At 63.0% G+C, this 54,205-nt stretch carries 59 protein-coding genes, 2 tRNA genes and 1 pseudogene (2 of these 62 only partly in view); 35 read left to right on the top strand and 27 right to left on the bottom strand.

The genetic code is table 11. The features are described 5' to 3' along the window. The 4 genes from AC3WOG_RS12730 to AC3WOG_RS12715 all read left to right on the top strand — a co-directional run. A protein-coding gene (locus AC3WOG_RS12730) for a glycosyltransferase family 4 protein (protein ID WP_492578326.1) crosses the window boundary here: on the top strand, nt 1-123 show its end. 1,032 nt of this gene lie to the left of the window's left edge; only the last 123 of its 1,155 coding nucleotides appear in the window; the start codon falls outside the window, past its left edge; it ends in the stop codon at nt 121-123. 13 nt (nt 124-136) lie between these two features. After that, nucleotides 137-2,521 (top strand): NHL repeat-containing protein, encoded by a 2,385-nt coding sequence (locus AC3WOG_RS12725; protein WP_492578325.1) that lies wholly within the window; start codon nt 137-139, stop codon nt 2,519-2,521. 143 nt (nt 2,522-2,664) lie between these two features. Continuing rightward, nucleotides 2,665-3,678, top strand: coding sequence for a glycosyltransferase family 2 protein (locus AC3WOG_RS12720; RefSeq protein ID WP_492578324.1), 1,014 nt, complete (start codon nt 2,665-2,667; stop codon nt 3,676-3,678). Then, nucleotides 3,675-4,829 carry a glycosyltransferase family 4 protein gene (locus tag AC3WOG_RS12715; protein ID WP_492578323.1) on the top strand — a complete coding sequence of 385 codons (1,155 nt, stop codon included), beginning with the start codon at nt 3,675-3,677 and terminating at the stop codon, nt 4,827-4,829. Before AC3WOG_RS12720 ends, AC3WOG_RS12715 begins: the two co-directional genes overlap by 4 nt. A gap of 37 nt (nt 4,830-4,866) precedes the next feature. On the opposite strand, the gene AC3WOG_RS12710 is transcribed toward AC3WOG_RS12715, so the two are convergent. The 3 genes from AC3WOG_RS12710 to AC3WOG_RS12700 all read right to left on the bottom strand — a co-directional run bounded on the left by AC3WOG_RS12710 (nt 4,867) and on the right by AC3WOG_RS12700 (nt 8,694). After that, nucleotides 4,867-5,946, bottom strand: a complete 1,080-nt coding sequence (locus tag AC3WOG_RS12710; protein ID WP_492578322.1) for a glycosyltransferase family 2 protein — start codon at nt 5,944-5,946, stop codon at nt 4,867-4,869. A 43-nt stretch (nt 5,947-5,989) separates the two neighbouring features. Then, nucleotides 5,990-7,462: a flippase gene (locus AC3WOG_RS12705; RefSeq protein WP_492578321.1), complete on the bottom strand. Its 1,473-nt coding sequence runs from the start codon at nt 7,460-7,462 to the stop codon at nt 5,990-5,992. A gap of 140 nt (nt 7,463-7,602) precedes the next feature. Continuing rightward, nucleotides 7,603-8,694 (bottom strand): acyltransferase family protein, encoded by a 1,092-nt coding sequence (locus AC3WOG_RS12700; RefSeq protein WP_492578320.1) that lies wholly within the window; start codon nt 8,692-8,694, stop codon nt 7,603-7,605. Between the two features lie 329 nt (nt 8,695-9,023). Between AC3WOG_RS12700 and AC3WOG_RS12695 the strand changes: the two genes are divergently transcribed. From AC3WOG_RS12695 to lepB, 6 genes are all read left to right on the top strand, one after another. Then, entirely contained in the window at nt 9,024-10,952 is a 1,929-nt protein-coding gene (locus AC3WOG_RS12695; RefSeq protein ID WP_492578319.1) for an alpha/beta hydrolase family protein, read from the top strand. After that, a complete protein-coding gene (locus AC3WOG_RS12690; protein ID WP_492578318.1) occupies nt 10,949-11,788 on the top strand; it encodes a class I SAM-dependent methyltransferase in 840 nt (279 codons plus the stop codon). Before AC3WOG_RS12695 ends, AC3WOG_RS12690 begins: the two co-directional genes overlap by 4 nt. Nucleotides 11,789-11,849: 61 nt before the next feature. Further along, complete coding sequence (locus tag AC3WOG_RS12685) at nt 11,850-12,479, top strand: flavin reductase family protein (protein ID WP_492578317.1); 630 nt, start codon at nt 11,850-11,852, stop codon at nt 12,477-12,479. A gap of 359 nt (nt 12,480-12,838) precedes the next feature. Next, the gene (locus tag AC3WOG_RS12680) at nt 12,839-13,558 is read left to right on the top strand and encodes a FadR/GntR family transcriptional regulator (protein WP_492578316.1); all 720 of its coding nucleotides are present in this window, start codon (nt 12,839-12,841) and stop codon (nt 13,556-13,558) included. A gap of 177 nt (nt 13,559-13,735) precedes the next feature. Then, a complete protein-coding gene (locus tag AC3WOG_RS12675) occupies nt 13,736-14,725 on the top strand; it encodes a Gfo/Idh/MocA family protein (RefSeq protein WP_492578315.1) in 990 nt (329 codons plus the stop codon). Between the two features lie 178 nt (nt 14,726-14,903). Next, the gene (lepB, locus tag AC3WOG_RS12670) at nt 14,904-15,602 is read left to right on the top strand and encodes a signal peptidase I (RefSeq protein ID WP_492579786.1); all 699 of its coding nucleotides are present in this window, start codon (nt 14,904-14,906) and stop codon (nt 15,600-15,602) included. Nucleotides 15,603-15,640: 38 nt separating this feature from the next. On the opposite strand, the gene AC3WOG_RS12665 is transcribed toward lepB, so the two are convergent. From AC3WOG_RS12665 to AC3WOG_RS12635, 7 genes are all read right to left on the bottom strand, one after another. Further along, on the bottom strand, nt 15,641-16,300 hold the full coding sequence (locus AC3WOG_RS12665; protein ID WP_492578314.1) for an amino acid ABC transporter permease: 660 nt from the start codon (nt 16,298-16,300) through the stop codon (nt 15,641-15,643). Nucleotides 16,301-16,435: 135 nt separating this feature from the next. Beyond that, the gene (locus AC3WOG_RS12660; RefSeq protein WP_492578313.1) at nt 16,436-17,230 is read right to left on the bottom strand and encodes a cystine ABC transporter substrate-binding protein; all 795 of its coding nucleotides are present in this window, start codon (nt 17,228-17,230) and stop codon (nt 16,436-16,438) included. Between the two features lie 116 nt (nt 17,231-17,346). Next, entirely contained in the window at nt 17,347-18,369 is a 1,023-nt protein-coding gene (locus tag AC3WOG_RS12655; protein WP_492578312.1) for a quinone-dependent dihydroorotate dehydrogenase, read from the bottom strand. 111 nt (nt 18,370-18,480) lie between these two features. Then, nucleotides 18,481-19,302 (bottom strand): arginyltransferase, encoded by an 822-nt coding sequence (locus tag AC3WOG_RS12650; protein WP_492578311.1) that lies wholly within the window; start codon nt 19,300-19,302, stop codon nt 18,481-18,483. A 126-nt stretch (nt 19,303-19,428) separates the two neighbouring features. Next, entirely contained in the window at nt 19,429-20,166 is a 738-nt protein-coding gene (gene aat / locus AC3WOG_RS12645; RefSeq protein ID WP_492578310.1) for a leucyl/phenylalanyl-tRNA--protein transferase, read from the bottom strand. Between the two features lie 9 nt (nt 20,167-20,175). Continuing rightward, the gene (locus AC3WOG_RS12640; protein WP_074284429.1) at nt 20,176-20,721 is read right to left on the bottom strand and encodes an NUDIX hydrolase; all 546 of its coding nucleotides are present in this window, start codon (nt 20,719-20,721) and stop codon (nt 20,176-20,178) included. A 555-nt stretch (nt 20,722-21,276) separates the two neighbouring features. Next, nucleotides 21,277-21,353: transfer RNA gene (locus AC3WOG_RS12635), tRNA-Met, on the bottom strand. 238 nt (nt 21,354-21,591) lie between these two features. Here AC3WOG_RS12635 and AC3WOG_RS12630 point away from each other — a divergent pair. Both AC3WOG_RS12630 and AC3WOG_RS12625 read left to right on the top strand, forming a co-directional pair. After that, nucleotides 21,592-22,089, top strand: coding sequence for a heme-degrading domain-containing protein (locus AC3WOG_RS12630; RefSeq protein WP_492578309.1), 498 nt, complete (start codon nt 21,592-21,594; stop codon nt 22,087-22,089). A 10-nt stretch (nt 22,090-22,099) separates the two neighbouring features. After that, nucleotides 22,100-22,432, top strand: coding sequence for a DMT family transporter (locus AC3WOG_RS12625; RefSeq protein WP_492578308.1), 333 nt, complete (start codon nt 22,100-22,102; stop codon nt 22,430-22,432). A 33-nt stretch (nt 22,433-22,465) separates the two neighbouring features. Here AC3WOG_RS12625 and AC3WOG_RS12620 read toward each other — a convergent pair whose 3' ends face one another. Further along, nucleotides 22,466-22,849: a hypothetical protein gene (locus AC3WOG_RS12620; protein WP_492578307.1), complete on the bottom strand. Its 384-nt coding sequence runs from the start codon at nt 22,847-22,849 to the stop codon at nt 22,466-22,468. A 75-nt stretch (nt 22,850-22,924) separates the two neighbouring features. Beyond that, nucleotides 22,925-23,122: pseudogene (locus AC3WOG_RS12615) on the bottom strand (hypothetical protein). Between the two features lie 385 nt (nt 23,123-23,507). Here AC3WOG_RS12615 and AC3WOG_RS12610 point away from each other — a divergent pair. Beyond that, nucleotides 23,508-23,792, top strand: a complete 285-nt coding sequence (locus tag AC3WOG_RS12610) for a DUF1488 family protein (RefSeq protein WP_115782793.1) — start codon at nt 23,508-23,510, stop codon at nt 23,790-23,792. A 74-nt stretch (nt 23,793-23,866) separates the two neighbouring features. Here the strand turns inward: AC3WOG_RS12610 and AC3WOG_RS12605 are convergent, their stop codons facing one another. Continuing rightward, nucleotides 23,867-24,865, bottom strand: a complete 999-nt coding sequence (locus tag AC3WOG_RS12605; RefSeq protein ID WP_492578306.1) for an NAD-dependent epimerase/dehydratase family protein — start codon at nt 24,863-24,865, stop codon at nt 23,867-23,869. Nucleotides 24,866-24,998: 133 nt separating this feature from the next. On the opposite strand from AC3WOG_RS12605, the gene AC3WOG_RS12600 reads away from it, so the two are divergent. After that, nucleotides 24,999-25,802, top strand: a complete 804-nt coding sequence (locus AC3WOG_RS12600) for a TetR/AcrR family transcriptional regulator (protein WP_492578305.1) — start codon at nt 24,999-25,001, stop codon at nt 25,800-25,802. 46 nt (nt 25,803-25,848) lie between these two features. Continuing rightward, a complete protein-coding gene (locus tag AC3WOG_RS12595; RefSeq protein ID WP_492578304.1) occupies nt 25,849-26,979 on the top strand; it encodes an enoyl-CoA hydratase/isomerase family protein in 1,131 nt (376 codons plus the stop codon). Between the two features lie 88 nt (nt 26,980-27,067). On the opposite strand, the gene AC3WOG_RS12590 is transcribed toward AC3WOG_RS12595, so the two are convergent. After that, nucleotides 27,068-27,493, bottom strand: coding sequence for a hypothetical protein (locus AC3WOG_RS12590; protein WP_492578303.1), 426 nt, complete (start codon nt 27,491-27,493; stop codon nt 27,068-27,070). A gap of 536 nt (nt 27,494-28,029) precedes the next feature. Between AC3WOG_RS12590 and ssuD the strand changes: the two genes are divergently transcribed. From ssuD to AC3WOG_RS12570, 4 genes are read left to right on the top strand one after another with little or no spacing between them, the layout of a single operon-like run. Beyond that, nucleotides 28,030-29,190 carry an FMNH2-dependent alkanesulfonate monooxygenase gene (gene ssuD, locus AC3WOG_RS12585; protein WP_492578302.1) on the top strand — a complete coding sequence of 387 codons (1,161 nt, stop codon included), beginning with the start codon at nt 28,030-28,032 and terminating at the stop codon, nt 29,188-29,190. A 58-nt stretch (nt 29,191-29,248) separates the two neighbouring features. Continuing rightward, nucleotides 29,249-30,079 (top strand): aliphatic sulfonate ABC transporter permease SsuC, encoded by an 831-nt coding sequence (gene ssuC / locus AC3WOG_RS12580; protein ID WP_492578301.1) that lies wholly within the window; start codon nt 29,249-29,251, stop codon nt 30,077-30,079. Further along, nucleotides 30,076-31,074: an ATP-binding cassette domain-containing protein gene (locus AC3WOG_RS12575; protein ID WP_492578300.1), complete on the top strand. Its 999-nt coding sequence runs from the start codon at nt 30,076-30,078 to the stop codon at nt 31,072-31,074. The genes ssuC and AC3WOG_RS12575 overlap by 4 nt, the downstream gene beginning before the upstream one ends. A gap of 47 nt (nt 31,075-31,121) precedes the next feature. Then, nucleotides 31,122-31,337 carry a TOBE domain-containing protein gene (locus AC3WOG_RS12570; RefSeq protein ID WP_007182147.1) on the top strand — a complete coding sequence of 72 codons (216 nt, stop codon included), beginning with the start codon at nt 31,122-31,124 and terminating at the stop codon, nt 31,335-31,337. A 48-nt stretch (nt 31,338-31,385) separates the two neighbouring features. On the opposite strand, the gene AC3WOG_RS12565 is transcribed toward AC3WOG_RS12570, so the two are convergent. Next, entirely contained in the window at nt 31,386-31,634 is a 249-nt protein-coding gene (locus tag AC3WOG_RS12565; RefSeq protein ID WP_492578299.1) for a hypothetical protein, read from the bottom strand. Between the two features lie 240 nt (nt 31,635-31,874). Between AC3WOG_RS12565 and AC3WOG_RS12560 the strand changes: the two genes are divergently transcribed. The 3 genes from AC3WOG_RS12560 (at nt 31,875) to AC3WOG_RS12550 (ending at nt 32,890) form a co-directional block, all read left to right on the top strand. Continuing rightward, nucleotides 31,875-32,072, top strand: a complete 198-nt coding sequence (locus AC3WOG_RS12560; protein WP_341312345.1) for a hypothetical protein — start codon at nt 31,875-31,877, stop codon at nt 32,070-32,072. A 106-nt stretch (nt 32,073-32,178) separates the two neighbouring features. Next, nucleotides 32,179-32,421: a hypothetical protein gene (locus tag AC3WOG_RS12555; RefSeq protein WP_492578298.1), complete on the top strand. Its 243-nt coding sequence runs from the start codon at nt 32,179-32,181 to the stop codon at nt 32,419-32,421. A gap of 88 nt (nt 32,422-32,509) precedes the next feature. Further along, nucleotides 32,510-32,890, top strand: a complete 381-nt coding sequence (locus tag AC3WOG_RS12550; RefSeq protein ID WP_492578297.1) for a glyoxalase superfamily protein — start codon at nt 32,510-32,512, stop codon at nt 32,888-32,890. A gap of 153 nt (nt 32,891-33,043) precedes the next feature. On the opposite strand, the gene AC3WOG_RS12545 is transcribed toward AC3WOG_RS12550, so the two are convergent. After that, nucleotides 33,044-33,310, bottom strand: a complete 267-nt coding sequence (locus AC3WOG_RS12545; RefSeq protein ID WP_492578296.1) for a hypothetical protein — start codon at nt 33,308-33,310, stop codon at nt 33,044-33,046. A 348-nt stretch (nt 33,311-33,658) separates the two neighbouring features. Between AC3WOG_RS12545 and dusA the strand changes: the two genes are divergently transcribed. Together dusA and AC3WOG_RS12535 are read left to right on the top strand one after the other, a co-directional pair. Next, the gene (gene dusA / locus AC3WOG_RS12540) at nt 33,659-34,660 is read left to right on the top strand and encodes a tRNA dihydrouridine(20/20a) synthase DusA (protein ID WP_492578295.1); all 1,002 of its coding nucleotides are present in this window, start codon (nt 33,659-33,661) and stop codon (nt 34,658-34,660) included. 103 nt (nt 34,661-34,763) lie between these two features. After that, nucleotides 34,764-34,839, top strand: a tRNA-His gene (locus AC3WOG_RS12535). An 83-nt stretch (nt 34,840-34,922) separates the two neighbouring features. Here AC3WOG_RS12535 and AC3WOG_RS12530 read toward each other — a convergent pair. After that, entirely contained in the window at nt 34,923-35,123 is a 201-nt protein-coding gene (locus AC3WOG_RS12530; protein WP_492578294.1) for a hypothetical protein, read from the bottom strand. Nucleotides 35,124-35,372: 249 nt separating this feature from the next. Between AC3WOG_RS12530 and AC3WOG_RS12525 the strand changes: the two genes are divergently transcribed. Both AC3WOG_RS12525 and AC3WOG_RS12520 read left to right on the top strand, forming a co-directional pair. Next, nucleotides 35,373-35,624 carry a hypothetical protein gene (locus AC3WOG_RS12525; protein WP_492578293.1) on the top strand — a complete coding sequence of 84 codons (252 nt, stop codon included), beginning with the start codon at nt 35,373-35,375 and terminating at the stop codon, nt 35,622-35,624. A gap of 149 nt (nt 35,625-35,773) precedes the next feature. Then, a complete protein-coding gene (locus tag AC3WOG_RS12520) occupies nt 35,774-36,082 on the top strand; it encodes a hypothetical protein (RefSeq protein ID WP_492578292.1) in 309 nt (102 codons plus the stop codon). Between the two features lie 314 nt (nt 36,083-36,396). On the opposite strand, the gene AC3WOG_RS12515 is transcribed toward AC3WOG_RS12520, so the two are convergent. Next, nucleotides 36,397-36,720 carry a hypothetical protein gene (locus AC3WOG_RS12515; RefSeq protein ID WP_492578291.1) on the bottom strand — a complete coding sequence of 108 codons (324 nt, stop codon included), beginning with the start codon at nt 36,718-36,720 and terminating at the stop codon, nt 36,397-36,399. Nucleotides 36,721-37,066: 346 nt separating this feature from the next. Between AC3WOG_RS12515 and AC3WOG_RS12510 the strand changes: the two genes are divergently transcribed. From AC3WOG_RS12510 to AC3WOG_RS12500, 3 genes are all read left to right on the top strand, one after another. Further along, nucleotides 37,067-38,695: a sulfotransferase family protein gene (locus AC3WOG_RS12510; RefSeq protein ID WP_492578290.1), complete on the top strand. Its 1,629-nt coding sequence runs from the start codon at nt 37,067-37,069 to the stop codon at nt 38,693-38,695. Beyond that, entirely contained in the window at nt 38,692-39,261 is a 570-nt protein-coding gene (cysC, locus tag AC3WOG_RS12505; protein ID WP_492578289.1) for an adenylyl-sulfate kinase, read from the top strand. Before AC3WOG_RS12510 ends, cysC begins: the two co-directional genes overlap by 4 nt. 113 nt (nt 39,262-39,374) lie before the next feature. Continuing rightward, nucleotides 39,375-40,025 (top strand): trimeric intracellular cation channel family protein, encoded by a 651-nt coding sequence (locus AC3WOG_RS12500; protein ID WP_492578288.1) that lies wholly within the window; start codon nt 39,375-39,377, stop codon nt 40,023-40,025. A gap of 65 nt (nt 40,026-40,090) precedes the next feature. On the opposite strand, the gene AC3WOG_RS12495 is transcribed toward AC3WOG_RS12500, so the two are convergent. Beyond that, entirely contained in the window at nt 40,091-40,336 is a 246-nt protein-coding gene (locus AC3WOG_RS12495; RefSeq protein WP_492578287.1) for a hypothetical protein, read from the bottom strand. Between the two features lie 192 nt (nt 40,337-40,528). Then, nucleotides 40,529-40,741, bottom strand: coding sequence for a DUF3820 family protein (locus AC3WOG_RS12490; RefSeq protein WP_006048800.1), 213 nt, complete (start codon nt 40,739-40,741; stop codon nt 40,529-40,531). Nucleotides 40,742-40,892: 151 nt separating this feature from the next. Here AC3WOG_RS12490 and AC3WOG_RS12485 point away from each other — a divergent pair, with 151 nt between their 5' ends. Further along, on the top strand, nt 40,893-41,945 hold the full coding sequence (locus tag AC3WOG_RS12485) for an NADP(H)-dependent aldo-keto reductase (protein ID WP_492578286.1): 1,053 nt from the start codon (nt 40,893-40,895) through the stop codon (nt 41,943-41,945). A gap of 86 nt (nt 41,946-42,031) precedes the next feature. On the opposite strand, the gene AC3WOG_RS12480 is transcribed toward AC3WOG_RS12485, so the two are convergent. Together AC3WOG_RS12480 and AC3WOG_RS12475 are read right to left on the bottom strand one after the other, a co-directional pair. Continuing rightward, nucleotides 42,032-43,318: an MFS transporter gene (locus AC3WOG_RS12480; protein WP_492578285.1), complete on the bottom strand. Its 1,287-nt coding sequence runs from the start codon at nt 43,316-43,318 to the stop codon at nt 42,032-42,034. Between the two features lie 59 nt (nt 43,319-43,377). Beyond that, nucleotides 43,378-44,769 carry a M20 family metallopeptidase gene (locus AC3WOG_RS12475; RefSeq protein ID WP_492578284.1) on the bottom strand — a complete coding sequence of 464 codons (1,392 nt, stop codon included), beginning with the start codon at nt 44,767-44,769 and terminating at the stop codon, nt 43,378-43,380. Between the two features lie 213 nt (nt 44,770-44,982). Here AC3WOG_RS12475 and AC3WOG_RS12470 point away from each other — a divergent pair, with 213 nt between their 5' ends. From AC3WOG_RS12470 to AC3WOG_RS12460, 3 genes are all read left to right on the top strand, one after another. Then, a complete protein-coding gene (locus AC3WOG_RS12470) occupies nt 44,983-45,939 on the top strand; it encodes a LysR family transcriptional regulator (protein ID WP_492578283.1) in 957 nt (318 codons plus the stop codon). A 295-nt stretch (nt 45,940-46,234) separates the two neighbouring features. Beyond that, the gene (locus AC3WOG_RS12465) at nt 46,235-46,657 is read left to right on the top strand and encodes a hypothetical protein (protein WP_211613292.1); all 423 of its coding nucleotides are present in this window, start codon (nt 46,235-46,237) and stop codon (nt 46,655-46,657) included. A 765-nt stretch (nt 46,658-47,422) separates the two neighbouring features. Continuing rightward, nucleotides 47,423-48,553, top strand: coding sequence for an IS110 family RNA-guided transposase (locus tag AC3WOG_RS12460; RefSeq protein ID WP_492578282.1), 1,131 nt, complete (start codon nt 47,423-47,425; stop codon nt 48,551-48,553). A gap of 451 nt (nt 48,554-49,004) precedes the next feature. Here AC3WOG_RS12460 and AC3WOG_RS12455 read toward each other — a convergent pair whose 3' ends face one another. Further along, the gene (locus AC3WOG_RS12455) at nt 49,005-49,832 is read right to left on the bottom strand and encodes an ABC transporter permease (RefSeq protein WP_492578281.1); all 828 of its coding nucleotides are present in this window, start codon (nt 49,830-49,832) and stop codon (nt 49,005-49,007) included. A gap of 74 nt (nt 49,833-49,906) precedes the next feature. After that, entirely contained in the window at nt 49,907-50,821 is a 915-nt protein-coding gene (gene nodI, locus AC3WOG_RS12450) for a nodulation factor ABC transporter ATP-binding protein NodI (RefSeq protein WP_492578280.1), read from the bottom strand. A 232-nt stretch (nt 50,822-51,053) separates the two neighbouring features. Here nodI and AC3WOG_RS12445 point away from each other — a divergent pair, with 232 nt between their 5' ends. Next, nucleotides 51,054-51,518 carry a universal stress protein gene (locus tag AC3WOG_RS12445; RefSeq protein WP_091794608.1) on the top strand — a complete coding sequence of 155 codons (465 nt, stop codon included), beginning with the start codon at nt 51,054-51,056 and terminating at the stop codon, nt 51,516-51,518. Between the two features lie 32 nt (nt 51,519-51,550). Here AC3WOG_RS12445 and AC3WOG_RS12440 read toward each other — a convergent pair whose 3' ends face one another. The 3 genes from AC3WOG_RS12440 to lexA all read right to left on the bottom strand — a co-directional run bounded on the left by AC3WOG_RS12440 (nt 51,551) and on the right by lexA (nt 53,427). Then, a complete protein-coding gene (locus AC3WOG_RS12440) occupies nt 51,551-52,204 on the bottom strand; it encodes a DUF2939 domain-containing protein (protein WP_492578279.1) in 654 nt (217 codons plus the stop codon). A gap of 154 nt (nt 52,205-52,358) precedes the next feature. Next, nucleotides 52,359-52,703, bottom strand: a complete 345-nt coding sequence (locus AC3WOG_RS12435) for a hypothetical protein (protein WP_492578278.1) — start codon at nt 52,701-52,703, stop codon at nt 52,359-52,361. 73 nt (nt 52,704-52,776) lie between these two features. Further along, a complete protein-coding gene (gene lexA / locus AC3WOG_RS12430) occupies nt 52,777-53,427 on the bottom strand; it encodes a transcriptional repressor LexA (RefSeq protein WP_341312326.1) in 651 nt (216 codons plus the stop codon). Nucleotides 53,428-53,742: 315 nt separating this feature from the next. Here lexA and AC3WOG_RS12425 point away from each other — a divergent pair, with 315 nt between their 5' ends. After that, nucleotides 53,743-54,205, top strand: partial view of a sulfate ABC transporter substrate-binding protein gene (locus tag AC3WOG_RS12425; RefSeq protein WP_492578277.1) — the 5' portion only. 578 nt of this gene lie beyond the right edge of the window; only the first 463 of its 1,041 coding nucleotides appear in the window; its start codon is at nt 53,743-53,745; its stop codon lies beyond the right edge, outside the window.

Below are 54,205 nucleotides of genomic sequence, written 5' to 3'. Positions count from 1 at the left end.
CTCGGCGTGCGCGTGATGCCGGACCCGGACGCGTGCCGCGACTATGCACGCAGGTACTTCGATCACCCGGTGGTGGCCGCGCAGGTGGCCGAGGTCTATCGCGACGCGATAGACGCGTTCTGAGAGGAACCCGCCGATGCTGCGCATCCCTCGAAAGACATTCGACTGGATCGTATGTACCGGCGCGTTGTCGCTGCCGGTGATCGCGGTGGTCCTTGCGCTGGAATCGGGTGGCGTGGCGATTCGGGCGGCAGTACCGGCTGAATCGGGTCCCGCGGAATCGGCCGCCACCGCCGCCGCGGCCGAACCGGCGCTTCCCGCCGCAGCGCATTCATCGCTGTCCTATCGAACTTCGTGGATCGGCAACACCTGGGGCTACAAGGACCAGCGCTGGGTGCAGATCGATGTAGAGGCGCTGGCCGTCACGCCACAGGGTGACGTCTTCACCAACACACCATGGGATGAAGGCGGCGGCGAGATCGGTCACTACCGTGACGGCCAGTTGCTGGGTTATGCCGGAGAATCGCACGGCTGGGGCATGGGCGGTGGCGACGCCATCGCCGTCAACGATGACTACGTATTCGCCGCTCAGACCGTCAGCTCGCTCGGTGACAAGATCGCGGCCGAGAAGAATCTGCCGCCGAAGGACACCATCTGGTATGGCGTGTCCCGGCGCAACCGTGCCGATTTCCGCAATGGCGCGCCGTTCGCGGGGCAAGTCAGGTGGCCCAGTCGAAACGCGTTCCTGCGTGTGATCGTGACGTCGCCAGGGAGCGGGGATTTCGCCATACGCGGTCTTGCGGCCGATGCGACGCGACTCTTCGTGTCGAATCCACGAGACAACCGCGTGGAAATTTTCGATGCGCGTTCGATGCAGCCGGTCGGCAGTTTCCCGGTGCACGAACCGGGCAAACTCGCGATCGCGCCTGATGGGACGCTTTGGATCATTGAGGACATCCGCACAGACAATGCGCAGCGGATTGTCCATCACGCACGCGATGGCGCGCAGCTGGGCTCGCTTGCGTTGCCGCCCGGCACGGTGCCGACCGACCTCACGCTCGATGCGCGTGGCCGGCTGTTTGTGGCGGACAACGGCCCGCGCCAGCAGGTGTTGATTTTCACGGCCGCGGCGGATTCTTCTGCGTCGCCGGCGTCCACGGCATCGGGCAACCCGATTCGCAAGGACGCATCCATGCAATTGTCGGCCACCTTCGGCGAAGCGGGCGGCATCTATGCGGGCAGGGCAGGCAAGCCCGGCCCACTGCGCTTTAACGGCTTGACAGGCGTGGGCGTGGACCGCGCAGGAAACATCTACGTGTCGATGAACGGTTCGGGGCTGCGTGGGTTCGAGCCGGGCCCGAACAACAGCGACGGCACACTGATCGAGAGCTACACGCCCGCCGGCCGGCAGCGCTTCAGTCTGCAGTCGCTGCTGTTCGTCGACGGCGCGGAGTTCGCGGGCGGCAATCCGCCGTCCGTGTACAGCGGCAGCAAGCGATTCGTGCTCGACCTGTCGCGTCCGGCAGGGCAGGAGTGGTCATATGCGGGACACACCGCCGACCGCTTCCGCTATCCGTACGATCCGTTCTTCCGCCTGAAGCAGGGGCAGCGGGGCATGCCGCTGGTGCGCGACGTCGACGGACACCGGCTGCTGTTCACGACCGACATGGCCTCGATGTACCTGCGCATCTACCGTTTTGCCGACGATCGCGAAACCGCGATTCCGGCGGGTTTTTTCGCGCGCGCGCACATCGACGGCGCGTGGCCGCCGAACCAGCCGGCGCATGGCGAATGGATCTGGCACGACACGGCTGGCCAGGGCCGTTTTGCGCGCGGCGATTTCGACCAGAACGCGGCCCGTAGCGACGCACCCGACCTTCAGGCGTGGTGGGTCGACAGCAACGGCGACGTGTGGCAGGGCACCAAGGCGGACGGCGTGCGCCGCTTCCCGCTGCAGGGCTTCGACCGTACCGGCAATCCGCTCTACCGCTACGCCGCGATGCAGACCTGGCCGACGCCGGCGCCGTTGAACCGGATTTCGCGCCTCAACTATTTCCCCGCCGACGACACCATGTTCATCAGCGGCTCGACGCCAGCGCGGCCCTATAACGAGGAGAACTGGAACGGTACCGGCTCGACCCTGGTGCGTTACGACCACTGGAAAAGCGGCCACCCCGTGCTGCGCTACGCGGTCGACCTGCCGGATCAGGGGCCACCCGACAGGGAGGAGTTGAATGGATTCGCCGTCGAAGGCGACTACATTTTCGCGGGCGAGACCCTGACCGGCATCATTCGCGTGTACGACCGCGACACGGGACGCGATATCGGCCGTCTCGCACCGGGGCCGGAAGTCGGCAGGACAAGCGGCTGGCTCGACGTGGCGATGCCGATTACCGCGCATCGCCTCGCGTCAGGCGAATACCTTGTGTTCGTCGAAGACGACGCGCACGGCAAGGCGATGATGTACCGCTTCAGCCCGCCGGCCCGCACGATGGCGGCGAATCGCGCCGCTCTCGACTGAACGTTGCGCGGGCATCCATCCATGAAAATTCTCACCTCGTCCAACCTGACGCGCCGGCGGCCACACTGGCGCGCACTTGCCGGAATTCCGGCGCGTTGCGGCGCCAAATGCAGCGCCAAACGGAGCGCCAAACGGAGCACGCGATGAACCGTCCCACCACCAACCCACTTGTCAATCCGACGAGCGCCGCGCAATCGCGGCCTGCCAACGATGCGGCTTCCAGCGCCGCGACGCATGCCGCCGGCTTCGCTGTCTGCGTGACGACGATGAACCGGACTGACACGCTTGCGGCCTGCCTCGACAATCTTGCGCGTTGCGTGCCGCCGCCCGCGTGCATCGTCGTCAGCGACGATTCTCCGGAACCGGCTACGCGCGCGGCCAACGCGGCCGTCGCGGCGCGCCATCCCGGCACGGTCTGGGTGGAAGGTCCGCGCGCGGGAGTATGCGCGAACCGTAACAACGCGGTGCGCCATTGCCTCGCGCACGCGCCGCAATGCGGCTACGTGTCGTTCTTCGACGATGACATCCAGCCCGACGCTGATTTCTTTGCCGCTGCGCGCGACTACGTCGCGAACCTCGCGCCGCAGCAGCGCGGTTCGGTGATTTTCACGGGTGGCGCGTCGAGCGGGCCGCACCTCCACGAGTGCCGGCCGTTGCGCCTGTCGTTCATGTGTTACTTCGCGAGCGGCGACGAGCCGGAGTGCGTGAACATTCACGCGTGCGTGTTTCCGCTCGCGTTGTTCCGCGAGGAAGAGTGGGACGAAAACATCTTCTTCGGCGTTGAGGATGCCGAACTGTCATTGCGCGCACTGCGGCGCGGTTATGCGATCCAGCTGGCGCCCGGGCTGCGGGTGCGCGACACGATGCCCGGCGGCGGCGTGCTGCACAAACCTGATCCGCGTGGTGGACTGACGCGCTATCAGCAGCACTGCGAGGCGGCGCGCCTTTACGTCGGCGTCAAGCGCTATCGGACGATCGCGCCCGACGCGCTGAAACTGACCGCCTTCGTGACGTGGTATTTCGTCCATCTGTGCATCTATCTGGCGCGCATGCATTCGCTTCGCTCGCTGCTGCCGATCATTCGAACCTCCAATTTCACACGCGTAATGAACCCACCAAAAACCATGTCGAACGCCCAGAGGATCACGACGCCATGAACATTCTTCTATCCATCCATCACGAACTGGACCGCAGCACCGGTGCGCCGGGTGTGACGTTAAAGCTGGCCGACGCGCTGCAAAAACGCGGTCACCATGTGCAGACGTTGTCGTTCGACGACGTGGCCTGGTCAGCAGGAACGTTGCGCAAGATTGTTTTCCCGTGGTGGATTTTCGCGCACGTGCTGGCTCATCCCGAATACGACGTGCTCGATCTTTCTTCCGGTGACGGCTGGGTCGTCAATCTTGCCCGGCGGCTGAGCGGCTGGCGCAAGCACCAATTGAGCGTCACGCGCAGCCACGGCTTCGAGCACATGGGGCATGACCTGTTTGTCAGAAGTTGTGCGGATGGCCACACCACGATGTCGTGGCGCTACCCGATCTATAGCGGCGGCTACAGGCTGTGGGAGTGCCGGCGGTCGTTCGAACTGGCGGATGTATCGCTCGTACTCAACGACGCGGAATCGCACTATGCGCAGACCCGCTTCGGTGTCGACGCCGCACGCATCGAGAAGATCGGCAACGGTATCGACGAGCGCTTCACGCGCATTGCACAGCGATTGATCGCCGGGACGGCGTCTGCGGCGGTCGACCCGATCAACGTCGCGTTCGCCGGCCGGGCGGAGTTCTGGAAGGGCTTCACGTTTCTCGCCGAAGCCATGACCGGCATTCTCGCGCGCTATCCGCAGGCGAAGCTCGGCCTGTTCGGCACCGGCGGAACCGAAGATAGCGTGCTGGCTGCTTTTCCGGAGGCGGTGCGCTCGCGCGTCGTCGTCATGCCGCGTTACGAAAACGCGGACCTGCCGGCGCTGCTGGCCGATTTTCAGATCTTCGCGTTCCCGTCGCTCACGGAAGGATTTGGCGTGGCGCCGCTGGAAGCGATGGCGTGCGGACTGGTGCCGGTCATCGCGGATATTCCGGGACCGCGCGAATACATGCGCGATGGCGAGAACGGCATCGTTGTGCCCGTGCGCGATGCCAAGGCGCTGGAAGCCGCGATCGCCGGCATGATCGGCAATCGCGAGCGATGGCTCGAATTGCGCCGCGGCGCGCTCGCGACGGCCGTGAATTATTCGTGGGCCGATCTTGCTGCACGGTTCGAGAAGGTGTACTACCAGCACCGCCGGCACCTGTCGCTGGCGCGCGCCTGAAGCTAGGGCCGGGGCACGACGCGCCGCCCATGCACTGTCAGGATTTCTGCTCGGGGCGTGCAGCCTGCGGTTCGCGCAGCGCCGCGTCGATTGCCTCGGCTCCCGATCCGGAAGGACGAACGAGCGCGAGACAGAGGTCCTTCGCGAAAGCATGCAGCGGCGGCCGGATCGGATTGAAACGATACGACCAGCCGGCGCTTAGCGCGCCGAGCGCGCCCAGCCTTGAGAACAGATTCCGCGCGCGGTATAGGGTGCTGCGCCCGAGCAGGAAATCATGGGTCCGCTCGTAGCGGCGGCTGGCTCTTTCGAGACGCCCCTTCCAGCGCGCGCCTTCCGGCGCTGCCGCGAGGCGCGCGAGCGTGTCGCTGTATTGCCGGGCGAGCGCTGCACCTTCCTGATAGGTCGCCGCGCCGGCGGCGGCGCTCAGGTTCCAGCTTTTTTTTAGTGTGCTCCGCACAGCGCCGCAGGTGTTGCCGCCGTGCTGACGGTACAGCGTCAGCGGCTTGCGGATGTATTTGACCGTACCCACCGCGTCCGCGAGCGTCGATACCCATTTGTCGTGTGATGCTTCATAGCGCAGGTTGTGGGCATCCGGAAAGCGCGGGTGATGTGCGAGCAGCGGCAGAAGGGCGGCGTCGAACGTAATGCAGAGCCCTGCGAAAAAGCCGAGCGGCGGCAGGCGTTCCGGTCCGTTGCCACGCCGCACGCGGCACCCGGCGGTGATGCCGGGGATCGGCCGTAACGCAGCATCGACCGTCCGTACCGGATGAACGACCATCGACGCGTGCCGGTAGGCCGCCGCGCGCGCGACGAGTTCGAGCTTGTCTTTCAACCAGACATCGTCCTGATCACAGAAAGCAATCCAGTCGCCTTCGCACAACGACGCAGCCCGCAGGAAGTTGTCCGCGAAGTTCAGGCGCTCCGGATTGCGATAGACCCGCACGTCGAACGGCGCGTGCTCAGCGAAGCGTTCGATGATCGCAAGCGTCTCGTCGGTGGAACCATCGTCGGTGACGACGAGTTCATGCGGCAGGAAGGTCTGGCCGGCGAGGCTGTCGAGTTGCTGCCTGAGGTACGCCGCGCCGTTGTAGGTAGCCATTGCAATGGAAATGCGCATGATGGTCTATTCGGTGAAGGAAGGTGGGTGCATGTGGCGGCGCTTACACGCGTCGCCACGTGTGCTGAAGCATCGAGGAGATCACGCGCGTCACGCGCGCGCGGAACAGCGGCTCGGCCGATACGGCCCACGCAAGCGCCACGCCAGTCAGCACGACCCACGCGGCCACGCGCGTCCAGGACGGCCACGGAAACAGCAGTGTCGCGCCGTACGCGGCGATCACGAGCAGCGCGGGCGCGACCAGTTGCCGCGTCAGTTGCGGGCCGAAGCGCGCGGCCCAGAAGAGCAGCAATCCGTCCACCGCGCAGCGCGCGCTCCACGCCAGAGCGGCGCCGATCAGCCCGAAACTGTGCAACGCCCACCACAGCAAACCGATAAACGGCACCAGTTCGTACGCGTGGAAACGGGCCACCACGTCGGGCCGCCCGATCGCCTGCAAATGACCGTATGGAATGAACGCGAGCGAGTTGATCCACACGCCGAGCAAAATCGTTTCGCCCACCGATACCGCCTTCGACGCGAAATCGTGCCCGGTCCACAGCGTCAGGAACGGCTGCATCAGGAAGATGCCGAAGACGATCATCGGCGTCATCGCGGCCGCAAGACCACGCATCGCGCTGATCGCCAGTTCGGCGGCGTTCGGCGCGTCGAGTGCCGACAGGCGCGGAAACAGCGTGCTCGAAATGACGCCTGGCAGGATGCGCACACGCACGGCGAGATTGAACGGCACCTGGTAGTACGCGACCATCTGCGCGCCGAGCACGCTGCCGATCAGGAGGCGGTCCGCGGTTTCCAGCAACGGACTTGCGAGATTCGTCACGGTCACCCACGCGCCGTAAGCGAACAGCGGCTTGACGAGCCGCTTGCGCGGACCGCCGGCGAAACGCAGCGGAAACACCCGGAATACCACGGCGATCAGCAACAGCAGCGAAACGGCGCTGCCGACGATCGCAGCGGGAATCAGGTATTGCAGGTACGGCCCCATGATGATCGCGGTAACCAGCGGCATGACCTGGAACATCAGCATGCCGATGAATTGCACCGCGTTGAGCGGGCCGAACTGCTCGCGTCCGGTCAGCGCACCGGAGAACACGCCGGTGACCGTCGCGAGCGGGACGGAGCAGGCCATCCACGGCAGCGCGGCGAGCACTTCCGCGTTCAACGCCGGTTCGAGATGAAACTGCGTGAGCAGCAGGCGGCCGGCCGCGAGCAGCGCAAGGCCGCCGGCGACGCCGAATCCCGCATTCAGCGCGAGGGCCGTCCACAGCACGGATTCGCGCTCGGCCGGCGTCGCTTCGGCGAGCTGGGCGATCCGGTTCGACGTTGCCGCCGACAGCCCGAGATCGAAATAACCGAAATACCCCTGCAGCATCCAGACGATCGCGAGCACGCCATAGCGCGCGGCGCCGACATGCTCCAGATAGAGTGGCACCGTGACCAGCGAGACGAACATCGGCAGCGCGCTGCCCAGAAAGTTGAACAGCGCGTTTCGTTTCAGACTGGATCTGGGATTCATGGGATCTGTGGTGATTCGCGTTTCGATGCCGATGGACGGCATCGGGTTTGACGGGGGCGCCGCAGTTATTCTGCAGCGCCGCTGCGCACGGTGTTTGTGCGTAGCCGCACCCACGGCTGGCGGAACCTGGGTGATGGGCCTCATGCAGCGCCGGTGGCGGCGGACTGCGCGGCAGCGGTACGCGTGCGCCGAGCCTTGACGAACGCGCGCCTCAGTCGTTCGGACGGCTCGTCGACATAGCGATAGATGAGCCACGACACAGCGGCTACGGCGACGATCATCAGCAGAATCCACGGCATCCGCGCGGCGCGCGACAAATGAAGGCAATGTTGAAGGAAGATCGGCAGGGCCGCGCCATGGACGAGATAGACCTCATAGGACAGATTGCCCAGCATCCGGTCGGCGCGTGTGCCGGCTCGCCGGACGGTCGCCATCGCATAGGGGACGAGCAGCAGCGCGAGCAGGCCGTTAGCCTGCGCGTTGTACTGGGTAAGCGGACCGGAAAAGCTGCCCCATAAGAAAAATTCGCGCGCGTGCGGCAGCGCAATGCAGCCGAACAGTAGCAGCGCGGCGCCCATCAGGCTGGCCAGTGCCTGGCCGCGAGACGGGCGCCAGCCATGACGGGCCGCCAGCAGACCGCACAGGAAGAACCCGAGATAAAGTGGCAGCGTGCCGGTCGTCGGGCGCAGACCATAGATCGTGAAAAGCACCGCGAGGCCCGCGGCCGCGAAGCCGTATAGAGAGAGACGGCCTGTCGAGCGATGCGTCGTGCGCTCGAGCAGCCAGATAGCGAGCGGGGCGAGCAGATAGAACTGCAATTCGATATCGAGCGACCACACCGTCGGCACCACATTGGCAGGCGCGCTGAGCTGGGCATAGCCGAGCAGAACCAGATGCGACGCATAGAAATTGAGCGAAGCCGGTGACCAGTCGTTGGGCAACTGGAACGCCAGCCAGCCGAGCGGATGTACGCACAGCGCAAGCACCGCCAGCGTTGCGTAGAACACCGGGAACAGCCGCCAGACGCGCGACACGAGGAACGTCATGTATGGGCGATCGAGCGACGCGTACTCGGCATGCCACATCTGATAGATCCAGTAGCCGCTCAGTGCGAAGAACAGGTAGACGGCGGCTGGACCGAGCGCAAGCGGCAACACATGACTGACAAAGACCGTGCAGGCGAGCGCGAGACGGAATGCGCCAGGCGGCATAACCAGATTGCGTGTGTTCATCGCGTGTGCTCGAGAGGCGGTTCAGGTATGGGTGTTCACGATTCAGAACTGGCAGGTGAACATAAATTCGAAGGTATTGAAGAGCATGTTCAACGCGCGCGCGTTGACCACGCCACGGCTCGCGCAGTACGGTGGACGATGCCCGAGATGGTGCGCCAGGACAGGCTTTGAATGTGTGCGCGCGCGTACAGATAAGCGCGGCCCGCGGCAGTTTAATGATCGACATATACGGCGGCGCGTTCTGGCGAACGTCGGCAGGGACAAAACAACATGACGGCCCGTGCTCCGGTGAGCGAGGCGCCGCACGCGGCCATCTGCGAGGGAAGACCATGAGACCTGTCGTCTTCGACGACTGCTTTGGCTGGCTGCATCCTGCGGCCGGCAAGCAGGGTGTCGTCCTGTGCAATCCGTTTGGATATGACGCTCTGTGTACGCATCGCGGCTGGCGCAAGCTCGCCGAACGTATCGCTGCCGCCGGTATGCCGGCGTTGCGTTTCGATTACCCCGGCGCGGGCGATTCGGCTGGCGTGGAAGACGATCCACAGCGCGTCGACGCGTGGCTCGACAGCATCGCCGCCGCGACCCGCCGTTTGCGCGAATGGACCGGTGTGACGAGCGTCTCGCTGGTGGGCCTGCGTCTCGGCGCGACGCTGGCGGCGCTGGCCGCGCAACGGCTCGGCGATATCGAGGGACTGGTGTTGCTGGCGCCGCCGATTGCCGGCCGCAACTATCTGCGTGAGTTGCGCGCGCATCGCCAAAGCTGGCTCAGCACGCCCGCAGGCATGAACGCCGACCCGATAGCCGATCTCGATGCTTATGTGGAGGCGTTCGGCTTCGGCCTGCACGGCAGCGACATCGCGCGTATCGGCGCATTGGATCTGTGCAGCGACACGACCAGGCCCGCGCGGCGCGTGCTGCTGCTCGATTCCAGCGAGCGCCGCCGCGCAGATGCGCTGGCCGAACACTATGCCGCCAATGGCGTGAGTGTCGAGCGCGCTTGCTTCGACGAGTGCGATCGCTTCGTGATCGAAGCGCTGTATAGCGAAGAACCGGTCGCGGCGTTTTCACGCGTCACGCAATGGCTGTTGGAAGGTGCAAGCGTTGCCAGCGCAATCGGCGCGGCAGTTCAGTCAGAGACCCAACACCTTCTCGACGCATCGCCTTTGGCTTTGCCCGAACCCACGCTCACGCTGGATAACGCTGTCGAGCAGCCGATCGTGTTCGGCAACTACTTCGGTATTTACTGCGAGTCGCTTGTCCCGCGTATGGACACGAACGGACTGGCCCCGCCCGCGATGCTGTTCGTCAACACCGGCGCGAGCCACCACATTGGCGATGGACGCATCTTCGTGCTGTTCGCGCGGCGGCTGGCGGCGCTCGGCATCGCGTCATTGCGCATGGACCTGCGCGGACTCGGCGACGCCACGCCGGCGGCTGAGTCCATTACGCTCGACACGATCTATTCCGATACCTCGTGCAACGATGCGGCCGCGGGCGCCGACTGGCTAGTCGTGCAAGGCCATGCGCGGGTCGTCACATTCGGCGTGTGCGGCGGCGCGTTCGTCGGGCTGCATGCGTGCGCGCGCCATCCGAACGTCGTCGGCGGCTTCGGCGTGAACCTGCAGAAGTTCATCTGGGACGGCGCGGCCCGCGAACCGGGTGCGCAGCAGTTCGCTTCGTCGAAGGTCTATTGGCGCTCGGCGCTCACCGGCGCGAAATGGTCGCGCGCGCTGCACGGCCAGAGTCATCCGCTGCGGATCGCAAGAGTGCTCGGCAGGCGCCTCACGCGGCGCTGCTGGCTCGCCGCTATCGGCTGGATCGAACATCGAACCGGTTGGCCGCTGACGCGCAACGAGGTGCGCGACATCGTCCGCACGCTGCACGCGAAGGGTGTGCAGATGCGGCTCGCGTACGGCGAGTTCGACGTCGGCCTGGATGAAGCGCGCGTGCAATTCGGCGCGCGGCTGGGCGCGTTGCTGCACTATCCGCGCGTGCGCGCCGTCACGCTGCCCAAACTCGATCACGCGCTGTTCACGCGCCCCGCGCGCGAAGCGGTAATGGCCGACGCCGAAAAGTGGCTGTTCGCCGACGTGATCCGCGCGGCCGTTCCTGCCGCCGCCGCTGCACGGGCTTCAACCGATACCACCGGTGCAATGACGCCGGCGCTTTTTCAGCATCAGTCCGTGAGTGCGCCGACGGCTGGAGCAACGGATTCCCGAACCACGGCGCACCCCTACCTCGACGGAGCACGCCCGTGAATACACAGTTGCAGTCCGAGTTGGATCGCGTCAATCGCATCGCGTGGAATTCGCCGGATGCGACGCGCGAATTCACAACCGAAAAGACTTTCTCCGACCCGGGCGAACAAGCGGCCTTCGATTGGATCGGGCCGCGTTGCGCGGGCCAGCCGTTGCTCGATATCGGCATCGGCGCGGGCCGCACGATTCCGTTGATGACCGCGATATCGAGCGACTACACCGGCGTCGACTACACGCTGAAACTACTGGAAATGGCGAAGGCGCGCTATCCCGAACTGGATTTGCGGCACATGGATGCACGCGACATGTCGGCGCTTCCGTCCGCGCATTACGGCCTGGTCGAGTTCAGCTGGAACGGCATCGATTGCGTCGACTACGACGACCGCGTGAAGATTCTCGAAGAGATGTACCGCGTGTTGCGGCCAGGCGGTTACCTGCTGTTCTCGACGCACAACCGCGGCGGACCGGGCTATGGCGAGAACCTCCGGCAACTGCTGCCGGAATTCACGTTCAATCCGCTCAAGCTCGGCTGGCGCACGTTGCGCTCGCTGCGGCGCTTCCAGCTCGGCACGTTGAACTATATGCGCAACGTGCGGCTGAATCGCGACTACGGCAGCTATGCGCTGAAGACGGCGGCGGCGCACAACTTCGGCATTGTGATCGTCTATACGACGCTCGCCGAACAGCGCCGGCAACTCGCCGAGGTCGGCTTTCAGAGCGATGCGGTGTTCGGTAGCTGCGAGGGCGAGCGCATTCCCGACGACGTGGAAACCAGCAGCGCGTGGTGGTTTCACTTCATCGCGCACAAACCGGTCGCGGCATGCTGCTTCGACTGATCGCCGGGTCGGGGCTGAGCAGACCACATCCAATCAGATTGAACAGCGAAGGAGGGCGGCAATGCAGGCCCGGGCACTTCAAACTGACAGCCAGCAAGGGCCGGCCGGCGGCCCGGCGGCTGACGAGCCGGCCGGCCCAGACGCGGTCGGCTTCGACGCGGCCAGCTTCGACGCGGTCGGCTTCGACGCGGTCGGCTTCGACGCGGTCGGCTTCGACGAGCGCCGCTTTCGTCATGCGCTGGGGCGCTTCGCAACCGGCGTAGTGGTGATTTCGACCGGCAGTGGCGACCGGTTGCACGCGATGACCGCCAACGCTTTCATGTCAGGTTCGCTCAAGCCGCCGCTGATCGTGGTGTCGGTTGGGCATCGCGCGCGCATGCACGAGCGGTTGATGGCGAACACGCTGTTCGGCGTCAGCGTGCTGTCCGACGCGCAGGAGCCGCACAGCCGTCACTTCGCCGGCGAGCCGCAGACCTGGCTCGCGCCGCGCTTCGCGGCGGTCGACGGCTTGCCGGACGTGGTCTTGCTCGAACACGCGGCGGCCCGCTTCGCCGCACGGATGGTGGACCGCCATCCGTGCGGCGATCACACGCTGTTCGTCGGCGAAGTGCTGATGTTCTCACTCGATGAGCACGCGCCGCTGATCTTTTTTGGCGGGCGTTACGCGTCGGTCGCAACGAGCGCCTGCTGAGCGGATCGTCGTTGCTGATCTGCTTAAATCCGCTCGCGCTTCGCGCTCCTGCCTTGTCCGCACGCGCCGGGTGTTGCGGATTCGCCTATTCGTCTCACTACGTGCGTCTTCGCACGATGCAAATTTCGCAACGCAGGCACGCTTGTGACGCAAGCTTATGGCCCGTCAAACCGTGCTGCGTTACAAAGAAGAAACAATTCCTCAGAGGGATAACCCTGTCAGGAAGTGTCCCAACTGGCGCAACTGGTTTGAAGCTAGCAACGTATCGTAAATGTAATCGAAACGCATAAAAAACGACACACGAGGGCCGCTTGATCAACAGGCTACGCGGGGGCAAACACCGCTTCGGGGAGAGTGTCATGGAACAGGCAAACAAGGATCGATCGCTGGTGAGCAAAGTCATGGACGGGCTCGTCACGGGCATCGTCGAAGAAAAGTACGGCGCGATCCTGCCTCCGCAGGATGTGCTGTCGAAGGAGTTCGACGTCAGCCGGACCGTGATGCGCGAGGCACTCTCGATGCTGCTCGCGCGCGACATGCTGGACGTGCGGCCGAAGATCGGCACGCGCATCCGGCCGATGAGCGATTGGCGCATGATCGACGAGGACGTCGTGAACTGGCGCTTTCGCGCGAAGCCCGATCCGCTGTTTCTGCGCGACGTGATCGAGTTTCGCATCCTGATCGAACCGCGCGCGTCGGCGCAGGCGGCCGCGCGCGGCAGCGCGGCCGACATCGCGGCGATTCGCGAGGCGTTCGACGCGTTCCGTGTGATCCGGCCGGGCGAGGCTGGCTATCAGGACGCCGACGAGCTGTTCCACACGCGCATCGTCGTCGCCAGCGGCAATCAGTTCTTCAAGCAGATGGCGGCGATCATTCGCGGCGCGCTGTCGACCGTCAACCCCATCGTCAACCAGAAGGAAGGTCTCTGGGAGAAGGCCATCGGCACGCATCAGCGCGTGATCGAAGCGATCGAACGGCGCGATCCGAAGGACGCGGAACTCGCGTCGCTGGCGATGATCGACTACTCCACGGAAGAGCTCGGCAGTACCTTTTCGCACGAACCACCGATACGCGGCTGAGCGTGGCCGCTGCGGCGGTGCATCGGCCGCGGTCTGGTTCAATGGCCTGCGAGACCTTGTGTAAGTAACGAACGGCGCGGCACGGCGTGGCTATATGTCCACGCACTGGCGCGCGGCATGCGCGACAATAGCGCCTGTTCTGAACTGCACGGACTCGAAGGAACGATGACAATCGCCATGGAACAAGCCCCTTCGGGGGACACCGTGATTCGCTGGGGTATCGTCGGGACGGGTCGCATCGCCCGTCGTTTTGCTCAAGGTCTCGCTCATGTACCGCACGCGCAACTGAGCGCGCTGTGGTCGCGTCGCGCCGGGCCGGCCGCCGCCTTTGGCGCTGAATTCGGCGGCGAGGTCTGCGCGAGTTTCGACGCGCTGCTCGCAAGCGGCATCGACGCACTCTATATCGCCACCGTCCAGGACAGCCACGCCGACTACGCGATCGCCGCGCTGCAAGCCGGTCTGCACGTGCTGTGCGAAAAACCCGCCACCATCAACGCGCCGCAGCTCGAACGCGTGCTGAGCGCCGCGCGCTCTGCGCAACGGCTCTTCATGGAGGCGATGAAGCCGCCGTTCTATCCGCTCTACAGAAAGTTGCGCGCGCATCTGGATGCCGAGCCGATCGGCGAGGTGGGTCTCGTGCGTGCCGGCTGTTCGGTGCCGGGCGTGCCGGACGATCACCCGTCGCTGTCGTTCGAGCATGCGGGCGGCGCGTTGCTCGACATCGGCATCTACGAGATATTTCTGGCGATCGACTGGCTCGGCGCACCGCGCGAGGTGCAGACGCTCGGGCGGCTCGGGTCCACCGGCGTCGATACCTTTGCGAGCCTCAATAGCCGGCACGAGCGTGGTATCGCGCAGCTATTTTGCGGGCTCGATCTGCACGGCAAGGGCGATGCGCTGCTGATGGCCAAAGGCGGCCATGTGACGATCCACGAGCCGTGGTGGAACCCGTCGCGCGCGACGATCCGTTACGCCGACGGCCGCGTGGTCGAACTCGACGAGCCATTCGAAGGCGGCGGTCTGAACTACGAGACCGCGCATTTCTGCGAGCTGATTCGCGCCGGCCAGCTGGAAAGCCCGCTGATGCCGCACGCCACTTCGTTGCAGATGATCGCGATGGCCGATGCCGCGCGCGCCGCGCTGGGGCTCAAATTCGCGGGGGAATGACGTGGGCACGCTGGGGGCATGACAGGAACACGACGGATGCATGACGGGCAGCCGAGGTAGCCGAGGTAGCCGCGTTGCTTCCACTGGCGGTGGTACGATTTGCAGCGGGCATGCGGATTCGAACACAAGGGTCCGTATGATCGCAGCTTTCGAACACCTTCCACTGGAGTCGCCTTCGATGCGCATGCTTGGAAAATTGTGGCGCGACAACAAGAGCCTCGTCGCGTTTCTGTTCCTGATGGTGCTGTTCCGCAGCGCCGTGGCCGACTGGAACGTCGTGCCGAGCGGCTCGATGCTGCCCACTATCCGCGAAGGCGACCGCATCTTCGTCGACAAGATGGCCTACGATCTGCGCGTGCCGCTGACCCACATCGCGATCGCACATCTGCACGATCCGCAGCGCGGCGACATCGTCACGATCGATTCGTCGGCGGCGCATGAGCTGATCGTCAAGCGTCTGATCGGTTTGCCGGGCGACCACGTGGCGATGCGCGACAACGTGCTGTACGTGAACGGCGTGCGGGCCGATTATCGGCCGCTGAAACTCGCGCCATTGCCGGGCGACGCCGCGTCCCCCGGCGACTATCTGACCGAACGCTTCGACGGCGTCGCGCATACGGTGCGGCTTTCGCCTGAAGCGCCGAGTCCGCGCAACTCGTTCGGGCCGGTGGTCGTGCCGCAAGGCGAGTATCTGATGCTCGGCGACAATCGCGACGACAGCGCCGACTCGCGCTACTTCGGCTTCTTTCCGCGCAAGGAACTGATGGGCCGCACGCGTCACGTCGCGTTTTCGCTGGACCCGGACCACTACTACATACCGCGCTTCGAACGCTTCGGCGCGGCGCTGGATGCTACGTCGTCGGTCGCCAGTCGATAAGCCAACCGATAAGCCAGCAAGCGGCGAGATAGGGGTGCTCAGTGCCGCGACGGCAGCGCAAGGCGCCGTTCGTACCAGCGCTGCACCCATTCCAGCACCTGACACAGCACCCAGTAGACCGCGGCTGCCGCGAGATACAGCGGCAGCGGCTGATAGGTCGACGCGATGATCTCCTGTGCGCTGCGCAGCAGTTCAGTCACGGTAATTACCGACACCAGCGAGGTATCCTTGATCAGGCTGATCAAGCTGTTCGACAGACTCGGCACGGCAATGCGCAAGGCCTGCGGCGCGATCACGTAGCGCAGCGTCTGACGCCGCGACAGGCCGAGGCTATAAGCGGCCAGCCACTGGCCCTGGTGAATACCGAGAATCGCGCCGCGCATGCTTTCCGACAGATACGCCGCCACGTTCGCCGACAACGCGATCACGCCGGCAGGCGTCGGGTCGAGCGAGATGCCGAGGCTCGGCAAACCGTAATAGATCACGAAGATCTGCACCAGCAGCGGCGTGCCGCGCATCAGGCTCACGTAGATGCGCGCGAGCCAGTTCAGCACGCGGTTGTGGCTGATCCCCATCACCGCGAGCACGGCGGCGGCGAACAGGCCGAAGATCATCGACAGAACCGCGAACTTGACCGTCAGGACGGCGCCCTGTGCGAGCACAGGAAGCGATTGGACGAGCAGGGAAGTGGTGGACATGAGCGGTGGTCTGGTTGGCGCGGCAAAGCGCACATCATAAACTTGGGCGGGTGTTCTTCAGCGAGCAGGCGGACAGGCAGAAAAGCGAAGGGCGGCATCGTTGACGATGCCGCCCTTCGTTTCATCAAGCACGCTTTACTTGAGCGGCTTGCTGACGTCGATACCGAACCACTTGTCCGAGATCTTCGTGAACGTGCCGTCCGCTTCGAGCTGGGTCATCGCGTCGTCGATCGCCTTGACGAACTTAGGATTGCCCTTCCTGAACGGGATGCCCGACGGGTTGCCCGCGCCGACCGTGGCGCCCGTGCGCAGCGGCAACTGCGAGTTCTTCATCAGATACGCGAGCATCAGGCGGTCGTTGAGCGCCGCATCCAGCCGCCCGGCGGCCAGATCGCGCAGATACTCGGGCGCGCCCGGATACGTTTTCACGTCGATGCCCGGCACCGACTTCGCCATGTCCATGTAGTTCGTGCCGAGACCGACGCCGAGCTTCTTGCCCTTCAGATCGTCGAGCGACTTGAACTGGCGCGTGTCGTCCTTACGCTGGATCAGTTGCGCGGCCGAGTACGTGTAGGCCGGCGAGAAGTCGAGCGCCTGTTTGCGTGCGTCCGTGATGCCGACCTGGTTGACGATCACGTCGAACTTGCCCGCCTGCAGACCGGCGATGATGCCGCTCCATTCGGTCGTGACGAATTCCGGCTTCACGCCGAGTTTCGCGGCGACGGCTCTAGCGACATCGACGTCATAGCCGACCAGTTCGCCCGACGGCGCTTTCGAGTTGAACGGCGGGAAGGTGCCTTCGAGACCGACGCGCAGCGTGCCGCGTTGCTTGACCTGGTCGAGCAGGTCGTCTGCGCGGGCAGTCACGGCAGTGAACGACGCGCCGATCAGGCCGGCTACTACGATCTTTTTCAGCAAGCCAAATTTCATCGTGTTCCTTTTATTCGATGGCGTTTTAACAGACGAAAGCATAACAAAGCAGACTATCGAAGCTTAAATATTGTTTGTTTATGTCTATATTCCGATGCGACCCGCATCGCTCGGTGTTAGCGCAGCGCTTGCGCGCATTCGGCCACCAGCGCTGGGCCGCGGTAGATGAAGCCGGTATAGAGCTGCACCAGCGACGCGCCGGCGGCCAGCTTCGCGCGTGCATCGTCACCTGAGAAAATCCCGCCCACGCCGATGATCGGCACCGCCTCGCCGACTTCGGCGCGCAGCTTGCGGATCACTTCGTTCGACGCGTCGAACACCGGCTTGCCCGACAGGCCGCCGGCTTCGTCGCCATATTGCATGCCGGTGACGGCGGTGCGCGACAGCGTGGTGTTGGTGGCGATCACGCCTTCGAACTGGTGGCGCAAGAGCGTATCGGCGATCGACTTGATCTGTTCGTCGTCGAGGTCCGGCGCGATCTTCAGCGCAAGCGGCACCAGCTTGCCGTGCATGTCGGCCAGACGCTGCTGTTTGTCTTTCAGCGCGGCGAGCAACGCGTCGAGTTCGCCCGCGCCTTGCAACTGGCGCAGATTCTTCGTATTCGGCGACGAGATGTTGACCGTCACATAGCTCGCGAACGGGTACACGCGCTCGAGGCAGTACAGATAGTCTTCGGCGGCGCGTTCGATCGGTGTGTCGGCGTTCTTGCCGATATTCAGCCCGAGCACACCGCGATAGCGCGCGGCCTGCACGTTCTTGACGAACTGGTCGACGCCCGCGTTGTTAAAGCCCATCCGGTTGATCACGGCGTTCGCTTGCGGCAGGCGGAACATGCGTGGGCGCGGATTGCCCGGCTGCGCGCGCGGCGTGACCGTGCCCACCTCGATGAAGCCGAAGCCCAGCGCGGCGAGGCCGTCGATGCAGGCGCCGTCCTTATCGAGGCCGGCGGCGAGCCCCACCGGATTGCGGAATGTCAGCCCCATCACGGTGCGTGGCGCATCCGGCACGCGCGGCGCGAGCGTGCCCGCGAGGCCGGCGCGGCCGGCGGCGCCAAGGATACGCAAGGTCAGGTGGTGAGCGTCTTCCGCGTCCATGCGAAAGAGTTGGGCGCGTACGAGCGGGTAGAGGGAACTGAACACGGGACGAAGCCGGGCGGCCGAAAAATAGGAACCTGCTATTTTACCGGCTTTGGGGCATGAATGAGACCGACTGGAAGGCGGGTGGGGGCCAATCTCCGCCGCCCGTTGCCGTTACGGCCGAAGCGGCCCGCGTTTGCCGTGGATCGCCAGGTCCACCGGCGGCAGATCGACACTCGCCGGATCGAGCACCTTCCACGCACCGTCGATCAGGCCTTCGAGCGGCCGGAAATTCGCCTTGTAGGCCATCTTCGGACTCTCGCGAATCCAGTAGCCGAGGTACACGTACGGCAGCTTGAGGCTGCGCGCCTGTTCGATCTGCCAGTAGATGTTGTAGGTGCCGAAGCTGCTGTGCGGCAGATCCGGCTCGAAGAACGTGTACACCGACGAGAGCCCGTCGCCGAGTATGTCGATCATGCTGATCATGCGCAGGACGCCCGGCGCTTCGGGATGATCCGGCAGCGGTTCGCGAAACTCGACGAGCCGCGAGTTGATCCGGCTTTGCAGCAGGAACTGTTCGTATTGGTCGCGGCTGTCGCGATCCATGCCGCCGCCCGCATGCCGCGCCGACTGGTAGCGCATGTAAAGCGCATAGTGCTCTTCGTCGTAATGAAGCGGCGCGACGGTGGCGATCAGCTCGCCGTGCTTCTTCCAGACGCGCCGCTGGGTGCGGTTCGGCTCGAACTGGTCGACCGGCACGCGTACCGGCACGCACGCGCGGCAACCATCGCAATACGGACGATAGGTGAACACGCCCGAACGCCGGAAGCCCGCCTTGACGAGGTCGGTATAGACGTCGGAGTTGATCAGATGGCTGGGGGTGGCGACTTGCGAGCGCGCGATGCGTCCATCCAGATAGCTGCAGGGATAGGGCGCCGTTGCATAAAATTGCAGCGCGGAAAGCGGAGAAAGAGGCAGCTCGTTGGGATGAGTCACGTTGGCAGCTCTCGAAGCGTCTCTGGTAATGCAAACCCGGCGCGCCTTGCGGCTCGTGACCCGCGGCTCGGTAGGCAGCGGATCCGGATTCGGCCTGATTTTTCCTGATGCGTCCTGGTTCGTCAGTTACGCCGCCGGCGCGACCACATCGAGCAACACGGTCTTGTCGAAGCGCCAGGGAATCGGCGCCGCGTCGACAGACGCGCGAACGTGCGCGATGAACGCTTTGCGCGCTATCTCGCGACCGCCTAGCGACGCCAGATGCGACGTGTTCTGCTGGCAGTCTATCATTTCTATTTCGTGACGGCGCAAGTGTCCGACCAGCGCGGCCAGCGCCATTTTCGACGCATCGGTGACGTCCGCGAACATCGATTCGCCGAAGAACATCCGGCCGAACGACACCCCATACAAGCCGCCCACGCGTTTGCCTTCGAACCAGGTTTCGATGCTGTGCGCGTCGCCCAGCCGATGCAGCGACGAATAGGCTTCGACCACGTCCGCGGTGATCCACGTGCCGCGCTGACCGCGCCGCGGCGCCTGCGCGCAGGCGCGCATCACGGCGGCGAAATCGTGGTCGACGCGGATTTCCCATGCGTCGTCACGCAGGACGCGCTTCAGCGTTTTACGCAGCGACGGCGACACTTTGAACTCGGCGGGGCGCAGGATCATGCGCGGGTCGGGGCTCCACCACAGCACCGGCTGGCCGTCTGAATACCACGGGAAGATGCCGCGCCGATAGGCGTCGATCAGCCGCGACGGCAGCAGATCGCCGCTCGCGGCGAGCAGGCCGGGTGCGCCGCTTGTCGCGCCGAGCGCGCGCTCGACGGACGGAAACGGATCGTCAGGTCCGAGCCAGGGAACCATGCGCGCCGCTCAACCTTCGCGCAGCGAGCGGAAGATATCGCCCGTGTGCAGGCCGAAGCTGCCGGCGGCGCGATCAGCGAAGAAAAAGCGCAGGGTCTGGCCGACCGTCGGGAAGGCGATCTCGTCCCACGGAATCTCGTGTTCCTCGAAGAGCTTGACCTCGAGGCTTTCCTCGCCGGCGGCGATGTCGAGATCGAGCAGGCGCGCCATGTAGAACAGATGCACCTGATGCACGTGCGGCACGTTCAGCAGCGAGAACAGGTTCTGCACTTCGACGCGGGCGCCGGCTTCTTCCAGCGTCTCGCGCGAGGCCGCTTCAGCCGTCGTTTCACCCATTTCCATGAAGCCCGCGGGCAGCGTCCAGTAGCCGTAGCGCGGTTCGATCGCGCGACGGCACAGCAGCACTTTGTCGTCCCAGACCGGGACGGTGCCGACCACGTTGCGCGGATTCTGATAGTGCACCGTGCCGCAACTGCCGCATACGAAGCGCTCGCGATTGTCGCCCGGCGGAATGCTCAGGCTGACGCCATGGCCGCAGACAGAACAGAATTTCATAGAAAGGGGACGAGAAAGGGTGATAGGAGTTTATCACTGGGGCGGGGGTTTTCTGCGGGCCGGACATGGCGGCGTGCCGGTGGTGGCGCGAAGCGAGCAGCGCGCTTTGCGCGGTGGGCGCGGTTCGGGCTGTTGTGCCCCGGGCCGATCGGCCAACGCCGCCGATTTTCTGTGTGCCTGGGGGGCTATTGCATCAGGATTGCTACTCGATTGAAGTGTGGCGGCAATGCCTGCTGCGAGGGCGGTCCCGGTGCTTCTGCGTGAGGCGTCGATCGTTGTCGTGTTCGGCTGGCGCGGTGCGGGCGCCGATTGCTGTGATCCAAGGGAGCACATATCTGTTTGGACTGCAGATAAAAAAGAGGAGGGTGAGTCGATGCGATTGGCTGTCGACGTGCAAGCAGCGTCGCTTCGTGCGACATGCCGAATCGGAGCGTTTGGTGTAGGGCTGACTATGGGAAGGAAGGGCGGAACAAATACGCGACAGAAAACAAAAAAGGCCTGCCGGTTGGGCAAGCCTTTGATGTTGTTTTCGACGTTTCGAACCGTTGAGATGCTTGGTTGCGGGGGTAGGATTTGAACCTACGACCTTCGGGTTATGAGCCCGACGAGCTGCCAGACTGCTCCACCCCGCGTCCGTCGAAGAAAAGATTATAGAGCAAAGCGTATGCCGATGCAATAGCTATTTAAGAACGGACTTCAAATCGACACAAATACGAGGCTCGTGCGGGCCCTCGAGGTCGCGGCTCGCATGGCCGGCGTCGCATGCCGGAAGGCCATCATAAGGCGCTGCGCTAGAATTCAGGTTCTTCTCGCGGCGCCCTTCGTTATGCAATGCGGCGTGCGCTTCACCTCTTACCTTGCTCTTACCCCATGGATATCGCTCACGATCTGCAGTCGATTGCCGCTCAGGAAAAAGCGCTGGTGTTCCCCCAATTCGATGCTGACCGTGCGTGGCAGGTCGGAGCGTATCTGCATGAGATCGCCAAGGCGCGTGGTATAGCGGTGGCTATCGACGTGCGCACCTTCGGTCAACCGCTCTTCTTCAGCGCACTCGAGGGCGCGACGCCCGACAACGTCGATTGGGTTCGCCGCAAGAACAACACCGTCGCGCACTTCCGCCGCAGTTCGTACGCGATCGGCTTGAAGATGCAACTGGCGGGCAGCACGCTCGCTGAGAAGCACGGCTTGCCGGCCACGGAATACGCATCGCACGGCGGCGCGTTTCCGTTGACGGTAGCGGGTGCCGGCGTGATCGGCTCGGTGACCGTTTCGGGCTTGCCGCAGCGCGCCGATCATGAACTGGTGGTGGAAGCACTGTGCGCGCAGCTTGGCCACGACTACAGCAAGCTCGCGCTTGTAAAGGCATGAGGCGATGCGGATGCCTCCTTATGCATTGCTCGCCATTGCTATTGTTGCCGAAGTGATTGCGACCTCCGCGATGCGGGCGTCGGAAGGATTTTCACGGCTGCTGCCCGCGGCGGTGGTCGTGCTCGGCTATGGCATTGCGTTCTATTGCCTGTCGCTCACGCTCAAGAGCATTCCCGTCGGCATCGTCTATGCAGTGTGGTCCGGCGCCGGCATCGTGCTGATTACGCTGGTCGCGGTCGTGATGTACCGCCAGGTGCCTGACGTGCCGGCCGTCATTGGGCTCGGGCTGATCGTTGCCGGTGTCGCCGTGTTGAATATGTTCTCGAAGATGCAGGCGCACTGAACCCCGCGCAAACGCACGGCCACATGTTGTTCGTTATTTGCAGCGCACGATCATCGAACGGTTTTTCACGTTGGCCGACACGACGTTCGTGACGCTGCCGCCCGCCGCGCCGCCTTCGTCGTTGTCTTTCGAAACGATGTCGTAGCCGGTCGCGCCGCATGCTTTGCCGGCCTGCACGTAGCACGAGGCCCAGCTGGAGGCGGCGTCCGCGCCGCTGCAATTCACCGCAAAGCCGGTTTGGCCATTCGGCAGGTTGATCAGCGAAGTGGTGTTCGATGACGCGCAGGCGCTAAGTCCGGCGCTGAGCAGTACCGCGGCGGGTAGGGCGGCGGAAAGGGATCTCAGGCGGGCTAGGACAAGGGCCGCGCGGCTGGGTCGGAAGCGGCCGGAGCGGCGCGGGTACGTCATGAAATGCATCGTGATTGTTCCCTTTCTATCTAATGAGTGTCGAGAGTCTGTGATGGCTCGCCGCGCACGGCGAGGGCCATGTCTTCACTGCCCGGCCGTCTCGATCGTGATGCCAGCCGCGTTGATTATCCGGCGGCTTTCCGCGCCGTCTTCAGTGGCCGCGTCTTCCCGGATGCCGATGGCTTTCGGAATGTCGATGCCGTGATTTTCGGCGTAAGCAAACTATTGGTTTGCCGCATCCGGCTCGGGCAGTTCGTGGTTTTGCAGAAAATATTTTCCCATATCGCGCTCGCTGAACTCGAATTTGCGTCAGCACAGGCTGTGCCGATGACGCTGTTCGACCGGAGCAAGCGGCACAAGTGCCGCTCGATTTATCGATTCGTGTCGATTCGCGCACAGAACTTATCGGCTCGCGGAGCGCCTTACTGACCTCTCGTGAGCGCGTGCATGTGAACCGTCCGCGCGGCGCCCGCTTTCGTCGAACAGGCCGCGCGCGAAGATGTCGACCGCCGCCCGGAGGCAGTTGATGGCGCCGCGAGACATGCAGGAAGGCAACTCGGGAGACTGGACCGTGATCCAGCCGGGCGAGTACCATATCGACGTTCTTCGAAGCTGGCCTGTTTGCGCCGGCGTCCGTCTTCTACCGGATACTTCTGATGAGGCAACCATGGAAATTCGGTTTCCCGCGGACGCGCCCGCTTACCGCGACTCCAATCTGACTGTTGTGTTTCCCGCGCTGGTCGACGGCGAACCCGTGCCGTGCGCGATCTCGGTCGAAGCGCTCGAAGATCACTTCGGCGCCTACACCGAGGATCTCGAAGGCTGGATGCGCGCGTTCGACGCCGGACGTCCGCACATCGAGGCGGTCGCGCGCGAACATCTGCAGATCAGTAACGGCACGCCTGTGCTGCTCAAGAGCGGCCACTTTCCGCCTGGCAACGTCGCGGGCTGATACAGGCTGACATACACGCCTACGCACGCCTACGCACACCTACACACGCCTGCGCGCGCAAAACCCGGCCGCCACTAAGCACGTTTTGCGGTGATCCGATCTGTCGCAGCGGTTGCCGAAGCCGCTTCGCGCGCTGCGGCGAATGACTGCCGGATACCGTCTTCGTACGAGGTTTTGGCGATCGGTCCGATCAACGTACTCAACTCGGTGTCGTCAAGCACTACGGGGTCCGTCATCAGGTAATTCATTTCCACCAGTTCCCGCATCAGCGGATTGAACAGGCCGAGCACGCGCAACAGAGTCTTGCCGGTCACCGTCAACTTCGGCTCGCGGCCCGCCAGCGCATACGCCTGTTTGGCCACTTCACGCTGCGTGATCGTGCCGGCGCCGGCCAGGTGCCACCAGCGGCCATAGGCTTCGGGCGTACGCGTCAGTTTCTCGACCACTGGCCCGATATCCGGCAGGTAAATGAATTCGTGCGGCACATCCACCGGGCCGATCATCTGCGCGCGCTTACCGTGAGCGGCGCCCTCGAACACGCCGTTCAACAGACTGCGCTCGATGCCCGGACCGTAGAAGTCGGGCAGGCGCAATACCAGCGTCGACAAGCCGTCGCGGCCGTGTGCCGCCAGCACCAGATTTTCCTGTGCGAGCCGCATCCTGCCTTTGAAGGTGTGCGGCTCGCGCGGATGATTTTCGGTGATGGGGTTGCCGCGCGCGCGGCCGTACGGATACACCGTGCCGATCAGAATAAAGCGTTCGACGCCTGCCGCCGTCACGCCGGCAAGGGTCTTTTCCATCAACGGCGGGTGCGAGGCGAATTGATCGTAGGGCAGGCCGACCAGATAGATGACCGTTTGCAACCCGGCCGCCGCCGCGGTGATCGAATCCGCATCGTCCGGATTCCACGTGACGATTTCCGCGTGCGGATCCTGGCCGAAGGCCGCCTCGAGCGGCTTGCGCGAGCGGCCGACCACCCGATAATCCCGGCCCGCCGCGCTCAGCTCCGCCGCAATGCATTGGCCGGCCGCGCCCGCGGCACCGAATAACCCCACTTTTCCTGTGACTTGCATGACGACTCCTTGAGGCGGCGGCAGAGCGCGCCGGGTGGACCTGACTGATTTAGACAAATTTTATGAACACTGTTCAGTAAACGGTGTTCAGTTTAATTTGACTTTTCAGTTTGTCAATCCGAAAATGTGCTTCATGGGAATCACTGAACGAAAAACTCGCCAGAAACAGGCGCTGCGCGAGCGCATCCTCGATGCGGCGCGGCGCATCGTCATGCGTGAAGGTTTTGCTGCGTTGTCGATGCGCAAGATCGCCGACGCCATCGAATATTCACCTGCCACGCTGTATCTTCATTTCGCGAGCCGCGACGAGATCGCTCAGGCGTTGTGCGCGGAAGGTTATGCGCAATTGCTCGAGACCTTCGTGCCGCTTGCGCAGATCGCCGATCCGGCTGAACGGCTCAAGGCGTTAGGGCGCGCTTATGTAGCGTTCGGCGTCGCGCATCCGGAAACCTACCGGCTGATCTTCATGGAAGATCCGAGCTACACCGGCGCCGCGCTCGGCGGCGTTGCCGCGCCGGCCGCATCGGCTGACATTGCGCTGGTGGAAGAGAGCGGCGCACCGCTCAAAGCAGACGACGATCCCGGCGACGCCTCGTTGCGCATCATGATCGTCGCGCTCGAGGAGTTGAAAGCAGCGGGGCGCTTGCCCGCATCGGTGGACGTGGCGGTATGGGCCGAGGCTTTCTGGGCGACCATGCATGGCATCGTCGCGCTTAATCTCACGTGCCCGGTATTTCCGACCGCGCCGCTCGACACGGTAGTGGACGTTGCGCTCGATGCGTGGCTCGGCGCGCGGCACGCGGCAGAGCGGCAGGCCGAACCGGCGGCGGCGCACCAACCCGCAGCAAAAAACACGCGCGCCCGCAAACAGCCCACCGAAGCAGGCACCGAATCTTCCGCACAGTCGTCCACCAGGCCCAAAGCAGCGAGCGCGTGATAACGTTCAGTTCCGGCTCACTTCGCGCCCGCGCGCTTAGCTCCCCATGTCCAGTTCCGCCTCGCCCGCCGTCAGCGACGAAGTCGCGACCCACGTAGCCAACCGCATCGGTTTCATCGAACTGGAGCGCCCGAAGGCGCTCAATGCCCTGTCGACCGGCATGATTCGCGCGATGCACGCGGCGCTCGACCAGTGGCGCGAAGACCCCGACGTGCTCGCGGTGGTGGTGCGCAGCCAGCATCCGCGCGCTTTCTGCGCGGGCGGCGATATCCGCTATCTGTACGAGTCGGCGCGGCGCGGTGAACACGACGTGCGCGATACGTTTTTCATCGAGGAATACCGGCTCAATCATGCGATCTTTACCTATCCGAAGCCGTATATCGCGTTGATGAACGGCGTCGTGATGGGCGGCGGCGTGGGCATTTCGCAGGGGGCGCATCGCACCGGCGGTCTGCGCGTCGTGACAAACTCGACCAAATTGGCGATGCCGGAGACGCGTATCGGACTCTTCCCCGATGTTGGCGCGAGCTGGTTTCTGTCGCGCACGCCGGGCGCGCTCGGCCGCTATCTGGCGGTCACCGGCGAGACGATCGGCGCGGCCGACGCGCTCTACGCAGGCCTCGCCGACGCCTATATCGACGATTCAGCGCTGCCCGCGCTAGTCGATACGCTGCGCAGCGAATTGTTCGAACGGGGTTCCGACGTGGTGGCGTGCATCGAGCGCGAGACCGGCGCGCATCAAGTCGTGCCGAATCCGGAGCGCTCGTCGCTTGCGAGCGCGCGTGCGTTGATCGACCGGCATTTCGCGTTGCCCGATGTCGTGCAGATACTCGCGTCGCTCGAGCGGGAAAGCGATGGCGATGCCGCCGAATGGGCGGAGCAGACGATCGGCGTATTGCGCGAGCGTTCGCCTTTGTCGATGGCGGTGTCGCTGGAAGTGGTGACGCGGGCCGAGGGTTCGATGGCGGACGTGCTGCGCTGCGATCTCGATCTGACGCGCACGTGCTTCGAGCATGGCGACGTGATCGAAGGGATTCGCGCGCGCATCATCGATAAGGATAACGAGCCGCGTTGGCGCTTCGCGCGCATCGAAGACGTCAGCGCCGCTGACGTGGAGAAGATGTTCGAAAGCCCGTGGCCGGCAAACGAACATCCACTGCGCGATCTGCACGGCTAAGAGGAAGTCAGAACGGCGGTAAAACTATGCCGGTGCCGGCATCGGCATAGCCTTGCAATCGAGCGTAAAGACGACGCTCAATCCTCGCTCAGTCCTCCTCTTCGCCTGCCATGAACGCGCGCATGAACACCAGCGCGCCCCAGCCCCACATCGCGTTCGCCGCGAAACCCACCGCGAGCCGCGGCAGCATGTTGCCGCTCGGCCAGATGCCGCGCAGCGGGTCGACCACAAACACGCTCGCCGCCGTCAACACAATGCCGCCGAATACGAAGGCCGGCACCCACGGCGCGCGCCGTTCGGGCGCGACACGCAACAGCCACGCCATCAGCACCGCCCAGAACGCGCTCCAGATCGCGTTCGCAATGAACTCAGGCAACCCGAACGGCAAAAACGGCGCGGTCGAAAAACCCGTCGGGTCGATCAGGCCGGCTGCGTGCAGCAGCGCGAGCGTCGATTCGTGAAAGAACAGGGAAGCCAGAAAACCGGCGACGAACGGCAGGATAAGTTTTTGCATGCATTGCACCGCGAGAGATCAGGCGGCGCGGTTCGCGCGGCCTGCACCGGATTATTGGAAATGTGCGCCATTATATATAGGGCCACCCCGAGGGCCACCCCGAGGGCCATCCGCTTTCACGCGCGCGCAACGCGCGCCAGCCGTATGCTTTAGCGTCCGGCAAATCACGAAAGTGGAAAACCTAAGCTAAAAAAAATCGTTCAAAAGCCGCGGCTCGATCCATAGACTGTTTCTCCATGCAGACGGTGTTGCCGCCGTCGCCCATTTAATCGAGCGCATGACGCGCACGTTTGGTCGAGGGAAGCTGTCACGATGTCCTGCCTGATGCCGATCTTCACCAGCCCCACGGCGCACGCGCGCCGGCGGTTGCGCTGTCGGAACTAGACCGCGCTAAACCGCGCTAAACCGCGCTTTCCTGCCCCTTTTGCGACGTATCGCCCGGCCGCGTGCCGAGTGAAAACGCGCGGCCAGCGTGTGCGTTTTCACTCGACACGCCGTCTCCACTCCATCCAGTTTCGAACAAGCAGGAGCAGCAAATGAATGTGTTCTGGTTCATTCCGACTCACGGCGACAGCCGCTATCTCGGTACGTCCCAAGGCGCACGCGCAGCCGATTACGACTACTTCCAGCAGATCGCCGTCGCGGCCGATACGCTCGGCTATGAGGGCGTGCTGCTGCCGACCGGCCGTTCGTGCGAGGACGCATGGGTGGTCGCGTCGAGCCTGATCGCCGCGACCAAACGGCTGAAGTTTCTGGTGGCGATTCGCCCGGGCATTTCGTCGCCGGGTCTCGCGGCGCGTATGGCGGCGACCTTCGACCGTCTGTCGAACGCACGTCTCCTGATCAACGTGGTGACCGGCGGCGATGCGGCTGAACTGGAAGGCGACGGTGTGTTCGTCGATCACGACACGCGCTATGAAATCACCGACGAATTCCTGCACATCTGGCGCAAGCTGCTGAGCGCCGCGCACACCAACGACTCGATCGACTTCACCGGCAAGCATCTGAGCTCGAAGGGCGGCAAGGCGTTATATCCGCCGGTGCAGAAGCCGCATCCGCCACTGTGGTTCGGTGGTTCGTCGCCGGCCGCGCATGACATGGCCGGCGAGCATATCGACACGTATCTGACGTGGGGCGAGCCGCCCGAAGCCGTCGCGAAGAAGGTCGCCGACATTCGCGCCCGCGCCAACGCGCATGGCCGCGAGATCAAGTTCGGCATTCGCCTGCACGTGATCGTGCGCGAAACCGAAGAAGAAGCATGGGCCGCCGCCGACAAGCTGATCAGCAAGCTCGACGACGAAACCATTTCCCGCGCGCAGGCTTCGTTCTCGAAGATGGATTCCGAAGGGCAGCGTCGTATGGCCGCGTTGCACGGCGGCAAGCGTGGCGGCCGCGCGGAACTCGAGGTCTATCCGAATCTGTGGGCGGGCGTCGGTCTTGTACGCGGCGGCGCGGGCACGGCGCTAGTCGGCAATCCGGAGCAAGTCGCCGCACGCATGAAGGAATACGCCGAGCTCGGCATCGACACGTTCATCCTGTCGGGCTATCCGCATCTCGAAGAGTCGTATCGCTTCGCCGAACTGGTGTTTCCGCTGCTGCCGAACCGTCGCAGCAAGACGGCGAACGGCCCGCTGTCGGGTCCGTTCGGCGAGATCGTCGGCAACAACTATCTGCCGAAGGCGGCAAGCTCGAGCTGAGCGCTCGCTCGCTGGATTCGGCAGCGATGCCAATCGATAAGGAATGAGGAAAGCAATCATGGCTCAATCCACTGTGAGTACGGAACGCGGCGCAAGCGGGGCTGTTGGCTTGTTGCGCCGCGTCGGTACGCATCTCGCGCCGTGGCTCGCGCCGCTCGCGATTCTGCTGGCGTGGGAAATCGCCGCGCGCAGCGGCGTTCTGTCGACGCGTGTGCTGCCCGAACCGCTCGCCGTCGTGAAGGCCGCGTGGTCGCTGATCCAGTCCGGGGAGATGTGGGCGGATGTGAAGGTCAGCACGTGGCGCGCGGTGTCGGGCTTCGCGATCGGCGGCGGTATCGGACTCGTGCTCGGCCTCGCGACGGGCTTGTTCAAGCCCGCTGAAGTCGCGCTCGATTCGACCGTGCAGATGATCCGCAATATCCCCGCGTTGGCGATGATTCCGCTCGTGATCCTGTGGTTCGGTATCGAGGAGGAAGCGAAGGTGTTTCTCGTCGCGCTGGGCGTGTTTTTCCCGGTGTACGTGAACACCTTTCACGGCATCCGCTCAGTCGACGCGAATCTGATCGAAATGGCGCGCAGTTATGGCGTGAAGGGCGTCGCGCTGTACCGGCATGTGGTCTTGCCGGGCGCGCTGCCGTCGATTCTGGTCGGCGTGCGTTTCGCGTTCGGGCTGATGTGGGTCACGCTGATCGTCGCCGAAACTATTTCCGCGCAGTCTGGCATCGGCTACATGACGATGAACGCTCGCGAATTCCTGCAAACCGATGTGGTGGTGGTCGGCATCCTGCTGTACGCGGCGCTCGGCAAACTCGCCGACTTGCTGGCAAAGAGCCTCGAGCGCGTGTCGCTGCGTTGGCATCCGGCCTATCAAAGAGGAGCGAAAGCATGAGCGCAACGACATTGTCGGCGTCGTTCGGCGGCATCGCGGGCAGCGATCTCGAAGCCGAACTGGCGCAGCCGCGCATCACGGATCACGACGCTGACGAAGCGGCCGGACTCGACCGCCCCGATCGGACGCACGACTTGAACCGGAGCGGCGGGTTATCGCCGGCGGGCGCATTGGCGCGCAACGACGCGGGCCGCTCCGCCGATTATTCGGTCGAATTGCGCGGCGTCGGCAAGCAGTATGGCGAGCGCACGGTGTTGGCCGATTTCAATCTGTCGATCGAGCGCGGCAGTTTCGTGACGATCGTCGGCCGCAGCGGCTGCGGGAAGTCGACCTTGCTGCGACTCGTCGCCGGCCTGGAAAAGACCTCCTCGGGCGTGCTCGAAAAGCGCGCCGAAGACGGTCAGCCGCTCGATACCCGCATCATGTTTCAGGACGCGCGCCTCCTGCCCTGGAAGAGCGTGCTGCAAAATGTGATGCTCGGCCTTGGCCGCAGCGCGCGCGAAGATGCGCGCGCGGTGCTCGCCGAAGTCGGTTTGCTGGAGCGCGCCAACGACTGGCCCGCGCAGCTATCCGGCGGTCAACGGCAGCGCGTCGCGTTGGCGCGCGCGCTGGTGCATCGGCCGCAATTGCTGCTGCTGGACGAACCGCTCGGTGCGCTCGACGCGTTGACGCGCATCGAAATGCACGCGCTGATCGAACGGCTGTGGCGTGAACATCGATTTACCGCGCTGCTGGTGACGCACGACGTGCACGAGGCCGTGGCTCTGGGCGACCGGATTCTGCTGATCGAAGAAGGGCGCATCGCGCTCGATCAGCCGGTGCCGCTCGCGCGGCCGCGGGCGCGCGCTTCGGCCGGTTTCGCCGCGCTGGAAGAACATGTGTTGCAACGCGTACTGAAGACGGCGCCAAACGACGACGCGCTGTCCCATCGCGCTTACAACGCACGTGACGAGGGCCGTCTCACACGGCCGACAGACGTCCGCTGGGCCGTCTGACATCCGTTGACTGACTGTTTTTAATCGATTCTCTGGAGTCACTCGATATGAGCATTTCCGCTATCAATGTACGCAATCAGTTCAAAGGCAAGGTCAAGGAAATCATCCGCGGGCCGGTGGTATCCGAAGTCGATGTGGATACGCCGTTCGGTATCGTCACCTCGGTGATCACCACGCGCTCGGTCGACGAACTGGAGCTGAAGGTCGGCTCGGAAGTGGTCGCGCTGGTGAAGTCGACGGAGGTGTCGATCGCGCGCCTGTAAGCCGCGCGACGTATCGTTTCGCCGATACCGTTGCCACGCATGCCGACGCTATTTCGCGTTGGCGCTGCTGGCCGGCGGTTCGTGCATCATTTTGTCGTTAGTCGGTTTGCGTGGGCGCTTGACCATCGGTATGTCGTCCGGACTGACCGGCCCGCTCGCCCCCGGCGGCCTTACCATCGACGCGCCGCTATTCTGCGGTGCCGGATTTGGCGTTTGCGCGAGCGCGGCAGTAGCATACGCGCCGCATGCCGCGAACGCGACGCTCGCCGTCAGCGCTGCCAATCTGCTTCGTTTCATCTGATCCTCCTTTGCGATGCCGCTTGCTGGTTTTCCCTGTTTTTTCGTTGCTGTAGTGCTTGTGGGATAGACCCTGCGTTGCGCGGAAAATTCGCCGGCCCGCTCCGATCGTCGATTCCCGGCGCCTTAAAGCACACCGCCACGCTGCGTGCCCGCTGTGGGCCGCTGTGTACCTGTCGTGCTTCTGCGCAAGCACCGGAAACTTGCTAGGATGAATTAAGCGTCACGACGGAGACGGCCATGTCGAAGTCATTGAGTCCCGAAGCGATCGAAGCATTGCGGCGTCTGAACGACGTCGGCGTCGGACAATCTGCGCCGAAGCTTGCGCAGACCGTCGCGGCCGAGTTGCTGGCAGGCGGCCTCGTCGCCGAAGCCGGTGGCGGCGATGTCGAGATCACCTGCAACGGCCGGCAGTACCTTTCGGGTGATTGCGATTGATCGTTCGGTAAGGGCTGGGCGGGTGCATTCCATTTGCGAGCCTGTATGACGGCCCGCCGCTCAGGCATGGCCGCGTGCACGTTATAACTTGACCATAGAGGCGAACATGCAGCCGAAGGGCCTCGATATGGGCGACTACGAGGAGCGCTATCAGGACTACGACATCGAAGTCGCGGTCGAACAGGTGCTCACCGGTGTCAAAGCGCATTTTCGGGTGCTGCGGGGCGAGGCTGTGGTGGTCGACTGGCGGCTTGTGCACATTGACAGCTTGTGGCCCACCGAGCAGGCCGCGGCCCGGGCGGCGTTTCGGGCGGCGCGTGAGGTGATCGACAGCAGGCTGGTCACTTGACGGGCCTTATTGGGCCACTTGTAGACGCGTAAAAGGACGGGTGTTTTCGTCTAAGCTGACGGCCTTGCCTTCGCTGCTGGAGACCGCTGTGCACCTGGCGCCTGCCATCCCGATCATCCGCATCTTCTCGGAAGAGAAAGCCCGCGAATTTTATGTGGACTTTCTCGGCTTCACAGTCGAGTGGGAACACCGCTTCGACGACAATTTCCCGCTCTACGCGCAGGTGCGCCGCTCCGATCTGACGTTGCACCTCAGCGAACATCATGGCGACGCGACACCGGGTTCGACGATATTCGTGCCGGTGCAGGACATCGACGCGTTACACGCCGAACTGCAGCGCAAAGACTATAAGTATGGAAAACCGGGCGTTGAAGCGTTGCCGTGGGGAAAAGTGCTGGAGACGATCGATCCGTTCGGCAACCGGATTCGCTTCTGCGAATCGCCGAAAGAGGAGGAGAGTGGGGCGTGATGGAGAGGGGTGAAGCAGGCGTGTCGTGAGCGCGGTGGCCAAGCAAGCCACTTAAGCCACGTAAACGAGACTGGGCGCCGGCATCAAATCCTTCATGCGCGGCGCTCAGTTCACCTGCTGCCCATTGCGGACAGCAGGCATAACGGCAACGATTTAGTGGCCGAAGAAAACCGATTGCGGACCCGAAACCGGTTCGCGCGTGCCCGATTGCGACGACACGGTCTTCACGCCACCGTATGCGTTCGATTCGGCTTGGGTGCGTTCAGCGGCGACGGTTTGCGCGTTCTGGCCTTGTTGCGAAGCCGGTGCGCCGACCGACGGACGATAGGACGGTGCCGGGCCGTAGCCGCTAGCAAAAGCGGGGGCGGCGATCGAGGCGGAAACAGCAACCAGCAGGGCGGCGATAAGCTTGGTCTTCATGGTATGACTCCAATAACGTTCGACTTCAGTTCTAGAAGGCGTCGCAGGGGCCGGTGAGGTGTGTCTGCAACGTCGATGGAGGGCAGTGTATACCCCTACTATCGGAAATTTGTGTCGATAATCTGAAATTACTATTCTCGATACTGGAATAATCTGTCAGAGGTATATAAGGCAAGGCTGGGCGGCGTTCCGACCCCGGCAAACAAGCGTTTTCCGGTCCGAAAGACCCGATCGGCAAGGCGGGTTATTGGCGGTCTTGCTGGAATGCCGGTACTTTCGCCGGCGCTTTCAGGGCATCTGTCCACTTGCGGTAAAATTGCGCTTTGATTTACGCCGTCTGGCCGCACCATGTCCACAACTCAAACTCCCAGTCCGCGCCGCGTTTCAGTGGCGCCCATGATGGACTGGACCGACCGCCACTGCCGCTCGTTGCACCGCGTGATATCGCGCCATACGTGGCTGTACACGGAAATGGTGACCACCGGCGCGTTGTTGCACGGCGATGTGCCGCGCCATCTGGCGTTCACGCCCGAAGAGGCGCCGGTCGCTTTGCAACTCGGCGGCAGCGAGCCCGACGACCTCGCGCGCTCGGCGAAACTCGGCGAGCAATGGGGCTATGACGAGATCAATCTGAACTGCGGTTGTCCTTCCGAGCGCGTGCAACGCGGTGCTTTCGGTGCTTGCCTGATGAACGAGCCGCAAGTCGTCGCCGATTGCGTGAAGGCAATGCGCGACGCAGTGTCGGTGCCCGTGACAGTCAAGCATCGGATCGGCGTCGATGCGGTCGAGGAGTATGGTTTCGTGCGCGATTTCGTCGGCACGATCGCGGATGCCGGTTGCAGCGTGTTCGTTGTGCACGCACGCAATGCGATTCTCAAAGGCTTGAGCCCGAAGGAAAATCGCGAGATTCCGCCGCTCAAGTATGAGTACGCGTATCAGTTGAAGCGCGAGTTTCCGCATCTGGAGATCATCATCAACGGCGGCATCAAGACGCTCGACGAAGTCGAGACGCATCTTCAACACGTCGATGGCGTGATGCTCGGGCGCGAGGCGTATCACAACCCCTATGTGCTGGCCGACGTGGATGCGCGCTTCTATGGTTCGACGGATGCGCCGCTCACGCGCGAGCAGGTCGAAGCGAAGCTGATTGAATACTGCGAGGCGGAAATGGCGCGAGGCACATACCTCGGCGCGATCACGCGCCATGCGTTGGGTCTGTATCGAGGCGAGGCCGGCGCGCGTGGATGGCGTCGTGTTTTGTCCGATAGCAAGCGTCTCGCGGCGCGCGATCTGAGCATCTTCGATGAGGCAAGACAGCATCTGCGTGAGCCAGTCGAAATTTTTGAATAAAGGACTAGGCAAACGAGATTCTTGTTCGTATAATCTCGTTTCTTCATTGACGAGCCAAGTTTATCGGTAACGAGTTTCTCGGCAAATCAAGCAGATGTCAGTGGTGGCTGTAGCTCAGTTGGTAGAGTCCAGGATTGTGATTCCTGTTGTCGTGGGTTCGAGCCCCATCAGCCACCCCAAAGAATTCGGTAGATTCAAATAGTTGCACCTTAAGAGCCGTTCCAGAATGAAAAATTCGGAACGGCTTTTTTGTTTTCGGAATTTACTCCGCCATTTTCGCCACCTTCACCTTGCGTCGATCGTAGTGCCGATGCGTTGTGCCCGGGTTTGCGCGCGCGGCGAAATCATATGCATCCTCGTCGCGGTTATCGAGCTTCGTCGTGATGTCGCCTTGATCACACCCCAGCGCACGGCGTAATTGCAAATGGTCTGGATCAGCGCCATATTGGGAAGGCTTCGTCAATTTCCGTAGAAAAGCGGATCTTTCCGATGATCGTGTCCCGGGCATGCGACACAGGCTCAAGGCGAAATTCGGTAGCGAGTCCGAGGCTATGGACGTCGCATCCGATTTTGGGCACGAGCGGGCGCGCAAAGCCGAAACAGGTCTTTAGCATCGGTACAGTTTCTTAAATTCGATCATCCACACCCACGGGTTGATGTCCCCGCCATAGCCGCGCGCGGCGGTCCCGCGATCCTGATGTTGGAGGTATCCATGTGGGATAAAATCGACTACAAAGGATTTGAGATCTGGGTGTTGCCTATCCTTGCATACGGACCTCCGGCGCCAGATACCCCATACCATTACAACGGGTATGTATGTCGACCAGGCGCCGACCTGCGTCATGCCGGGCAACGCACGCAGTTTTATGAGCTCAGCGACATCTTTGAGACCGAAGCAGAGGCGCTTGATGCGGCCTATCGCGCGGGGCGCGACCTCGTCGACACGTTGGTTGGCAACGGCTGACCTCAGTCGATACACCGAAACTCGACCACCCACACCCACGGATTGACATCCCATCCATAGCCGCGTGCGGCGTTGAGACTGCCTGGAGAGCCACGAAAGGAAGCAGCGCATAATGTTGAGATTCCTTTGTCAGGATGATGGAGGTAGATATGGCTACGTTTGCGATCGACGGCGTGCGCATTAACCCTTCAACGGACCGTGTCACGCACGTGCGCTGGGCTCTCGTCGACCCGAAGACGCATGACTGGCTGTCTCCGACCGAGGTTGTCGAAGTGATCGAAGTGGTCAGGGCGATCCATGCGGGAGACGTTTGTTGGTCCCTTTTTACCCTTGGCGGTGTGAGATTTCTGGGTCCGAAAATCAAGATCGTTGCGCACACCAACGGCCCTGATGGGATTGACACTGAGGTCCCCGACGGGAATATCGAAAAGTCCATGGACGATCTTCCGCAGGTTTGACTGAGCGTCGGCATGCTCGCGCGTGCGCTCGACTTTCATGCCGCGGCACCTGCAATCTGCTTGTCGTGCGCGAAGTTCGCGACGTCGCCGGCCTGATACGCCGCTGCAGGACGTCAACCGCGTTGGTAACCGTGGGTACGCGACGAAGTAGGCACTATCGCACTCGCGCTCGAATGGTTGGTCGACGTGCCCGCCATTCCCGCACCCACCATGCACATAATGAGCGCCACTCCGAGGTGCGCGAGCAAAGGTGAGCCGGAGTCAATGCTCCATTGGGTCACAGCAAACGCTGTTGCTGTTCATCGCAGTGCGGTTCAATGACTACGTCCTCCATGTTCGCCACTGCCGCCCTGCCACGAACTCCCGCCACCGTGGTAACCGCCGTAGCCTCCGCCGTGCCAGCCGCCATGTCCGCCGCCGTGCCAATGCCCGTTGCCGTGGTAGCAACACGGGCCGCTCCAACCTCCGCCCCAGAAGCCGATCGTGCCGTAAACCGGTGCATACGCGGGACCGTACGGATAAACGTAGTCAGGGTAATACGGTTGCGCATAGGCATAGTCGTATCCCGGCGCAACGACGCATCCGGTGAGACTCGCCACCATCGCCAACAAAGCCATTGGTCCAATGAGCTTGCTCACGATCTTCTCCTTCTATAGGAGTGAGAAAGGCCGCATGACTGCAAGTTCAGCACCATTTGTGTCCGCAGATTACGGCTCACGCGTGCCGCTGTTGCTTGCATATCGCTGTAACTGAGGCTTCAGCCAAGCCAGACAGGCATTCGGGCTGCCTTCTTTGCCGTTACCAGCTTAGCGCTCTGTAATAGTTAGTTAAAGTTACGGAATGCAACTTTAATTCGCGCCTGCTATTTTCCCCTCAGACAAATTTGCATTGAATCCAGATAGAGCCTGCGCGGAAGCTGGATGAAGAACGCATTCTCACCTTGCGCAGGCCGCGCCATGCGCAGCCTGCGAAAACCAGCCGTCAATGAAGCACGATCCACAGCCGGCTACCGCATCAGACTGGCGCGACGAGGGCGACGCCTATGCCGCTCGCGGTGAACTCGAAGCAGCGCTCGATCGTTTCGAATCCGCCCGCGCGCTCGATCCCGCCGACGCCTCCATTTACGACCGGCTCGGCGCGACGTTAGCCATGCTGAACCGTTTGCCCGAAGCAGTCTTCCGTTATCAGGAAGCCATCGCGCTCGACCCGCAGAACACCGATTTCCATCACGGCCTCGGCTGGACGTTCGAGCGGATGCATCGGCTCGAACGGGCGGTGGACTGCTATCGTCAGGCGGTTCGCCTGAACCCGAAAGCCGATGGTTCGCACAACAACATAGGCAACTGCTTGCAGGCACTTGGGCGTTTCGACGAGGCGCATGAAGCGTATCGCCGCGCGATCGAGACCGCGCCGCAGGTCCCGCTGTATTACCGCAACTTCGTGCAGTCCAAGCGCCTGAGCGCCGACGATCCGGTGTTCGTCGCGATGGAGCAGTTGGCCCGCAATGCGGCTTCGTTGACGCCGGCGAATCAGGCGGAGATTCACTTCGCATATGGTCAGGCGCTCTCCGATGTGGGCCGCGACGATGCGTCGTTCGAGCACTTCTTGCAGGGCAATGCGTTGCACCGCGCCGGCGTGCGTTATGACGAAGCCGCGTCGCTCAGTCTGTTTGCGCATCTGCCTGAACTGCTGAGCGCCGACGTGCTGGCGGCCAAACGCGGTCTTGGCGATCCATCGGCTGCGCCGATTTTTATCGTCGGCATGCCGCGCTCCGGTTCGACATTGATCGAACAGATTCTCGCAAGCCATCCGCAGGTATTCGGCGCCGGTGAGCGCGTGGAATTCGGCGAGGCGCTGGTGCGCTGCATCGCGCGCGATCGCGACGATCCGCTGCGAATCGATATCGAAGCATTGCAAGACGCCGGCGCGGCGCAACTCGGTGCGCTGGGCGCCGACTACCTGCATCGCATACATGCGGCGTTGCCGGAAATAGCGGCCGGTGTGCACAACGAAGCAGACAACGAAATGCAGCACTACACACGCTTCACCGACAAATATCCGTTCAATTTCATCAACGTCGGGTTGATCCACCTGGCGTTGCCGAACGCGCGCTTCATTCGTAGCAGCCGTTCGCCGCTGCAAACCTGCCTGTCGATTTTTTCGCGGATTTTTTATGACGTGCCGTTCAGCTACGACCTCGGCGAACTCGGCCGCTACTACCGTGCGTACGACGCGCTGATGGCGCATTGGCAACGCGTGCTGCCCGAAGGCGTGATGATCGAGGTCAAGTACGAAGACCTCGTCGAGGATCTGGAGGGCAATGTTCGTCGAATACTGGTGCACTGCGGGCTCGACTGGGACGAACGCTGTCTCGCGTTTCACCAGACCGAACGTCAGGTGAATACGGCAAGTGCGGCACAGGTGCGCCGGCCGATCTACAAAACGTCGGTGCAGCGGTGGCAGCCGCGGCAGGCGTTCCTGCAACCGCTGTTCGATGGCTTGGGACCGGCGCTGGCGGCCACCGATGGCTTCAGCCCGCACGAGCATGTGCCGCCCGGCTTCGACCTTGCAGACGTTGCAGCTGTGGCAACCAACCCGGAGCGCAAACCATGAGCCCAATCCACGGCGTTGTCGTATGGATGACCGGCTTGTCCGGTGCCGGCAAATCGACGCTGGCCGTCGCATTGCACGAGCGTCTCGCCGCGGCGGGCCAACGCTCGATCGTGCTCGACGGCGACGTGCTGCGGCGCGGCCTGAACGCCGACCTCGGCTACACGCGCGCGGACCGCGCTGAAAATCTGCGCCGGGTCGCACATGTCGCGGCGCTGCTCAAGCAGGAGGGCTTCGTCGTGATTGCCGCGGTGATCTCCCCTGAGCATCAGCATCGGCGCATGGCGCGCGAAATCGTCGGTGACGGTTTTATCGAAGCGTTCATCAACGCGCCATTGCAGGTGTGCGAAGCGCGTGATGTCAAAGGGCTCTACGCACGCGCCCGGCGCGGCGAAATCCCTGATTTCACCGGTATTTCCGGGCCGTTCGAAGCGCCGCTGTCACCCGACATCGCGATCGAAACCGACCGGGTCTCGCTCGATGAGGCCGTCGCCAACCTGCTCGCGCATCTGGCAGAGGCGGGCCACTTGCGTGACCTCCCAACGGAAGTGGCGGACCTGGCGCTCTGAGCGAAAAGCAGGTTGCACAAAACCGTACCGCTTTCCGGCTCGCAAATTTTCCACCCGGCGCGCGGCGTTTCGCTATCCTTTCGACTACTTGGGGACAGAAGGGTGATGCGTCGATGCCGACATTGTCGATCCGAAAAGTAAGGCCGAACGTCGAAGCGCTCGTTCTGGCGGCTGATCTTGCGGGCACATTTGTTTTCGCGGTCGAAGGCGCGCTCAGTGCGATGCGTGGCGGTCTCGATCTGTTGGGCGTGATGGTGATCTCGTTTGTCGCGGCGCTCGGCGGCGGCGTGATCCGCGATCTGTTGATCGGCGACACACCACCCAATGCGATACGCGACTGGCGCTATCCGGCGTTGACGTTCGCGACGGGTTGGCTCACGTTCATTTTTCATTCGGCGGCGCAGCAGTTTCCCGTCGGACTCGTCACGGTGCTCGACGCGGCCGGCCTCGCGCTATTTGCCGTCGCGGGCGTAGAGAAAGCGCTGCTGTTCGGGATTCGTCCGTTTGTCGCGATGCTGATGGGCGCCGTCACGGGCGTGGGTGGCGGTGTGATTCGCGATGTGCTGCTCGCGCGCGTGCCGCTCGTGCTGCACGCCGACATCTACGCGACCGCGGCTTTTGCGGGCGCGTTCGTCGTCGTGGCCGCGCGTCGCGCGGGCATGCCGCCGAGCCTCGCGGCATTGGCAGGCGGCGTGGCGTGCTTCGTGCTGCGCGTGCTCGCCGTGTCGTACGGCTGGCATCTGCCGAAGGCGTCGCTTGGCTGACGGCTATCAATCAGTCATGAGGGTGGCGAAGCGATCGGATCGACGCTGCCTGAACCCGTACCGTCTTACCGCAGCAAGCTGGCCGAATGATGCAAGGCGGGGTACACGCCGATGATGAATGCCGCATAGACCGCGGCCATCGTCACGCCGGCCGCTGTGCCCCACACATCGCGCGATGCCGCGCCTTGCCGGAAATGCACCGGCAGCCCGACCACCAGATAGCCGACCAGAAAGAACACGATGACGGCGCACACCGGCGACAGGTCGTGACCGATGAAATCCAGTAGAGCAATCAGACTGAAGTGAGGCATGGTCGAGGCGGCTGTGTCGCGTGCGAACGCTTGAAGAAACGTGCGCAGGATGCGGGATGTCAAACGAATTTAAGACCACGGTTTAGCGAGGGTCAAGACAAAGACCGTGTGAATTTGTACAAGCTTCAATTGCCTGCACAACAACTTTCATCCGGCTTTAACGTGCTTCCTTTCGCTTTCATGGCAACGCGCTCAGCGCTTGCGTAAGGGCTCGATCAGCGACGACAGGCCGTTGTGATCGATCTCATGCATCAGCGCCAGCAGCCGGCCGATTTCGCCGGGCGGGAAGCCTTGGCTTGCGAACCAGTTTAGATAGTGCCCGGGCAGATCCGCAATCAGGCGGCCTTTATATTTTCCGTAGGGCATCACGCGCGTGACCAGCAGTTCAAGGTGTTCGGGGTTCATCGCAGGTGTTTCGACGGAAATTTCGACGGAAAGGATCGGAATACTGGCGGAGACTCCGCCCGCTGCTGCAGCATTTTAGCTGCGCTGCAGGCATCGCGCCGGCGTGGTAACTTCAGCGCTTTCCGTTCACACAATCAACAGGACAAGTTCGATGGAATACCGCAGACTCGGCGACACAGATGTGCAGGTTAGCCTGATCGGTCTCGGCACCATGACGTGGGGCGAGCAGAACACCGAGCAGGACGCGCACGCGCAGATCGATTACGCGCTCGATCACGGCGTCAATCTGATCGACGCGGCTGAAATGTACCCGGTGCCGCCGCGTCCCGAGACGCAAGGCTCGACCGAGCGCTACATCGGCACGTGGCTCGCGCAGCATCGCAGCGCGCGCGAGAAGATCGTGCTCGCCACCAAGATCGCCGGGCCGGCGCGTCAACCGCATAATCCGCGCCATATTCGCGGCGCGGGCAACCAGTTCGATCGCAAGAATCTGACCGAAGCGCTGAACGATAGCCTCAAGCGTCTGCAAACGGATTACGTCGATCTGTACCAGTTGCACTGGCCGGATCGCAGCACGATGACGTTCGGCCGCCCCGTGTATCCGTGGGTCGACGATGCGTACACGGTGCCGATCGAAGAAACGCTGTCGGTGCTCGCCGAGTTCGTCAAGGAAGGCAAGGTGCGCCATATCGGCGTGTCGAACGAAACGCCGTGGGGTGTCGCGCAGTTTCTGCGCGCAACGGAAAAGCTCAATTTGCCGCGCATCGTCAGCATCCAGAATCCGTATAGCCTGCTGAACCGTACGTATGAAGCCGGTCTGTCGGAGTACGCGCATCGCGACAATATCGGCTTGCTTGCGTATTCACCGTTGGCCTTCGGCTGGCTGTCGGGCAAGTACGAAGGCGGCGCGCGTCCGGCGGGCGCCCGCATCTCGCTGTTCGAGCGTTTTCAACGCTACAGCAAGCCGCAAGCGATTCAGGCGACCACGCGTTACGTCGAACTGGCGAGGCGCCATGGCTTGTCGCCCGCGCAGTTCGCGCTGGCCTTCGTCAACAGCCGGCCGTTCCTGACCAGCAATCTGATCGGCGCGACCTCGCTCGACCAGTTGAAGGAAAACATCGGCAGCGCCGAAGTGAAACTCTCGCCGGAAGTGCTCGCGGAAATTGATGCGCTGCATGAGTTGCAGCCGAATCCGGCGCCGTGATGCAGTTGATTTGACGTCGAGTTGCCCCGGCTTCGATGCCGGGGCAGCGATGTGGTTTGATTCAGTCAAGCAGGCTTTAACCGCGCTCAGCGGATTGTCAATGTCGAGCGCACCGCATGCAGCGCCAGCAAACTCACTACGGCGCAGAACATCAGATAGAAGCCCGGCGCCAGCTTGTTGCCGCTCGCGTCGATCAGCCACGTGATCACGAACGGCGCAAAGCCGCCGAACACCGTTACGCCGATGTTGTAGCTGACCGCGAGACCGGTCGCGCGCGTCTGCGTCGGGAATATCTCCGACATCAACGCGGGCAGCGCGCCGAAATACGTCGCCTTCAATACGCCGATCCAGATCAGTGCGAGGAGCATCGTCGAGAACGACGGATGCGCGTTCATGTACATGAAGGTCGGATAGACCGTCACCAGCATCAGCACGGCGGCTGCCGCCATGATGCGGATGCGTCCCACGCTATCGGACCAGTGGCCGGCGAATGGCGTCAGCACCGTCAGCACGACGCCGGTCGCGAGCGTCGCCGCGAAACCAGTCGAGGCGGGCAGATGCAGTTGCTTGATCGCGTAGGTCGGCATGTACAGAATCATGTAGTTGGCTGCCGTCGAGATCACCAGCGAGCCGACCGCGAGCAGCATAGGGACCTTCTGCGTGGCGAACAGATCGCGCAGCGGCGTGTGGGTTTTCGGCTCGTTGCCGAACTCGGCGCCTTCGTCCACATAGCGGCGAATATAGAAGCCGACCGGACCGATCGCGAGACCGAAGAAGAACGGAATGCGCCATCCCCAGGATTCGAGTTGAGCAGTCGTTAGCTGGCTCGTCAGTAACGCGCCGAAACCGGATGCGAGCAGCGTCGCGAGGCCCTGGCTCGCGAACTGCCAGCTACCCATGAAGCCGCGCCGCTCAGGCGCATGCTCGACCAGAAACGCGGTCGAAGCGCCAAATTCGCCGCCCGCCGAGAACCCCTGAATCAGACGCGACAGCAAGATGCCGACCGGCGCCCACAAGCCGATCGCCGCGTATGAGGGCATCACCGCGATCGTCAAGGTGCCGATCATCATCAGCCCGATCGACAGCAGCAGCGATGCCTTGCGTCCGGCGCGGTCCGCGAGCGACCCGAGTACGAGCCCGCCGAGCGGCCGGATCAGGTACGAGATGCCGAAAGTGCCGAGCGTGAGCATCAGCGACATCGCTTCGGTACTCGCGGGGAAGAACAGCTTCGCGATCGTGACCGCAAAAAAACCGTAGACGACGAGGTCGAACCATTCGAGCGCATTGCCGATCGACGCCGCGAGAATGATGCGATGAACCTTCGCGGCGGACGGCCGCGCGGCGTTGACTTGCAAGGTAGACGTGCTGCTCATGGGCGTGCCTCGTGGCGGATGCGGATGATGGCGTGCTGCGTTCGATCGTTCGGTGTTGCTCAGGCTGCCGCGCGCGGCGAGTTTTCGCCGAGATCCCAGAAGAGCCCTGCCATGATCTGCAGACCTTCGCGCACGACCGGTCCGAGCAGATGTTCGTTCGGCGCGTGCTGCGAGCACGCCGGATACGAATGCGGCACCCAGATGGTCGGCAGGCCGAGCGTGTCGGCGAACACTTCGTTCGGCAGCGTGCCGCCGAGATTCGGCAGCACCGCCGTTTTCTTGCCGGTGGTGTGTTCGAGCGAAGCGATTGCCCACGTGACCCACGGATCGTCGGGATTCAGACGCGTGGCCGGCGCGCCGCGCTCGACACTGATCTCGACCAGCGAAAAACCGTGCGCGTCCAGATACGTGCGCAGATGCTGTTCGAGTTTTTCCCAATCGGTGCCGACCACGAAACGCAACTGGCAATGCGCGAATGCCGACGACGGGATCGCGTTGACCGGGTTCTCGGGGTTGCCCGCCTTGAAGGCCAGCACTTCGAAACTGTTCCAGCCGAACACGCGTTCGGCCGGCGTCAGGCCGGGCTCGCCCCAGTGGTCGTCGACGGCGGGATCGCCCGGGCCGCCGCCCACCGTGATATCGGCCAGCGCGCGGCGCACCGCTTCGGGAAGCGGCGGCGGCCGCAAGCCGTCGACGGCGATCACGCCGCGCGCGTCGACCAGACTCGCGAGCGCGTTCGCGAGCACCGTGGCGGGGTTGCGCAGCAGGCCGCCCCAGTTGCCCGAGTGATGCGCGCCGTCGCGCAGGTTCAGCGAGAGTTTGAAGTTCACCGAGCCGCGCGAGCCGAGGAACACCGTGGGGCGGCGCGCGGCGAGGCGTGGGCCGTCGGAGGCGATCAGCACGTCGGCGGCCAGTTCCTCTCGGTACGTCCGGCAGATCGCATCGAGCCCCGGCGAGCCGGCTTCCTCGCCCATCTCGATCAGCAGTTTCGCGTTGAAGCCGAGCTTGCCGCCGCGCGCGGCCAGCACGCTGGCCAGCGCGGCGAGGTTGATGCTGTGCTGGCCTTTGTTATCGGCGGTGCCGCGGCCATACCAGCGCTCGCCTTCGACGGTCACGGCCCACGGCGTCAACGGCTCGCGCCATTGGCTGTCGTAGCCGCGCACCACGTCGCCGTGGCCGTAGATCAGCACGGTCGGCAGGTGGTCGGCTTCGTGACGGGTGGCGATCAGGAACGGCCCGAAGCCGTCGGTCGGGTTATCGACGATTTGTGTGCCGAAGCCGAGCCGCTGCGCTTCGGGAACGATTTCGCCGGTCAGATACGAGAGCAGGGTGGCGGCGCGTTCCGTTTCCTGGCTCTCGGTACGAAAGCCGACGCGACGGTTGAGGACGTCGAGAAAGGCGCCCGATTCGAAATGGTGTGTCGCGTGCTCGATGGCCTGGTCGCGGCTCATGAATGTCTCCGGTGTGGGGTGCGGATCCGACGCGCGGGGGTGCAGTGCGTGGGATGCATTGCCGGTAGCGGTCAGGGTGGAATCGATTCTAGGAGGCCGTTTTTTTTGTCACAATGATCGTCTTTCGAAACTTGCGTTGCCGAAAAGGCAAAGCTCAACGCGCTCGTGCAGCGGCACAAGCAGGGGCGCATCAGGTCGCATGAGGCACGTCCCATGGCACTTTCGCTACACGGCATTGCATTGCGCTATTTCGTCGAAGTCGCGCGCACGGGATCGATCAGCGATGCATCCGCGCGGCTGCATGTGGCTGTCTCCGCGATTAGCCGGCAGATTGCCCGGCTTGAAAGCGAGCTCGGCGCGGCGCTGTTCGAACGACGGCCGCGCGGCATGGCGCTCTCGGAAGCCGGTGAACGTCTGCTCGCCTACGCGCAGCGCAGCCTGCTCGAGGCCGAGCATGTGATGAAGGAGATCGGCGGCCTCGAGGCTCTGCACGGGAGCATGATCAAGATCGCCAGCTCGGAGGGTTTCGCCGCGGACTTCCTGCCTGGCGCGATGGCGGGCTTCCGGCGCAGCTATCCGGGGATCGACTTCACGCTCTCCGTGATGTCGCCGGGCGAGGCGACCCGCCGGGTGCGCGACGGCGACGCCGATCTCGCGCTGACCTTCAGCCTCGCGCCGGAAAAAGGCGTCAAAGTCGAGCACACCGAACGGGCACCGGTGCTGGCGCTGCTGCGCGCCGATCATCCGCTGGCCACGCGCGCGAAGGTGTCGCTCGCCGAGTTGCGGCGCTATCCATTGGTGCTGCCCGAACCGGGCACGACGATCCGCCAGTTGATCGACATCACTTGCGCGCTTGAAGGCGTGCTGCTGGAACCTGACATCATCTGTAACAACAGCGGCGCGATGTACCGTTACGCGCAGAAGTCCGGCGCGATCATGTTCACGGGTTTGCTGTCGGTGCGTGATCGTTACACGGGCGACGGTTTCGTCGTGATTCCACTGACGCATCCACAGATGCGCCAGCGCAGCATTCAGGTGCAGACGATGGCCGGGCGCGAGCTGCCGCCGTCGGTCAGAGCTTTTCGCGACCATTTGATCGCGGAGATCGGCGGACCGAGGCCGGCGGACGCCACGACGCCGAAGCCGGCTCGAAGGCGTGGGAAAGGCTGATCTTTAGCGCGGATGGGGGCGTTTGAAGCGCTGGGCGGGCGGCGCGGCGAGTTGACGGGGCAATTAAAGGCTTGGCTACGGGCGGCGGATTGAAAGGCAAATCTCCCTGCCGGACGGCGAATCACGACCTAAACTGTGGTGACGGGGGCGGGCTGTATGACTTGACTGCGCGGGTTGTGATGCTGCGACGCACACAAATGACACCAGTGGTACGATTCAGCCCGAAAAATGGAGAGAGGTACGCGGTGAATACGGCGTGCCGTCCACAACAGAGCGATAGGACTCAGGAAATCGAATGGCGCAACAAAAAACAAACCCAAAACTTGAGCAGGCGCTGACGCGCGGGGACCTTGCAATTCGCCAGGCGAATTCGGCGCGGGCGACTGCGCTGTTGCGTGCGTTGGGCAAGATGATCGTGGAGGCGTCGGCGACGATCGGCGTGGAAGCGTTCACGCTGATTCCTGACGGCGACAAGATTTACGATCCCGCCGATGGACTGTGGCCACAGGAATTGCAGGTTTCGCTCGACGGTCCTGTCGAGGAGGCTGATCCTGACGAAGTTCGCACGGTGAGGTTGATTGCCGATGATCCTGCCACGGTGTTCAGGGTTGAATGGCAACGGGCCGATGGGAAGATCGGACGTCAGGATGGGGGGCCGTTTGCAACGGTGGCCTTTATTTCTGATGTGGATATTCCCTGGACGGATGACGAAGATTAAATTTGCGCGTAGCGTGTTGATTTGCGCGTAGTGGCTGATTGGGGTGTTGTTGGCTTTTGGTTTTGTTTTTTTGCCTACGCGGCGCTCTGGTTGTTATGCCTGCGGCGTTGCCTTTCCTTGCTTTGATATTGGTTTATTAGCGTTCCCCCTGTGCGGGGGGCACCTACTTTTCTTTGCCTGCCGCAAAGAAAAGTAGGCAAAAGAAAGCGGCTTTACACCGCTAGTTCTTAAGCAGGTCCCCTGGCTTGGAGGAGGCAGTGGAGCATCTGGAATCGGTGTTCCCGCACACTCCGCGCTGGTGACAAGGCCGTCATTCTTCCGGCGGCGCTTCGCGCGCCGTATCGGTACTTCATCAAACCGCCTGGCGGTTTGGGCGCCTCGCCGAGGCGAAGCCGATGGCTCCCATCGCGCAGAGAATTACCCACTGGTTTCCCAGGCAGACCCGTTCGCGACGCACGGGTGCGGAGTGGAAAGCATGATGCAGGAAGCGCGTATCCGCGCCCGGTGTTGAGAAGCACCGCTCGGCACGCGCAGCGCCGCCGGAAGAATGACTGCCTTGTCACCAGGGCTAAATGTGCGAGAGCACAGATTCCAGATGTTTCACTACCTCCTCCAAGCCAGGGGACCCGCTTAAGCGTTAGACAGTATGACTCCCGTGAGGCAAGGGCTGGCCTGCCGTGAGGAATCAAACGCGGGTTAGCATTGCTACCAGAGCCGCACGGTGCGGACGGGCCGCACCCGGCGAATTCCGGCACGGAGGCCAGCATGGAACACGATAGCACGCTGTACGTCGGTTGCGACGTTCACAAGGATTCGATCACAGTTGCCTATGCACTCGATGCGGGCGAGGTTGAACTGCTCGGCAAGACCGGTACGAGGCAGGCCGATATCGATCGCCTGTGCAAGCGCCTGCAGTCAAAGGCGCCACGCATCCGGTTCGTCTACGAGGCAGGCCCGTGCGGCTACGGGCTTTACCGTCAACTCGTGAACAAGGGTTTCGACTGCATGGTGTGCGCGCCATCGCTGATCCCCAAAAAACCAGGCGAGCGGGTCAAGACCGATCGGCGTGATGCGTTCAAGCTGGTACGTTCACTGCGCGCTGGCGACCTGTCAGCGGTATACGTGCCCGGCGTGGGCGACGAAGCGTTCCGCGATCTGGCGCGTACCTGGGTCAGCGCCAAAGATGATCTGAAGCGTGCACGGCAACGGCTGAAGGCTTTCCTGCTCTCGCATGGGGTGCGCTATACAGGCCGCGCCGACTGGGGACCGGCGCACCAGCGCTGGCTGGGCGCGCATGCATTCGACAGTGCATGGCAGCAGCTGGCGTTCGAGGAACATCGGCGCACCATCGAGGACCGCCTCGCGCAATGCGCGCGACTGGAGGCCGCGTTGCGCGAAGCGGTCCCCAACTGGCGCTTCTATCCGGCCGTGCTGGGCCTGCAGACCATGCGCGGCGTGCAGTTCACCACGGCGGTGGGCATGCTCGCGGAGCTGGGTGACCTGTCGCGTTTTGCCCATCCGCGCCAGCTGATGGCCTGGCTGGGCGTGACGCCCTCGGAACACTCGTCAGGCGAGAAGCGCCGGCAGGGCAGTATCACGAAGAACGGCAACAGCTACGCGAGAAAGCTGCTCGTCGAAGCGGCCTGGAGCTACCGGCATACGGCCCGTGTCAGTCCCGACATCCAGCGCCGCCACGAAGGCATCCCCAAGCCGATCGTGGATCGCGCCTGGGACGCACAGGTGCGGCTGTGCCGACGCTATCGCAAGCTCATCGCGCGCGGCAAGCAGAAGAACATCGCGGTGGTCGCGGTTGCCCGCGAACTGGCAGGTTTTATCTGGGACGTCAGCCGGCTCGCGATGTCGCTGGCCGTACCGCACGAGGTGCGCCTGGCATGATGCAACATCCAGCCCCGTTGCCCCAACCTGACACTGGAGGAGTTTCCTGAAGGCGGCGTAGCCCGGCACACGAGTAACCCGCGACACCGCTACGCAACGGATTGCATCCGACTTGCGGCTTTAGATTGCGGCAGGCTCATTGGGCGGACCTCTGTAATGCGGTACCCAACCCGCGGATATCAGCGTGATCCACCGTCGAGATGTACTGCTACGTCGCCCTCAGGAAATTCAGACAATATGAATTTGAGAAACCGAAAAACCGATCCCGATTGACACCGGGAGTCATATCAGCGGTTTGAGCCGCTTTCTTTTGCCTACTTTTCTTTGCGGCAGGCAAAGAAAAGTAGGTGCCCCCCGCACAGGGGGAACGCTAATAAACCAAAAAGAAAGCAAGGAAAGGCCAACGCCGCAGGCACACACCCATAGCGCCGCGTAGGCAAAAAAAAGAAGCCTATTTCATCATCCTTCTTCGAAACAAAACAGCAGAAACAAGAAACCCACCGACAACATAAGCAACCAGCACAGCAACGTGCAAAACAGCCTCCTGAAGAGGCCGCCCAAGCATAGCGGGGCGAATAAGCTCGACAGCATGCGCCAGCGGCAGGACCTGAGTCACTCCCCGCGCCGCAGCGGGCAACTGTGCGATAGGAAAGAAAACCCCAGACAACAGCAACATCGGCGTCAACACCAACGTCTGATAAAACATAAAAAAATCATATGACGGCGCCAACGCCGTCACCACCATCGCGATACTCGCGAACGCGAGACCGGTCAGCACGATCACCGGCAACGCCAGCAACATCGACGGAAAACTCGCGTACCCCAACGCTCCCGCGACCAGCATGATCGCGACCCCCGACAACATCGATTTGCTGCCGGCCCACATCACTTCGCCCAGCACAATGTCGCCGAGCGTCAGCGGCGTATGCATGATCGCTTCCCACGTGCGCTGCACATGCATCCGCGAAAAGCCGGAATACATCGACTCGAAACTCGCCGACATCATCACGCTCGATGCCACCGTGCCCGCCGCCAGAAACGCAATGTACGACACGCCGTCGACGTGCCCAACCATTAGCCCGAGCCCGAAACCCAAACCAAACAGGTAGATCATCGGATCGGCAAGATTGCCGAACATCGAAGCAATCGCGAGCTTCCTCCACACAAGATAGTTGCGGCGCCATACCGCGATCCAGTTAACGGCGTTCGCGGGCAAAGCGGCAAAAGGTTCCTGTTTCGACGGCGTATCGTCAGGCCTGTCGTAAGCGCGTGCGTCCATTGCTTGTCTCTTGCAGTGTCTTTATAGCTATAAGCGGTAGGCGGCCAGCGCCGGGCACGGCCAGCATCAGTCCATCAGTCCTGCATCTCGCGGCCGGTCAGCCGCAGGAACACGTCCTCCAGATTCGCCGGACGATGCAGATAGCGCAGACCGGCCCGCTCCTTCAGGCGTGCGAGCACCGGTTGCACGTCGTTCACGTAGCAGAACAGCGTCTCGCCACTAATCTCGGTTCGCTCGACCAGCGGCGCCAACTCGTCGCGCAACGCAACCGGATCGGGGCCGAAGATCTCAATCACGTCGCAGCCGATCTCGGATGCGATCAGCTCGCTCGGCGCACCTTCGGCTATCTTGCGTCCTTCCTCGATCACACACAAACGGTGGCAGAGCCGTTCGGCTTCCTCCATGAAGTGCGTAGTCAACAGAATGGTTTTGCCGCGCGCGAGCAGCGAACGCAGCCGTTCCCAGATCAGATGGCGCGCTTGCGGATCGAGCCCGGTGGTCGGCTCGTCCATGATCAGCACGTCGGGATCGTTGACGAGCGCGCGCGCTAGCGTGAGCCGCCGCTTCATGCCGCCCGATAGTTCGCTCACGCGCGCGTCCGCCTTGTTCTCCAGACGGGCGAATTCGAGCAGCAACGGTACCATCGCGCGGCATTGCGCGGCGCTCAGGCCAAAATAACGGCCGAACACGAGCAGGTTTTCGCGTACCGTGAAATCGGGATCGAGATTGTCGAACTGCGGCACTACGCCGACGCGCGCTCGCGCCACCCGCGCGCGGCCGGGGATCGGCTCGCCGCACAAGCGGATCGTGCCGGCATCCGGGGCGGCAATGCCGAGCAGCATGCGCAGCGTGGTGGTCTTGCCCGCGCCGTTCGGTCCAAGCAGACCGAAACATTCGCCAGCGTTCACATGAAACGACAGTCCATCGACGACCGTCTTTTCGCCGTAGCTTTTTTTGACATGGTGGAATTCAATGGCGGCTTCAGACATGGATCGAACGAGGCTCCGGGAAAAGACGCGAATGGCCGGTAAGGCCGCTCATTCTATGGCATCGGCGGCCTGGCGTTTGCGGCCACCGGGCCGCCCGTACGCCTTTTCTTGCGCTGCGGCATAGCCTCGCATCTCCTTGGGGCGCACTTAGCGTTTTCCATCCCTTGCAACCTGAATTGCGGCGCACCATGATTCATTTATGACCGCGTTTCCCGCGGTACGGGAGAAAACCATGGCGAGCTACCAAAAAATCCTACTCTGCTACGACGGCTCGCGCGAAGGCCGTAAAGCGCTGCGTTGTGGCGCCGATCTGGCGCTGGACCTGAAGGCGGAAACGCATCTGTTGTCGGTTGTCGACATGCGTTCGAGCATTGCACAAAGCGCGGGCCTGCTCACCGACGTGGCCTGCGGCAGCTTCGAGAAAACTGCTCGTGACATCCTTCAGGAAGGGGTGGACTGGCTCACCGAGCGCGGCGTCAGCGCGCAAGGACATTTTGCGTTCGGTCATCCCATCGACGAGATTGCCAATCTCGCCAACGAACTGCATGTCGACCTGGTGGTGGTCGGCCACCGTTGCCGCACTGGCCTGTCGCGCTGGTGGATGGGCGCAGGGAATACGCCGCTGCTCGACCGGGTCTCCTGCAGCATTCTGGTGGCGTGTTCGTCCGCGCAGGAACAGCAGCAAGCGGCGGCTTGACGGCAGCATCATGAACCGCGTCGGCCGAACGATCAGTCGTTCAGGTCGACCGCGGCCAGCTTCCATGTGAACAAACCTTCGCGCCGCAAGATCGCGGCGTAGCGCGCGTCGCCCGCGCCGTGCTGATACCTGATGACGAATTCGTTGATGCCGCGATAGCCAGCCGTGGTTTGCGGCGGTTGCGGCGGCGTGGCGCTGTTGGTTGCGTTGTTAGCCGTGCCATTGGCGGTACTGCTTTCGGCAGAGGGCGTCGGCGCAGTGGCGCCCGGTGCGTTTTTCGCGGTAGGCGGTGCAGGCGGCCGTTCGCCCGGTTCGCCACGCGGCGGCATGCCGTTCAGCAATGCAGCAACGCCGTCCGGTGTCGCATACGCGTCCACTAGCGGACCGATCAGCGCAACGCCGATCATCGCGCCGATCGCGGCGAATGGGTTGCCGTTGCCATGTGCGTCGAGCCGGCGTGTCAGCAAGCCGGTGACCTGCTGCTTCAGGCTCTCGCGCAACGCTGGAAAGTCGACATACTGATTGACGGTTTCCGTATCGCGCGCGTCCGCCGCGCGTTTCAGATTGTTCAGCGCGATATACGGCGACGCGTAGCCGAATCCCAGTGCGGCCACCACCACAATCACAATCAGAACAACGATCAGCGGCCGTGTGGCGCTGCGTTTGGTGCGTGTCGAAACTGCCATCGAGTGGAGCTCTCTATCAAGGGTGGTCTAACGTGGACCGCGGCCACACGAAAACGATCCCACGCGATGCAATATCTGAAGAGGTGCGAGCGGGGCAACCGAAGGGCAACCGTGGGCCAACCGCAGGGCAACCACGCTCGCGCCCGACACCTCATTACTCGAACACCGCGCCGTGCACATTGGCTTCTTCAGCGATGCAGCGATCGATCATCCGGCACACGGCGTCTATCGTGCCGACCATGATCAACCGCGACGGCCCGTGATAGACGCGCACCGGCGCGCGCCGCGCCGGCTCGGCCGTATTCAGCCCCGAATTCAACGACACGCGAGCGAAAGCCGGCAACGACGACGGCAAGCTCGACGCGCGCGATGCGGGTTCGTCGAATAGCGATGGAGAGCTGGCCGTGGACGCCTCGATCAGCGAACAGGGCACCAGCTTGCGCAGATGGCGCAAACGACCGAACTGGCGAAAAGGCAGCAGGCGGGCAAGGCGTTCCATGAGTCTCTCCAGGCGATTCAACGTAGGGGCAGCGACGCGTTGGCGTCGGACAAGCGTTGGTAGAAGCAGGCGCTCAGAACTCGCCGGGGCGGATCAGCCCAACAGCGATGCCTTCCAGCGCGAAATCCGCACTGCCGGTCTGAACGAAGATGTTTTCGTAGTCGGGGTTCTCGGCGATCAGCTCGATGCCGTTCGGCCGGCGCTTCAAGCGCTTGACCGTCACGTCGTCGCCTAGGCGCGCGATGATGATCTGGCCGTCTTTCGCTTCGCTCTTCTTTTGCACCGCCAGCAGGTCGCCGTCGAAGATGCCGGCGTCACGCATTGACAGGCCGCGAACTTTCAGCAGGTAGTCCGGCTTGCTTGAGAACAGCGCCGGGTCGCACGCATAGTGCTGCGAGATATGTTCCTGCGCGAGGATCGGGCTACCGGCCGCGACCCGGCCGATCAGCGGCAGCGACAGTTGCATGATGCTGGCGTGCGGCAGCGTGAACTGATGCGGCGAATCTTCGGGGCCCGCCAGCAGACGGATGCCGCGCGACGCTCCCGCCGCGAGTTCGATCACACCCTTGCGGGCCAGGGCCCGCAGGTGTTCTTCGGCCGAGTTGGCCGAACTGAAGCCCAGCTCGGCGGCGATTTCCGCGCGGGTGGGAGGGAAGCCGGTGCGTTCGATGGCCCGGCGAATCAGATCGAAAACCTGCTGCTGTCGTGCGGTGAGTTTGGTCATGGCGCCACTGTATGTATGAACAGGTGACTGTATTTTTATACAGTATTCGGCGCAATTCAAGCTTTACTTTAAGTTCGTCGGCTGGTGTGGCGTTCCTGCGCCGCAGAAGGACGTTCCAACACCTGTTTTCGTGCCGCAACGCCTTATCCAGCTGTCATTACCACTTTTGCGTATTAAAAAATGAAGAAACATTATTTTTAATGATGAAAGCCCTTCGATAGACTGGCCTCCGAGTTGGCGCTCATGTGCACGTGACCGCGACGCAAAACAACACCACACGCTGTTTCAGCGGACTACAACGCGGAGAAAGTTGGCATGAACCATCAGGGCACGGGGCTGGCAGGCAAGACCGGAAAACTCATCGCGGCGCTCGCGTTCGGCGCGGCAACGGCTGTCGGCGTGATGGCGCAGGCGCACGCCGCCGACACGACGCTGCTGAACGTGTCGTACGACCCGACGCGCGAACTGTATCAGGACGTCAATCAGGCATTCGGCAAGGAGTGGAAGACGAAGACGGGCGAGTCGATCACCTTCAAGCAGTCGCACGGCGGTTCGGGCGCTCAGGCGCGTTCGGTGCTCGACGGTTTGCAAGCGGACGTCGTGACGCTGGCGCTGGCCTACGACATCGATGCGCTGGCCAATAAGGGTTTGCTGGACAAGGGTTGGCAAAAGCGTTTGCCGGATAACGCGTCGCCGTACACGTCGACGATCGTATTCCTCGTGCGCAAGGGCAACCCGAAGCACATCAAGGACTGGGACGATCTGACCAGGCCGGGCG

It is taken from the genome of Paraburkholderia sp. FW306-02-B (genome assembly GCF_058782725.1).
This window is presented reverse-complemented; position numbering and strand designations above follow the sequence as displayed.

What these genes read in the sequence shown, in the direction of transcription:
- ssuC (WP_492578301.1), top strand. Translation starts at nt 29,249, where the DNA reads ATGGCTCAATCCACTGTGAGTACGGAACGCGGCGCAAGCGGGGCTGTT.
- AC3WOG_RS12545 (WP_492578296.1), bottom strand. Translation starts at nt 33,310, where the DNA reads ATGAAGACCAAGCTTATCGCCGCCCTGCTGGTTGCTGTTTCCGCCTCG.
- AC3WOG_RS12490 (WP_006048800.1), bottom strand. Translation starts at nt 40,741, where the DNA reads ATGAACCCCGAACACCTTGAACTGCTGGTCACGCGCGTGATGCCCTAC.
- lepB (WP_492579786.1), top strand. Translation starts at nt 14,904, where the DNA reads ATGCGCATGCTTGGAAAATTGTGGCGCGACAACAAGAGCCTCGTCGCG.
- AC3WOG_RS12720 (WP_492578324.1), top strand. Translation starts at nt 2,665, where the DNA reads ATGAACCGTCCCACCACCAACCCACTTGTCAATCCGACGAGCGCCGCG.
- AC3WOG_RS12630 (WP_492578309.1), top strand. Translation starts at nt 21,592, where the DNA reads ATGGATATCGCTCACGATCTGCAGTCGATTGCCGCTCAGGAAAAAGCG.
- cysC (WP_492578289.1), top strand. Translation starts at nt 38,692, where the DNA reads ATGAGCCCAATCCACGGCGTTGTCGTATGGATGACCGGCTTGTCCGGT.
- AC3WOG_RS12455 (WP_492578281.1), bottom strand. Translation starts at nt 49,832, where the DNA reads ATGGACGCACGCGCTTACGACAGGCCTGACGATACGCCGTCGAAACAG.
- AC3WOG_RS12480 (WP_492578285.1), bottom strand. Translation starts at nt 43,318, where the DNA reads ATGAGCAGCACGTCTACCTTGCAAGTCAACGCCGCGCGGCCGTCCGCC.
- AC3WOG_RS12570 (WP_007182147.1), top strand. Translation starts at nt 31,122, where the DNA reads ATGAGCATTTCCGCTATCAATGTACGCAATCAGTTCAAAGGCAAGGTC.
- AC3WOG_RS12555 (WP_492578298.1), top strand. Translation starts at nt 32,179, where the DNA reads ATGCAGCCGAAGGGCCTCGATATGGGCGACTACGAGGAGCGCTATCAG.
- AC3WOG_RS12475 (WP_492578284.1), bottom strand. Translation starts at nt 44,769, where the DNA reads ATGAGCCGCGACCAGGCCATCGAGCACGCGACACACCATTTCGAATCG.
- AC3WOG_RS12485 (WP_492578286.1), top strand. Translation starts at nt 40,893, where the DNA reads ATGGAATACCGCAGACTCGGCGACACAGATGTGCAGGTTAGCCTGATC.
- AC3WOG_RS12680 (WP_492578316.1), top strand. Translation starts at nt 12,839, where the DNA reads ATGGAACAGGCAAACAAGGATCGATCGCTGGTGAGCAAAGTCATGGAC.
- AC3WOG_RS12725 (WP_492578325.1), top strand. Translation starts at nt 137, where the DNA reads ATGCTGCGCATCCCTCGAAAGACATTCGACTGGATCGTATGTACCGGC.
- AC3WOG_RS12620 (WP_492578307.1), bottom strand. Translation starts at nt 22,849, where the DNA reads ATGCATTTCATGACGTACCCGCGCCGCTCCGGCCGCTTCCGACCCAGC.
- AC3WOG_RS12435 (WP_492578278.1), bottom strand. Translation starts at nt 52,703, where the DNA reads ATGGAACGCCTTGCCCGCCTGCTGCCTTTTCGCCAGTTCGGTCGTTTG.
- AC3WOG_RS12625 (WP_492578308.1), top strand. Translation starts at nt 22,100, where the DNA reads ATGCCTCCTTATGCATTGCTCGCCATTGCTATTGTTGCCGAAGTGATT.
- AC3WOG_RS12610 (WP_115782793.1), top strand. Translation starts at nt 23,508, where the DNA reads ATGGAAATTCGGTTTCCCGCGGACGCGCCCGCTTACCGCGACTCCAAT.
- AC3WOG_RS12525 (WP_492578293.1), top strand. Translation starts at nt 35,373, where the DNA reads ATGTGGGATAAAATCGACTACAAAGGATTTGAGATCTGGGTGTTGCCT.
- AC3WOG_RS12465 (WP_211613292.1), top strand. Translation starts at nt 46,235, where the DNA reads ATGGCGCAACAAAAAACAAACCCAAAACTTGAGCAGGCGCTGACGCGC.
- AC3WOG_RS12575 (WP_492578300.1), top strand. Translation starts at nt 30,076, where the DNA reads ATGAGCGCAACGACATTGTCGGCGTCGTTCGGCGGCATCGCGGGCAGC.
- AC3WOG_RS12700 (WP_492578320.1), bottom strand. Translation starts at nt 8,694, where the DNA reads ATGAACACACGCAATCTGGTTATGCCGCCTGGCGCATTCCGTCTCGCG.
- AC3WOG_RS12440 (WP_492578279.1), bottom strand. Translation starts at nt 52,204, where the DNA reads ATGGCAGTTTCGACACGCACCAAACGCAGCGCCACACGGCCGCTGATC.
- AC3WOG_RS12675 (WP_492578315.1), top strand. Translation starts at nt 13,736, where the DNA reads ATGGAACAAGCCCCTTCGGGGGACACCGTGATTCGCTGGGGTATCGTC.
- ssuD (WP_492578302.1), top strand. Translation starts at nt 28,030, where the DNA reads ATGAATGTGTTCTGGTTCATTCCGACTCACGGCGACAGCCGCTATCTC.
- AC3WOG_RS12640 (WP_074284429.1), bottom strand. Translation starts at nt 20,721, where the DNA reads ATGAAATTCTGTTCTGTCTGCGGCCATGGCGTCAGCCTGAGCATTCCG.
- AC3WOG_RS12695 (WP_492578319.1), top strand. Translation starts at nt 9,024, where the DNA reads ATGAGACCTGTCGTCTTCGACGACTGCTTTGGCTGGCTGCATCCTGCG.
- AC3WOG_RS12710 (WP_492578322.1), bottom strand. Translation starts at nt 5,946, where the DNA reads ATGCGCATTTCCATTGCAATGGCTACCTACAACGGCGCGGCGTACCTC.
- AC3WOG_RS12685 (WP_492578317.1), top strand. Translation starts at nt 11,850, where the DNA reads ATGCAGGCCCGGGCACTTCAAACTGACAGCCAGCAAGGGCCGGCCGGC.
- AC3WOG_RS12565 (WP_492578299.1), bottom strand. Translation starts at nt 31,634, where the DNA reads ATGAAACGAAGCAGATTGGCAGCGCTGACGGCGAGCGTCGCGTTCGCG.
- AC3WOG_RS12715 (WP_492578323.1), top strand. Translation starts at nt 3,675, where the DNA reads ATGAACATTCTTCTATCCATCCATCACGAACTGGACCGCAGCACCGGT.
- lexA (WP_341312326.1), bottom strand. Translation starts at nt 53,427, where the DNA reads ATGACCAAACTCACCGCACGACAGCAGCAGGTTTTCGATCTGATTCGC.
- nodI (WP_492578280.1), bottom strand. Translation starts at nt 50,821, where the DNA reads ATGTCTGAAGCCGCCATTGAATTCCACCATGTCAAAAAAAGCTACGGC.
- AC3WOG_RS12605 (WP_492578306.1), bottom strand. Translation starts at nt 24,865, where the DNA reads ATGCAAGTCACAGGAAAAGTGGGGTTATTCGGTGCCGCGGGCGCGGCC.
- AC3WOG_RS12660 (WP_492578313.1), bottom strand. Translation starts at nt 17,230, where the DNA reads ATGAAATTTGGCTTGCTGAAAAAGATCGTAGTAGCCGGCCTGATCGGC.
- AC3WOG_RS12595 (WP_492578304.1), top strand. Translation starts at nt 25,849, where the DNA reads ATGTCCAGTTCCGCCTCGCCCGCCGTCAGCGACGAAGTCGCGACCCAC.
- AC3WOG_RS12470 (WP_492578283.1), top strand. Translation starts at nt 44,983, where the DNA reads ATGGCACTTTCGCTACACGGCATTGCATTGCGCTATTTCGTCGAAGTC.
- AC3WOG_RS12460 (WP_492578282.1), top strand. Translation starts at nt 47,423, where the DNA reads ATGGAACACGATAGCACGCTGTACGTCGGTTGCGACGTTCACAAGGAT.
- AC3WOG_RS12495 (WP_492578287.1), bottom strand. Translation starts at nt 40,336, where the DNA reads ATGCCTCACTTCAGTCTGATTGCTCTACTGGATTTCATCGGTCACGAC.
- AC3WOG_RS12500 (WP_492578288.1), top strand. Translation starts at nt 39,375, where the DNA reads ATGCCGACATTGTCGATCCGAAAAGTAAGGCCGAACGTCGAAGCGCTC.
- dusA (WP_492578295.1), top strand. Translation starts at nt 33,659, where the DNA reads ATGTCCACAACTCAAACTCCCAGTCCGCGCCGCGTTTCAGTGGCGCCC.
- AC3WOG_RS12600 (WP_492578305.1), top strand. Translation starts at nt 24,999, where the DNA reads ATGGGAATCACTGAACGAAAAACTCGCCAGAAACAGGCGCTGCGCGAG.
- AC3WOG_RS12590 (WP_492578303.1), bottom strand. Translation starts at nt 27,493, where the DNA reads ATGCAAAAACTTATCCTGCCGTTCGTCGCCGGTTTTCTGGCTTCCCTG.
- AC3WOG_RS12560 (WP_341312345.1), top strand. Translation starts at nt 31,875, where the DNA reads ATGTCGAAGTCATTGAGTCCCGAAGCGATCGAAGCATTGCGGCGTCTG.
- AC3WOG_RS12510 (WP_492578290.1), top strand. Translation starts at nt 37,067, where the DNA reads ATGAAGCACGATCCACAGCCGGCTACCGCATCAGACTGGCGCGACGAG.
- AC3WOG_RS12665 (WP_492578314.1), bottom strand. Translation starts at nt 16,300, where the DNA reads ATGTCCACCACTTCCCTGCTCGTCCAATCGCTTCCTGTGCTCGCACAG.
- AC3WOG_RS12445 (WP_091794608.1), top strand. Translation starts at nt 51,054, where the DNA reads ATGGCGAGCTACCAAAAAATCCTACTCTGCTACGACGGCTCGCGCGAA.
- AC3WOG_RS12705 (WP_492578321.1), bottom strand. Translation starts at nt 7,462, where the DNA reads ATGAATCCCAGATCCAGTCTGAAACGAAACGCGCTGTTCAACTTTCTG.
- aat (WP_492578310.1), bottom strand. Translation starts at nt 20,166, where the DNA reads ATGGTTCCCTGGCTCGGACCTGACGATCCGTTTCCGTCCGTCGAGCGC.
- AC3WOG_RS12520 (WP_492578292.1), top strand. Translation starts at nt 35,774, where the DNA reads ATGGCTACGTTTGCGATCGACGGCGTGCGCATTAACCCTTCAACGGAC.